Source organism: Pandoraea sp. SD6-2 (assembly GCF_000389825.1).
Classification (GTDB): domain Bacteria; phylum Pseudomonadota; class Gammaproteobacteria; order Burkholderiales; family Burkholderiaceae; genus Pandoraea; species Pandoraea communis.
In genome coordinates this window covers 115,343-173,013 of the sequence record NZ_KB944456.1, presented here as the reverse complement: position 1 = coordinate 173,013, position 57,671 = coordinate 115,343, and the positions used below count along the sequence as shown (strand labels likewise).

Sequence of the window (57,671 nt, the reverse complement as noted above, 5' to 3'; positions counted from 1 at the left end):
CGCCGTGGCGCGTGCCGATTTGCGCCACCGGATTGTCTGCGCCAAACAGGTTCTTGAGCGCCGTCACGAGATCAATCACCGTACAGGCCGGCGCCTTCTTGATGAAGATGTCACCGGAGCGCGAATGCTCAAACGCGAAAAGCACCAGATCAAGCGCATCGCGCAACGGCAACAGGAAGCGGGTCATTTCTCCGTCGGTAATCGTCAGCGGCTTGCCATCGCGAATCTGCTGAATAAACAGCGGAATGACGGAACCGCGCGAATACATTACATTGCCATATCGAACGCAGGAGATCGTGGTCTTGCCGCTGTCGCGGGACGCGGCCAGCGCCGCCTTCTCCATCAACGCCTTGGTCATGCCCATGGCGTTTACGGGGTAGACCGCCTTGTCGGTGCTGAGGCACACCAATTTGTCGACGCCGTGCCGGATCGCCGAGCGAATCACGTTCTCGCTGCCGACAACATTGGTCTTGACCGCTTGAATCGGGAAGAACTCGCATGACGGCACTTGCTTCAGTGCGGCGGCGTGGAACACCAGGTCTGCGCCCTCAATGGCGCCGTCGATACTGGCTTCATCACGGATATCCCCAAGATAGAACTTCACCCGCGGGTCGTTCAGTTCGATCCGCATGAGTTCTTGCTTGAGTTCGTCGCGACTGAACACGCGAATTTCGCCGCAGCCTTGTTCGCGCAGGTAATTACATACGGTGCGCCCGAACGAACCGGTTCCGCCAGTGATCAGGGCCGTTTTATCTTTGAAGGGACTCATTTTATATACGTTCATTTTCAGTTGATGCTTTACGGCCACCTTGAGCCAAGGCATGCATCCAACCGCAAAGTCGGTCAAGTAGCATGTTACGCTCGAAATGAGTGCCGAAATAGCGTCGGCCGTTCTGGCCAAGTTCAGCGCGCTGCGTTTCGTTCATGGCGGCGAGAGACAGCACCGACCGAGCCAAGCCTTCCGCGTCTCCTGCATCACACACCAACCCGGCGCCGGACTCCTTGACCAAGCGCGCGCCCTCGCCGTCGAGCGCCGCAACAACCGGCTTGCCGAACGAGAGGTAGGACTGCAACTTGCCAGGAATCGTCAGCGCGAATACCGGGTCGCGCTTGAGCGTAACCAGCAATGCGTCGGCCTGTGCGAAAAAGGCAGGCATCGTATCTAGCGGGTGCCGCCCAAGCAGCGCCACATTGCTCAGACCGCGGCGCGACACTTCCGATGCCACCCAAGCCGACCGGCGGCCGTCGCCCACAATGGCCCAGGTGATGCGTGGCTCGTGTGCCGTGAGCGCGGCCGCATCGAGAATCGTACCGAAGTCCTGCGCATCCCCGACATTGCCGGCAAACATCACTTTGAACTCACCGGGCACCGTCACGGGTGGCCCCGCAGCGTCGCCGTTCGATGCCGAAAACAGGGACTCTGCTGTCGTCGGGAAGTAGTCGACGCGCTCCGCAGGCACGCCCCGGGATACCACGGACTCGACAAACCCGCGCGATTGAACGAGCACTTGATCGCAATGCCGGTAGATAAAGCGCACCAGTCCGTCAGCCAGACGCGCCGCCCAGCGCGATCGCGTCACGCCAATCGCTTCAAGCGTTTCCGGCCAGAGATCGAGAATCTGCAATTGCATCGGGGCGCGCTTGAGAGCGCGCAACATCATAGCGGGCAACGCCACCGTGATCGGCGATGTTCCATAGACGAAGATGACGTCGTACTTGCCACGGCAGAACCAGGGCGCCAGGAGGCATCCGGAGACAACAAAGGACAGATAGTTCATCGCAAGATGACGCCCCCGACCTTCAAACCTGGGCACGATCGGCACGCGGAAAACCGGGATGCCATCGTATGTTTCCCGCCAAGGCTTGAACCAGCCGTAGCCCTTGAATAGCTTTCCCGCAGGATAATTCGGCCGGCCAGTCAGGACCTCGACATCGTGACCCCGCTCCCGAAGCCCGGACGCCAGGTCGTTGATGCGGAAATTTTCCGGCCAGAAATACTGGCTGACGATCAGGACTCGCAAGATAGTTTGCCCTTTTTAACGATGCAATTCATAAATTCGGAGGCATCGCGCAATGGCAATGAAAGCTCTTGATTACCGCAGAAGCGCTTGACTGCGCGCGCTATCGAATACGGCGAATAGGGATCGAACGCGGCCTCGGGATCGAGCACATCGCGAACATAGTCGAGCTCAGAAGCGAGCACGGGCAACCCGGCTTGTCTGGCCTCGATCAATGGTAAGCCAAACGATTCCAGCGTGGACGGGAAGATCAGTGCGTCAGCGTCTGCGTACAATGCGCGCACTTCGCTGTGCGGCACATGGCCGAGATTCGTGACATGAAGCCCATGGCGGGCGCGCATAGCATCGATGTCGCCGCACAAGTCGGCGAATCGCGTAGCGTCCAGCGTGACCTGCAGGCTCGGAAACAGTCCTTCTTCGGCCAACAGGCACCAGGCCTGTAGCAATGTACGATGGTTTTTGTGCGGCTCGCCTGATGACACGTAGACGAAACGCCCTTGGCAAGCGGTTCGAGCGGTGACGCCGGCGCCAATGCTGCGCGAGTAGTGCCGCTTATCGGTAACAAACGGCAGAACATGCGCCAGCGGCTGTCCATGCGTTTTCTCGTCAAGCAACCGCTTCATGGTAGGCGTCTGCACGATGAATTCATCGACGTTACCGATACGTCCTGAAAGCCATCTGCGCTCAACGGAGATACGCAAACGGTCTTTGAGCGAGAAGTTGTCCAAGGGGGTCTCGTCGATCAGGTAGCGATTTTGCAGAAAGACGCGCACCCAGCCGTGCAGCTTGAACAAGGGAGGCAAGTTGCCAAAGCAGAGCACGACGTCGCCGCTGCCCGTATTGGCGGCCAACCACCGCTCGGCACGCAGGCGTGCCATCGGCGTAGGTTTGACGCGCACGATATCGATGCCTCGCACCGCACCTTCCGCCAGCGCCATACGGCTGTCCAGCAACGCTGTGATCGGACCTCCAGGGGCTTGCCGGAGCAGCGCGTCGAGCAATGTTCGGCCACCGCCCTGGTGGACGTTCGTGGCGTGGATGATCAACTTGCTGGACATAGGTATCGGTGTCGAATCCGGCCAATGTCGTCGGATTGCCTGTCGGACGGTAAGGGAAAAGCAAGCGGATGGCGCACGGCGGCTTCAGCGGGCGGTGTTATGAATGGGACCAGCGCAGAGCAACATCGCCATCATGGCGATCGATCGCATCTTCCGGGATAGGTCGGCGGACGGTGGTTCGGCAATATCAATCGGGCAAACGAAGCAGGATTGTAAAACACCTCGGATCGCGGGACGTTGCGTATGCGCAACCCTCAGCATCTCGGCACCGCGCGTTTTGGCCGACGAACGGCAATGTTGCCGCGCGTCCTTTACCCGGCGGTTGACACGTCTGACAAGTCATGGTCGAATCCCGGGAGTTCAATGGTTGAACGCTGACGGCGGTTCGACTCACCCCAGGTAGAGGCCGATGTCGCAAGCGATTATTTCTGGCGCTTGCCACTATATTTCCCTTCGGATATGGACGAGATTCACTACCGAATACTGCGATTATTAGCCGAAAACCCTACCATCTCTCAAAGAGAGCTTGCCAGAGTTCTCGGCGTGAGCTTGGGTAAGGCCAATTACTGCTTGCGCGGCCTGCTGGGGAAGAGTTGGGTAAAAGTACAGAACTTCCACAACAGTGAAAACAAACGCGCGTACGCATACTTGTTGACGCCCGCAGGCATCGAGGCCAAGGCCAAGCTGACGTTGTCCTATTTACGTCGGAAGCAAGCGGAATACGAGGCGATGCGCCGCGAAATCGATGCGTTGCAAGAGGAAGTCGACGCATCCGGCGACCTCGGTGCCGAAGTGAGAGCTTAATCGGTGAGGCCCAGCGCCCGAGCATACGACGCCCTGGAGCGAATTTAATTAAACGATCGCCGTTCGGCATACGCAAAGCCAACGGATGACGATGCATTTCTTCATCCCATTCAACCCGCGATTTGTATTGGAACAGTATGGAATTTGGCGAAGTAGTGCTTCAGCCGGTGATTCTTTCGGGCGGATCCGGCACGCGTTTATGGCCGCTTTCACGCGAGCAATATCCAAAGCAGTTGCTGCAGTTGACGTGCGAGCGCTCGATGTTGCAGGAAACGGCCCGACGCGTGGACGGGCTGTCGAAGACCGCAGCACTGCGAGCGCCGATCATCGTTTGCAATGAGGCGTATCGCTTCATTACCGCAGAGCAGATGTTAGCGGCGGGCAAGCCCTCGAGCCAAATCGTGCTCGAACCGTTTGGCCGAAATACCGCACCCGCGCTCACCCTGGCCGCCTTGGTCGCAATGCAATCGGATGCGGACCCAGTACTGCTCGCAATGCCTGCCGATCATGTGATCAGCAACGTGGCGGCTTTTGAGGCGGCCGTGGCATCGGCACTCCCGCTCGCCGCCGACGGCGGGATCGTGACCTTCGGTATCGTGCCTGACCGAGCCGAGACGGGTTACGGCTACATTCGCACGGGTCAGCGACGGACGGACGGTGTTGCGCTGGCGCTGACGCAATTTGTCGAAAAACCTGACAACGCTACTGCACAGCGATATCTCGAAAGCGGCGAATATCTCTGGAACAGCGGACTGTTCGTGTTGCGTGCGAGCGCCTGGATACAAGCCTTGGCTCGCTTCCAGCCAACGATGCTTGAAGCCTGTCGCGCCGCCATCGAAGGAGGTCGCACGGACGTTGATTTTCGCCGCATCGATGCGGCCGCCTTCGAGGCGTGTCCGTCGGACTCAGTCGATTACGCGGTCATGGAACCGCTGTCGGCCGCCCAGTCCGCCGAGATGCCGTGCCACGTGATCCCGTTGTCGGCAGGCTGGTCGGACGTCGGCTCGTGGGAATCTCTGTGGCAGGTGTCCGAAAAGGACGATGCCGGCAACGTCACGCGAGGCGATGTGCTTATGCACAATGCACGCGATAATCTTGTATTTGCCGAAGATTGCGTGGTGGCGTGTGTTGGCGTGAACGACCTGATCGTGGTTGAGACACCCGATGCCATTTTGGTGGCCCACAAGGACGCCACCCAAGACGTCAAGCATATCGTGGCGCGCCTCAAGGTGGAGCAATTTAGCCAGGCCAACACCCACCGCAAGGTGCACCGCCCTTGGGGATGGTACGACAGCATTGACGCCGGGCAGCGGTTCCAGGTCAAGCGCATTGTTGTAAAACCGGGCGCATCGCTTAGTCTACAGATGCACCATCACCGCGCGGAGCACTGGGTCGTCGTGCATGGCACGGCCAAAGTGACACGCGGCGACGAAACCATCCTGCTGTCGGAAAACCAGTCCACCTATATCCCGCTGGGGACCGTCCATCGGCTTGAAAACCCAGGCAAATTTGATCTCGAAATCATCGAGGTTCAGTCGGGCAGCTATCTGGGCGAGGACGACATCGTACGATTTGAAGATACTTATGGACGAACAAATGGTTAAAAGCGAACGAAAAGTTGCCCTGATTACGGGCGTTACCGGTCAGGATGGCGCGTACTTGGCCGAGTTCTTGCTTGGCAAGGGCTATGAAGTGCACGGCATCAAACGCCGCACTTCGCTGTTCAATACTGACCGGATTGACCATCTGTTCCAAGACCCTCACGTCCCGGATCCGCGCTTCATACTGCACCATGGCGATCTGACCGACTCGTCAAGTCTCGTGCGCATTATTCAGCAGACCCAGCCGGACGAGATCTATAACCTCGCCGCACAGAGCCACGTCGCGGTGTCGTTCGAAGAACCCGAGTACACGGCCAATTCGGACGGCTTGGGCGCATTGCGAATTCTCGAAGCCATGCGGATTCTCGGCCTGGAAAAAAAGACCCGTTTCTACCAGGCATCGACGTCCGAACTGTACGGCCTGGTGCAGGAAATACCGCAGAAGGAAACGACGCCGTTCTACCCGCGCAGCCCCTATGCGGTGGCCAAACTCTATGCCTACTGGATCACGGTGAACTACCGCGAAGCCTACGGCATGTATGCCTGCAACGGCATTCTTTTCAATCACGAAAGCCCGATTCGCGGCGAGACGTTTGTCACGCGCAAAATCACCCGCGCACTTGCGCGCATCAAGCTCGGCCTGCAGGAAAAGCTGTTCCTTGGCAACCTGAACGCCTTGCGTGACTGGGGTCACGCTCGCGATTACGTCGAGATGCAGTGGTTGATGTTGCAGCAGGACACTCCGGACGACTTCGTGATCGCGACCGGCGAGCAGCATAGTGTGCGCGATTTCGTCAATCGCGCCGGCGATGCCCTTGGCCTTCAGTTTGAATGGCACGGCGAGGGGGTCGATGAAGTGGGCATTCTGACCGCTGCCGAAGGCGAGAGTGCGCAGACGCTGATCGGCAAGGCTGTCGTTGCCGTCGATCCACGCTATTTCCGCCCGACCGAAGTCGAGACGCTCCTGGGCGACGCGAGCAAGGCACACGACAAGTTGGGCTGGAAGCCACAGACAAGCTTTGCCGAGCTGGTACGCGAAATGGCCGAGTCCGATCTCCGCGAAGCGGAGTTCGAATTACAGGTCAAGGCCTCGGGCCACAAGGCCCTGCGCTATCAAGGCTGACCATGCAGCGTATCTTGTTGACGGGCGGCAGCGGCATGGTCGGGCGCAATATCGTCGAGCGCGCCGGTGCGGGCCGACGGGTATTCCTGACCCCAACCTCACGCGAGCTGGATCTGTGCGACTACGCGAAAGTTGAAGCCTATATGGCCGAACACCGTCCCGATGTCGTGATCCACGCTGCCGGGCTGGTTGGCGGCATACAGGCAAATATTGCGGCGCCGGTCGATTTTCTTGTCAAGAATCTCGACATGGGACGCAACGTGGTCATGGCCGCCAAGGCCATCGGCGTGCCACGGTTACTGAACCTCGGAAGCTCTTGCATGTATCCGCGCAATGCCGCGAACCCGCTATCGGAGGAGATGGTACTGCAAGGCGAGCTTGAACCGACGAACGAGGGCTATGCAATCGCCAAGATCGTGACCGCACGGCTTTGCCAGTACGTGCGCCGCGAAAACAGCCGGCTCGACTACAAGACGCTCATTCCCTGCAACCTCTACGGCCGCTTCGACAAATTCGCACCGCAGAATTCACATCTGATTCCGGCCATCATCCACAAGGTCCACACCGCCAAGGTTTCCGAGCAGGATTCGGTCGAGATCTGGGGGGATGGCACGGCGCGGCGCGAATTCATGTACGCCGGCGATCTGGCCGACGCAGTCCTCCATGCGCTCGACGATTTCGAGGGACTGCCCGAGATGACAAACATCGGGCTGGGTCATGATTTCAGCATCAATGAATATTATGAAATCGCCGCCAGGGTCATCGGTTGGCAGGGCAAGTTCGAGCACGATCTGAGCAAACCGGTCGGTATGAAGCAGAAACTCGTGTCGATCGAAAGACAAACCACCTGGGGCTGGCAAGCGAAATCAAGTCTCGAGGACGGCATTGCCAAAACCTATGACTATTACTTGAAGGACTATCTCGGATGAGCTTTCAATATCCACTCGCCACGTCTTCCTGGGGACCCGAGGAGTATGACGCCATTCAGCGCGTTGTCGCGTCTGGCATGTTTTCCATGGGGCCGAAAGTAGCGGAATTCGAGCGTTGCTTTGCTGACTATGTCGGCAGCAAGTACTGCGTGATGGTGAATTCCGGATCGTCGGCCAATCTATTGATGGTGGCAGCACAGTTCTACACGAAGAATCCGGCGTTCAAGCTGGAGCGAGGCGACGAAGTGATCGTGCCCGCCGTGTCGTGGAGCACCACGTACTACCCTCTGTACCAATACGGACTGAAGTTGCGTTTCGTCGATATCGATCTCGAAACGCTCAACTATGATCTGGATGCACTCGAAGCCGCGATTACCGAAAAAACTCGCGCGATCATGGTCGTGAACCTGCTGGGCAACCCCAATGACTTCGCCCGCCTCAAGCAGATCATCGGCAAGCGCGAAATCGTCATGATCGAAGACAACTGCGAGTCGATGGGAGCGACTTTCGAGAATCGTCAGACCGGTACGTTCGGGATCATGGGCAGCTACAGCGCCTTTTTCTCGCACCATATCTCGACGATGGAAGGCGGCATGATCGTCACCGACGACGAGGAGCTTTATCACATCCTCCTGTCGTTGCGCGCGCATGGCTGGACTCGCAACCTGCCGAAGTTCAACCACGTGTGCGGCGAGAAGAGCGATGATCCGTTCAAGGAATCGTTCCGCTTCATGCTGCCCGGCTATAACGTCCGCCCGCTGGAGATGTCGGGCGCGATCGGTATCGAGCAGGTCAAGCGGTTGCCCGAGCTGATTCGTGCGCGCCGCGCCAACGGCGCACGACTTCAAGAAGTGATGGCAGGTCATCCGGAGTTGATGATCCAACGCGAAATCGGTGAGAGCAGCTGGTTCGGGTTCAGTCTGGTGATTCGCCGGGGTTCGTCGCTGACCCGAGATACGCTGGTCAAGCGACTCAACGAAGCAGGCTTCGAGTGCCGCCCGATCGTGGCAGGTAACTTTGCCAAGAACGATGTCGTGAAGTATTTCGATCATTCGATTGCAGGGGAATTGCGAAACGCGGAGCACATCGATCATTCCGGCCTGTTCGTTGGCAACCATCACTATCCGATTGAAAACGCTATTTCCGCGTTGAGGCAGATCTAAGTCATGAAAGCAGTGATTCTCGCCGGTGGACTTGGAACCCGTATTTCCGAAGAAACCCATCTCAAGCCCAAGCCGATGATCGAGATCGGCGGCAAGCCGATTCTCTGGCACATCTTAAAGATGTATTCGACGCATGGCGTCAACGATTTCGTAATTTGCTGCGGGTATAAGGGCTACGTAATCAAGGAATACTTCGCCAATTACTTCCTGCATACGTCAGACGTGACCTTTGACATGCAGCGAAACGAGATGGAAGTACATCAGCGGCACGCCGAACCGTGGCGTGTGACGTTGGTGGATACTGGCGAGGAAACCATGACTGGCGGCCGGCTGAAGCGGGTGGCGCGCTACGTGGAGAATGAGGAGGCATTCTGCTTCACTTACGGCGATGGCGTCAGTGATGTGGATATCACGAAACTAATCGCCTTCCACCGCAGTACAGGCGTCCAGGCGACCTTGACTGCGGTCACGCCGCCGGGCAGATTTGGTGCGCTCGACATGCAAGGCAATAGTGTGTTGACGTTCGAAGAAAAGCCCAAGGGCGACGGCGCCAAGATCAACGGTGGCTTCTTCGTTCTCTCGCCGAAGGTTATTGACCTGGTCCGCGACGACAGTACGATCTGGGAGCGCGCGCCGCTCGAATGCCTGGCAAGCAGCGGTCAATTGGCAGCTTACTCCCACGATGGTTTCTGGCAGCCAATGGATACCTTGCGTGACAAGGTGTTGCTGGAGGACCTGTGGACCAGCGGCAAGGCGCCGTGGAAGACATGGTGATGAATCCGACATTCTGGCACGGAAAGCGCGTTTTTCTGACAGGCCATACCGGCTTCAAGGGGGGCTGGCTGGCACTTTGGCTACAGCAGCTCGGCGCCGAAGTCACCGGTTACGCGTTGCCTGCAGCGACGCAGCCCAGTCTGTTCGAGGTCGCTCGGGTCGCGGAGAACATGCGCTCGGTGATTGGGGATGTGCGTGACGGCGCCTCGCTGCGTCGAGCCGTGAGCGAAGCACAGCCCGAGATCGTCATTCATATGGCAGCGCAGCCATTAGTTCGCTATTCGTATGCGGAGCCGGTCGAGACATACTCGACAAACGTGATGGGGCTTGTCCATCTGCTGGAAGCCGTGCGCGCGACACCGGGGATTAAATCGGTGGTCAACGTGACCAGCGACAAGTGCTACGAGAATCGCGAGTGGCCGTGGCCTTATCGCGAGAACGAGGCAATGGGCGGCTACGATCCGTACAGTAGCAGTAAAGGTTGTGCCGAACTCGTCACGGCCGCGTATCGAAACTCATATTTCAATACGCAACGCCACGGAGAACATGGCGTCGGTCTGGCAAGCGCGCGTGCAGGTAACGTTATCGGCGGTGGCGATTGGGCATTGGATCGATTGGTGCCCGATATTGTTCGGGCCATGGTGCAAGGCAGTGACATTCTGGTGCGTAGTCCGCATGCCATCCGCCCTTGGCAGCATGTGCTGGAGCCGCTCAGCGGTTACCTGCTGCTGGCCGAGAAGTTATACGAAGAAGGCGCGGCCTTCGCGGAAGGATGGAATTTCGGACCTGCCGGCAGCGACGCGCGACCCGTGCAATGGATCGTCGAGCGATTCGTTGAGCTATGGGGCGACGGGCGCACCTGGCGCCTTGACGCAAATCCGCAGCCGCACGAGGCCAATATTCTGAAGCTCGATTGCACCAAAGCGCATTCGCAGTTGGCGTGGCAGCCGCGCTGGACACTTGTTCAGGCGTTGGAAAAGATTGTCGCTTGGCACAAAGCACACCTTCACAACACTGATATGCGCGCGATGACGTTGTGCCAGATCGCCGAGTATCAAAACAGCAGCAACGGAATTTATGAATAAAGACCAACTTCGCGAAGAGATTCGGCAATTGGTTCGCCAGTATGGCGAACTGTCGACACAGCGTCCCGACTTCGAACCGGGCATCACCGTCGTTCCGCCCTCTGGTAAAGTCATCGGTTCGAAAGAGCTGGAGTACATGGTCGATGCCTCACTCGATGGATGGCTAACCACAGGGCGCTTCAACGACGCCTTCGAGCAGCGCCTGGCCGCCTTCCTCGGCGTTCGGTATCTGATCACCGTCAACTCCGGATCGTCGGCGAACCTGGTGGCGTTCTCGACGTTGACATCGCCTCAACTGGGCGATCGGGCGATCAAGCAAGGTGACGAAGTCATCGGCGTGGCCGCAGGGTTCCCGACCACGGTCAACCCGATCATTCAATTCGGCGCGGTGCCCGTATTCGTCGATGTCGAACTCGGCACCTACAACATCGACGCAAGCAAGATCGAAGCGGCCATCACGCCCAAGACCAAAGCGATCATGCTCGCGCATACGCTAGGCAATCCGTACAATCTCGACGTCATCACCAAGCTGTGCAAGCAGCATAACCTCTGGCTGATCGAAGACTGCTGCGATGCGCTGGGCTCAACATACGACGGCAAGCTTGTCGGGACATTCGGCGATATCGGCACGCTCAGTTTCTACCCGGCGCACCACATCACGATGGGCGAGGGTGGCGCGGTCTTTACCAACAACCCCGACCTTAAACGTATTGCCGAATCGTTCCGTGACTGGGGCCGTGACTGCTATTGCCCGCCGGGCAAGGACAACACGTGCGGCAAGCGCTTCTGCTGGAAACTCGGCAACTTGCCCGCTGGCTACGATCACAAGTACACGTATTCGCATCTTGGCTACAACCTCAAGATCACTGACATGCAGGCTGCCTGCGGTCTTGCACAGCTCGACCGTGCGACAGAGTTTATCGAGGCTCGCAAGCGTAATTTCGCTTACCTGAAAGATCGCCTGCAGACGTGCACTGAATTCCTGATTCTTCCGGAAGCCACGCCGAATTCCGATCCGTCCTGGTTCGGTTTCCCGATCACGCTGAAGTCCGATGTCGGTTTCAACCGCGTTGATCTGCTCGCATATCTCGACCAGAACAAGATCGGCACGCGCCTGCTGTTTGCTGGCAACCTGACGCGTCAGCCGTACATGATCAATCAGAAGTATCGTGTTGTCGGCGAGCTGACCAACACCGATATCATCATGAACCAGACATTCTGGGTAGGCATTTATCCGGGGCTGTCGACCGAGATGCTCGACTTCGTCGCAGAGAAGATCGAAACGTACCTGGGCGTCAATTTCTAAGCGACGGCCATGTTTATCGCCTTGCCTTCGCGGGATATCGAGCAGGTTGTCGAACGGACCGCCGAGTTTTGGCACCGCTATCGCGGCGCGCGTCTGTTCCTCACTGGCGCAACGGGCTTCATCGGCACCTGGCTGGTGGAAAGCGTGCGGTACGCGAACGCTATGCTCGGCAGCGACATCCAGGTCGTGGCACTTAGCCGCGATCCCGACGCCGCGTGCGCGCGGGCGATACAGGTATTTGGCGCGTCTCACGTACGGTTCGTGCGCGGCGACGCGGTGTCGTTCGATCGCAATATCGGCGCGGTTGACTTGTGCATTCACGCGGCGACCGACGTGTCCGATCCTCGCAAGGCAGCCAACCGTTTACAGACCTTCGATACGGCGTTGATGGGAACCCGTCGAGTGCTCGAGGCCGCACTGGAGAACGGTGCTCAGCGATTCTTGCTGACCTCGAGCGGTGCCGTGTACGGACCGCAACCACCGGAAGTGGCGGCGGTTTCCGAAACGTTCCCGCAGGCCCCATCGCCACTGGATGTCGCCAGTGCGTACGGACAGGGTAAGCGGGCCGCGGAATGGTTAACGTGCGCGATGTCGGAGCACACCGCCATGGCAGCCTGCATTGCACGCATTTACGCGTTGATCGGCCCGGGGCTGCCTCTCGACGGAACCTTTGCGGCGGGTAATTTCATTCGTGATGCCGTCGCCGGCAATCCGATCCGGATACAGGGTGACGGCAGCCCATGCAGGACGTATCTGTACGTAGCTGACGCCTGCGTCTGGCTGCTGCAGATGCTGATGCGCGGCACCGCCGGCGCCGCCTACAACGTGGGGTCGGAGCATGTTGTCTCTATCCGCACCTTGGCCGAACGTATTCGCGACGCAAGCGGTTCGAATGCTGCACTGACCGTTGCCGGCACGCCGACTGCCGGCCTGCCGCAACGCTACGTCCCCGACACATCCAAGGCGCGAGGCGAACTGGGCCTGGAGGAGTATGTCGCTCTGAACGATGCAATTCACAAGACCATTTCCTGGGCTCGGACGACGACCAGACTATGAGCAAATTTAACCCACAAGCGATTCGTAGAGCGATCATCGACATGGCGTATGCCGGTGGCACCGTGCACATCGGCTGTGCGTTCTCCATCGTTGAACTGATTGCCGTTCTGTATCGCGATCATCTGAGGCTCAGGGTTGACCAGCCCGATGCGCCGGAACGCGATTATCTCGTCCTGAGCAAGGGCCATGGCGTCATGGCGCAATACGTCTGCCTTGCCGAACTCGGCTGGCTGACGCAGGAGGATCTGGCGAACTATTTCAAGGACGGCACACGCCTGAAGGGACTCGCCGATGTACATGTCCCCGGGGTGGAAGCCACGACAGGCTCGCTTGGCCACGGGTTGTCGGTGGCCGCCGGTCTGGCGCTCGCGGCCAAGCTTAATCACACCGATCAGATGTGCTATGCCGTGGTGGGTGATGGCGAAATCAACGAGGGCACGATCTGGGAAGCAGCGTTGTTCGCGAGCCAATTCAAGCTGGATAATCTCGTGGTCATCATCGACAAGAATGGTTTCCAGGCAATGGGATCGACGGACGAGGTCATGAGACTCGGCGACATCGAAGCCAAGTTCGCGGCCTTCGGCTTCGATGCCCTAACCATCGACGGGCACGACGAAAATGCGATCGGCGCCGCCTATTTGGCTGCAAGGCAGCGGCGCGATGGGCGCCCCAAGGCGATCGTTGCCAACACGATCAAGGGCAAGGGCGTGTCGTTCATGGAGAACGCCAATATCTGGCACTACACTCGTCTGAACAGCGACACCTATCGTAATGCAATGAATGAATTGGGATCTGCCAAATGAGAGCCGCCTTCTCAGATGCCCTGGTAAGCGCAGCGCTAGCCAATCCAAAAATTCTGCTGCTGACCGGCGATCACGGCTACGCACTGTTTGATGCGTTTCGTCGCGCTTGCCCGAATCAATACATCAACTGTGGCGTGGCCGAACAAAACATGGTCGGCGTGGCCGCCGGGTTGGCGCGCGCGGGTTTTCGGCCTGTAGTGTACGGCCTTGCTGCATTCGTTCCCGTGCGCGTGCTTGAGCAAATCAAGATCGACATCTGCTACGAGAACCTGCCGGTCATGCTGATTGGCGACGGCGCAGGATTTGTCTACAGCCACTTGGGTGCGAGCCATCAGTCGATGGAAGATGTCGCCGTGACGCGTCCGTTGCCGGGACTTACCATCTTGTCGCCGGCGGATCGTTACGAGATGGCGGCGACGATGCAGCTTGCTTTCGACACGCGCGGCCCAGTTTACCTGCGCATGGGAAAATCGGATCGCGGCGATGTGCATAACGGCGCGCTCACGCTGACACCCGGCACCGCCCTTAAGGTGCGCGAGCGCAATCGCGAGATTGTTTTGATCGCGACCGGCTCAATGGTAAGTGCGGCAGTCAATCTGGTCGATGCGGGCATGCAGGCCGACGTTTGGAGCATCCCGTCAATCAAACCCCTCGACACGACGGCGTTGCGTGGCATCGGTGCACGCGCAAAGGACATCTTCGTACTGGAAGAACACGTCGTCGCCGGCGGACTGGGTAGTTGCGTGGCCGAAAGCCTCGCCGATCTGGGGGCGGACACTCCGCGCGTCCATCGAATCGGCGTGGAAGACCGGTTCTCCGCCTATTGCGGCACGTACGAATATCTGCTCAGCGAGCATCGACTGGATACTCCCACGATTCGCAAGCGCATCGAAGGCATTCTGTCGAGTTCAGGCGGGGTTGCGACATGACGACTGCAAAGGTGCAGTTGTACATCCTTTCTCGCGATCGCCCGAAATACCTACAGGAGACCTTGCGTTCGGCAATTTGCGAGATGAATGACGACGTTCAGGTCATCGTCTCGGATAACTCCGAGGGCGATGAGGTCGAGCACATGGTTGCGAGGGAATTTCCTCTCGTCACCTATATCAGACGTCGGCCGGCGCTACCTGCGCTGGACCATTTCCGCGTGGTTATCACGGAAAGCTCCGCTGAGTTCGTCGTCTATTTTCACGATGACGACTTGATTCTTCCGGGCTTCGTCGCGACCTTGCGCGATGCGCTCGTTGCCCGTCCGGAGTTGGGTGCGGTAGCTTGCAATGCCAACATCATGATGGGAGACAAGGTAACGCCGCGGCGCGTTATGGGCGATTGCACCGAGGCGCAAGAGATTGGGTCTGTCGAAGCATTGGTGACGCCCTATCTGACCTTGACGGGCCCGAGGCCCGCACCGTTCCCGGGATATATGTACCGCCGCAAGTGGCTCGATGGCCTATCCCTGAAACCGGAGGAAGGCGGCAAGCACGCCGACCTGGCATTCCTGATGAGCGTATTGCGACGTGGGCCGATGCTCTGGTTGCCCAAGCCGCATATGCTGTATCGCGTTCACGCGAGCAACGACAGCCGGGTGGAGTCGATCGGGCAGCGGCTAAGGCTGCTGCGCCACTTATACCGGCAGTCGAGCATTACGCCCCGCTCGCCGGCGGTTGTCGAGTACCGTTTCGTCTACTGGCTGAACTGGTGGCGGGCGCAGCGGCAACGCCCCGCCTGTGAGCGCGCATGGTGCTATCGCACCGTCAGCCACTACCTGCTATTCATGGGGTGTCGACTTGGCCTCAAGCACCCTTCGCTCAGTCGAAAATTGCTGACGCGCTCCCGCTGAGCGAACGCCTACAGGAGCATCCGCTTGCTCCCATTTTGGACGAAACCACCGTGATTTTTGTACTCGTCGGCCGCCTACTGCAGTTTGCGGTGATGTTCCTTACGGTCAAGGTCATGACGACCATATTGCCGCCGCACGAGTTGGGTAAAACGGCACTGATCACCAGCAGCGTCGCTTTCTTCGCAATGCTGCTAATCAATCCCGTCGGGATGTTCATCAACCGGCGCCTGCACGCGTGGCAGGACAACAAGACGATGCGTGGCTATTTTCACGCCTATTGTCTCTATCTGAGCGGTGTAGCGATTGTTGCTGCGGCCATTATCTGGGCACTGTTTCATACCCGGCTCGTGCCACCCGGAACCGGGACATGGTGGCCGGCATTGTTGGTGGCCGGCTCCATTCTGTTTGCCACCGTCAATCAGACACTCGTGCCGTCGCTGAACATGATCGGACGGGCACGCGCGTTCGTCGTGCTGACCTTGGCAACCTTGATCTCCGGATTGGCGTTCTCTGTCGTTCTCGTACACCTATGGTCGGCAAGCGCGGAAAGCTGGCTGACCGGTGTCATCATCGGGCAGATCCTGTTCTCCGTGCTCGGCTACGTCGTCTTTTTTTCCCCGGCGACAATGCAGCCGTTCAGGGGGCTACGTGGAGTACTGACAAGGGAGCGATGCGTCGCCCTGTTTCGCTTTTGCTGGCCCGTGGCTTTGGCTGCCGGCTTGAATTGGTTACAGATGCAGGGGTACCGATTCGTTCTCGCCAAGGAATTGGGACTCGCGGATCTCGGCCTGTTTGTCGCAGGATATGGTATTGCCGCGGCGTTACTGGCCGCCACGGAAACGATCCTGACAACCTGGTTTCAACCTGCTTTCTACCGCCAGGCAAACGATCCGGATCAGCACGTCCGAGCAACGGCGTGGGTTCGCTATGCCGACAAGCTGCTGCCGCTCTCGATTCTGGGCGTCTCCGCGCTACTGGCGGGCGCACCCTATCTGACCGCGTTGATGTTGGGTCCGCAGTATCAGGGCGCCGCACGTTTCGTAGCGTTTGGCGCGATTGCGGAGTGGATTCGCATATTGATCGGACTATTTGGTCTGGGCGCCCATTTGCGCATGCAGACGCGATCGCTTGTCGTGCCCAATCTGGTTGGCGCGACTGCAACATTCGGCCTCGTGTTTCTCGCACTGCCGCACGTTGGGCTCGACGGCGTGGCACCCTCGATCGCGATTGGGGGAGCCCTGGTCGTACTTCAGCTCTACTGGCATTCGCGCGGCACGGGTTTTGTGATGCGCCCCAGTCTACGGCCGTTGCTGACGGTGACGGTCGTTGCCGCACTGGGCGTTGCGATATCAATACTGCTTCGACCTTGGATCGACGGTCTGGGCGGGCGAGTGACGCCGCTAGTCGGTACGGCGTTGATCGCATGTCTCTGGTCGCCCGTTGCCATGTTGATGCTCCGACGCTCCAAAATTCTTAAAGAATCATGAAAATCCTGCTTGTGTGCATGGAGTATGACTACGGGGATCGTTCACGCGGCCGCTCGTACGAGTACTACAACTTCTTCGAAAGTCTCAAGGCGGCGGGCAACGACGTCGAGCTGTTTGATTACATGGAAGAACTTGGGCGACTGGGGAAGGCCGCGATGAACGACGCGTTGCTCGATCGCGTCACATCAATGAAGCCCGACGTCGCCATTTTCTCTTTGTATACCGACCAGTTGACACCCGAAACGGTGGATAAGGTCCGCGATCATACGCAAACCTTATGTTTTTTCCACGACGACACGTGGCGAGTCGATTTTTCACGTTTTTGGGCGCCGCATTTTCATTATTTCACGTCGCCCGATTTTGAAAGCAAGCGCAAATACGAGCGCCTCGGCATACATCACTCACTTCACATGCCGTTCGGAGTCAACGAGGCTCGCTACAAACCGCTCGGCCTTGAGAAGCAACACGACGTATCGTTTGTTGGTGCATGGCACCCCTATCGCGAATGGTTGATCAAACGGCTCGAAAAGGCCGGCATTTCTGTGTACGTGGCGGGGTATCGATGGCCTAACGGCATCGTCGCTCACGAAGAGATGGTGAAAATATTCAACGAAAGCAGAATTAATTTGAATCTTTCGAATTCCACTTCGTGGGATGTTCGCTTTCTCGCGTCGTCGCCAAGAGCGCTGCTGAACCGTTTGCGATCGAAGAAGAGCGTGGAACAACTGAAGGCCCGTCATTTCGAGATCAATGCCTGCAGGGCATTCCAACTCTCGTATTACGTTGACGGCCTGGAGCGGTGTTATCGTCTCGGCGAAGAAATGGCGATCTATCTCGATCCCGACGATCTGGTTGAGAAAGTTCGCTACTACCTGGACGACGAAGCATTGCGTAACCGTATGGCAGACGCAGCTTACGAGCGCACCATGTCAGAGCACACTTATGCAAAGCGTTTTGCACGAGTATTTTCAGAAATGGGACAGCCCCGGAATTTCAAAAGCGTATAGGGAGCGGTATTAAATGGCGCAGTTTTTCCCCGAGCATGCGGTATTTATCGACCCTTCAAGCGAACATTTCCTGGGCGATCGGTTATTTGACGCCAGCAATGCACTCCTGAATCGCGACGGCACGCTTCAACCCTTCGTGCGGCTGAGGGAGCAATTGATGGCGCGAGGGATTCCTGTGCATACGGCCGACGCACTGCGCGAAGGGCGCGTCGTCGCCAAGCAGAACCATTACTGGTCCATGGGGCTGCTGAATGGTTACCAACCGCTGCAAGGGCGCGACGATATTCGGTTCAGAGGGTTCTTTCTATTTGAACCGCCTCTGGTTGCCCCAAAAACGTATTCGGCATTGCCGGAAATCTCACAACAATTTGAATCAGTCCTTCTTCATAATACGATCGGGGACGGATACTCGCTAAAGGGTGTTGACATTGACAAGCTAGAAAAGCTTGACTGGCCACAACCTTATGAATCTGAAATCCCCGGCACCTGGAGCAGAACGGATCGCCAGAATAAACTGGTTGTCATCGCGGGCAATCACAATCCACGTTTTCGCCGTCCGGAATTCTATAGCAAGCGCATTGAAGCTGTTGCGCAGCTTGGCAAGCGGGATGTGATTGATTTGTATGGACGCGGCTGGGACCGGCGTTGGTCGCGACAGTCAGCATGGTTGCCGTACTGGCTTCATTATCGTGCGCTCATGAAGGCGTATCGTGGCAGTTGTGAATCGAAATTTGATGTGTTGGCGAATTATCGATTTTCGTTATGCTTCGAAAACATGCCAATGACGGGATACCTCACAGAGAAAATCTTCGATTGCTTTTACGCGGGTACGGTTCCGATTTATTGGGGGGCACCGGATATCGATTCGCTGGTACCTGCCGAGGCATTTGTGGATATGCGTCATTACGCCGGATACGACGAAGTTTGCGATGCAGTATTGGGTATGTCCGACGCGCGATGGCAGGAAATGCGTGAAGCAGGCAGACAATTCCTGCGCACGAGCGGACGCTCACGCTATTTCAATTCGCTACTCCACACTTGTGGTCAACTGTAACGGCACGGATCGATCACGTTGAAGAGTACCTCCTCGCCGCGACAGCGCAACACTTGGCGTCTGGCGACCGCTGAATCGATTTGGTCAGGTGCGATGGCCAGCGAGGTCTTTGCATCCATTGATTTCGGGGTTGCAGTGCATTCGCTGCGGGCGGTGCTCCGCGGCGAATCTGTGAAGGCATTTTATGTTGGGACACGCCGTACATGACAGCGTATGCGGTAATCGAATGTTATTTTGGGGTCCGGCGCTGACCGGGAAACGGTTCACGAGAAGTCTGACGTCATCTTCGATCCGAACGGGAAAATTGTGATTATGAAGCGTATGGTAGGCGGAGGCCGTGCGGTGCTTTGGGGACTGCAGGTGGTGGTGGGATTGGTTGCTGTTGGCTTTTACGGCGGCAGCGCTGTTGATTTCTTTTTCTTTACGCTCAGTGCGGCCTTGATGCTCGACATCGGGATTTTCAAGTCTCGCGCCTACGGCACGGGCGTTTTGGCCTTATTCGTGTGGCTGGGCATTTGGCTGAAAATTACCTGTCACTTTATCGTCGGCTATCCTTATATAGAGCCGCTTGGGAAATTCAAATTCCTTCCAGCTGAATTTTCAGAGCTTCTGCATGTTTCCTCCATTGGGATGATGGGCTTTGCCGTCGCCTTCCTTGTAGCGTCGCGCTTTTACGTGGCTATGCGAGAGAACACCGTGCGGCCGCGCGCAAAGCCGTGGTTGCCCTCGGCGCTCAAATGGGCGTGGCTGTTGTCGTTGCTCGCCATGCTCGGCTTGGGCGTGGTAAATGCCAGCCTGAATATCCTTCGCGTGGGCCTCCCACCCGATGTCGTCCTGCCATATCCGGGTAATGCGCTGGTGAGTTGGCTCATGTCGACCGGCTTCGCCCTCGGCGTCGCGACACTGATGTATCTCAGCGTGCTGAGCCGCAGCAATGTGAAGCTTGGCGTCGTCATTGTGATACTGGAAGGCTTTATTGTTGGCGTCTCGATTCTCAGTCGTGCCAGTTACGTCTTTCATCTGTTACCTGTAGGCCTTGTGCTGATGTATATGCACTTCTCGGGGCGCCGTCTGTTCGGTCACCGTGTCGCCCTTGCGTTCGTCGCCCTTGCGGCGGTGGGAACGTTCGTGACGGCGACCGCAGTCAACCTCCAGCGCGATTACGTCTATACGAGCCGGCCCGAGATTGCGCAGGGTAGCGTGGGTAGCGTGGGTAGCGTGGGTGGCTTCGGTGACGGGGGAGGCGGCGGCAATCCGGCTGCAAATGCGATCATCGCCGAGATGAAGTCGCGTGGCTTCCTGCTAAAGGCAGCGGTAACATTTTCACAATTGGCCGTCGATCGCTGGCTGGGCGCAGAAGGCGTCATGACTGCCGTGGCATATAGCGACAAGAGCCTGAAAACGTTTGGCCGGCTGATGATGGAACAGCGCCAGCTCGACACGATCAGTGAATATCAGTCGATTTCGGCAGCCCACTACAAGGATATGGATCCCAAGCGATACCAGTTCGCTACGCTGCCGGGACCCATTGGATTCTTCTATCTGAGTGGCACCGTATGGATTGTGTTCGCCGGGTGTTTCCTGCTGGGCCTGACGGTGCTCGCCGCTGAACGCCTTGCAGGGTGGATTACCGAGAATCCGTTCATCATGGCGTTCATGGGGGTCTACGTAGCTAATCTGGTCGCTCAGTTCGGGTTGACGCCACGCCAGAACGTAATTCCGCTTGCCATGAATTTTGCAGCACTGGTGCTCCTCGCGGCGCTGCAAGCGCTCGTGAGCAATGGGGGGGTCGTGGCACGGTGGCGTGATCGACTTGCCAAGCAGCGCACTGTGCTACCAACCTAACGCGCTTCGATCATGACGCAACCGCCCCGACAGAAAGGGGCGGTTTAGGCATCGCTTCGCGATTCCAATCGCTGTGCGTCGCGGGCATCCGGGCGAATAAGCCCGTCTTGGTTTGACGCCGTGTCCCTTGCGACAGGGTGCGCGTGACAAGATGTCACACTTGGAGACGTGCGGGAGCGCCAGGTCAATCGTGGTCAGGACACAGCGAGCGCAACATCGGGCAACAGCCAATGTCAGCGGTGTATGGGCTTTATTTAGCCGAAAACAACGGCTCCGAGCCCAGCGAATTCGAGGCATGGCGCCTCTCGCAACTCGTTTACATAGAAGTTGGTGGAGCGGAGGAGGATCGAACTCCCGACCTTCGCATTGCGAACGCGACGCTCTCCCAGCTGAGCTACCGCCCCACACGAAGCCACGATTATATCGGTTTTTCCCGAACCCGCGAGCAGCCGACAAAATTGCTCGGGATTTCGGAACATCTCCCCTCAGGCAGCCCCCAAATTCCCCTTCATCCCCCTGATGGACGGGACTTTCGGGGCCTTCGCCACCACCGTCTTCTGCGCGCGCAGATACCGGGCCACGACATCCCACACCGGCTCGCCCTGGGCCCCTTCGGCCACCGGCGCCCAGCCGGCCACCTTGTACGTCTTGCCCGCCTCGATCAGCTTGCCGTTCAGACGCATGTCCGTAATGCGCTGCCCCATCGGCGCCATCGGATCAATCGTGTAATCCATGCCGCCCACGCGCACCATATCCCCTCCCTGCTGGTAATACGGATCGGGATTGAACAGGTTATCGGCCACGTCCTCAAGCACCGTCTTGATCGTCTCGCCGGTCATCGGCGTGAGCGTCGTATACGGATAGGTGACTGCCGTCTGGTCGAGCAGTTGCTCCATCGTGATCGTCGCGCCCGGTAGCAGCGACGTTCCCCAACGGAAGCCCGGCGAAAAGCCGATTTCGGCGTCCTTCTCGGCCATCACCGCGTCGAGCAGCAACTGGTCGAACGTCCCATTAAAGTTGCCCCGGCGGTACAGCACGCCTTCCGTCACCGCCAGTGGCTCCGCCAGCTTCGCGGCGAACGGCGCACGCACGCGCTCGATGAGCGCCTGCATCTGCGCATCTGCCGGCAACAAGTTGGCAAACACCGGCAGCAACTTGTAACGGAAGTCCACCGGCTTGCCGCCTTTCACATCGAAGTCGAGCACCGCCAGAAACTTCCCGTTCGAACCGGCGTTGGTGACGAGTGTCTTGCCGCCCGCGTTCTCCACGACAACAGGCTTCGGCACGCCGTCGTGTGTGTGACCGCCCATGATCGCGTCGATGCCGCGCACGCGCGACGCCAGCTTCAAATCCACGTCCATGCCGTTGTGCGACAGCACGACCACGACCTGCGCGCCCTTGCCGCGCACCTCGTTGACCATCGACTGCAAGCGCGCTTCCTGAATTCCGAATGTCCAATCCGGCACAAAGTAGCGCGGGTTCGCGATCGGCGTGTACGGAAACGCTTGTCCGATGATCGCCACAGGCACGCCGTTCATCGTCCTGATCGTGTACGGCGCGAAGACCGGATCGCCGAAATCGTTCGTCTGCACGTTCTGCGCAACAAAGTCGATCTTGCCCTTGAGCTGCTCCTCGACGACGGACTTCACGCGATCCGCCCCGTACGTGAATTCCCAATGCGCCGTCATGACGTCGACGCCCAACGCGAGCGTGGCGTCGACCATGTCCTGCCCCTTCGTCCACATGGCCGTGCCTGAGCCCTGCCACGTATCGCCGCCATCGAGCAACAGCGCGCCAGGGCGCGACGCTCTCATGCGCTTGACCAGCGTAGCCAGATGCGCAAACCCGCCGACCTTGCCGTATGTGCGCGTCGCCGACGCGAAGTCGAGATACGTGAACGCATATGCCTCAGGCGTGCCGGGACGCAGACCATACGCCTTCAGGAACGCCTCGCCCACCAGATGCGGCGGCTTGTTCGCCTGCTCGCCAATCCCCAGATTGACGCTCGGCTCGCGGAAATAAATCGGCAGCAACTGCGCGTGGCAGTCGGTGAAGTGCAGCAGATGCACATTGCCAAATGTCGGCAGATCGTAGAACGCCGCAGCCGCCTTGGCCGCCGCCGTTTCGTGATGCGACAGCGCCATCCCACCCGCCGCCGCCACCGCCAACACCTGCATGAACTCGCGTCGATTCATTTCGTCTCCGTAGCACGCGCACGATGTGGCGCGCCTGCATTGTCATTCGTCGAATTCGGCTCGCTTACTTGCCCGCGTAATCCGCAAGCGCCGCCACATCCTCTCCAAACATCTCGCCCACTTCCTTGCGCAGCACGCGGCCGTTGCGGCCGATGACATACAGCTCCGGCAGTCCGCGACGCTTGCCCAGCGCCGCCTGCCACGCCTCGCTCTCCATGCCCGCGGGGAACGTGTAGCCATGCGTCTTCAGATAGTCGGCGGCTTCCTGCGGTTTCTTGTCGATGGAGAGGGTGACGATCTGGATCGGCTTGCCGCGCGTAGCTTCGTAGAGCTTCTGCAGATGCGGGTTCTGCTGCGCGCAGAACGGACACCAGGACGCCCAGTACTCGACGATGACCGTGCGCCCTTTGAACGCGCTGGCGGGCAACGTCTTGCCATCGAGCAACGTGAGCGACGGCAGCACGACGGCATCGCCAACCTCCAACGCCTGTGCGGGCCACGCCGCGGCCATCACCCCCACGCCCAGCACGGCAGCCAACATCCGCCGTCGCACACGCGTGCCGACGTGAGAAATAGAAAAGCTCAGGGATTTCATGCTTGCGACACTCCGGAAGCAGGCGGCGACCATCGATCGGACGGATCTCCGGTCGCCTGCCGGAACGGCGGTGGTGTTACTGATTCACAGGCGAAGCCGGGTCAAGCAACAGCGCCATGACGTCCTTCAACTGCTGCTCCGTCAGAATGCCCGCCGCGCCGAAACGCGGCATGTTCGAGCAAGCCATGTAGCTGTGCGAGTCGTAGACCTTCGCCCACGTGTACTTGACCACCTCGGGCGAATCGCCGCGCAGCTTGCCGTAGTTGTACAGCGAAGGGCCGATGTTGCCGAACGAGATCTCGCTCTTGGTCAACTGGTGGCACGCGTAGCAATTGCCGCCGTTGACGGTGTCCGCCTTGTCGGTGAACTGCATGCCGCGGCCGTTCTGCGCCACCTTCTCGCCTTCCTTCCAGTCGCCGAGATACTTGCCGTCGGCCGGTGCCCTGACGTTCGCCAGTTCGATCTTTTGCAGACGCTCCGCAATCTTCGCGGGCATCGGCTTGACCGCGTACTGCGTGCACAGCTTCTGCAATTCACTCTGATCGATGCGATCGAGCTGAGCAATGCCCGAGGGGCGGAACGAGTCGCGCAGTTCCTGCACGACAGCGGCATCGGTCGAGCCGGTGACGAGCTTCGCGCCCTCGCCCTGTGCGAACGCCATGCCGACGACGAGTGCCCCGGCCGCTGCCAGCGCAACGCTCGTCGCGCGCAATGCGAATGATTTCATGGGTGTGCCTCGTGATCGGTCAGCGCTTCAGGCCGGGGGCGTCCATCTTGCCGCCGTTGGCCATCACACCGAGGAAGGTAATCAGATCGACGGACGCCTGCGAACCGAAATTCAGCTCGGGCAAACGCTGTTGACGGAAGCAGTCGTACATCCGCCACTGCATCGTGCGCAGCGCACCCTGCGAGACACGATAGCCCGGCCACGTCGCAAACGCCTGACGCGCCGCCGCAGGCTTGGTCAGGTTCGGCAGGTCCTGAAGACGAATGCGCTTGTCGTCAGCCCCATGGCACGACGCGCACGAGAAATCGTACGGACCGGCACGGTAATAGAAGATCTTCTGGCCACGCGCATACGCTTCCTTCTCTTCCTTGCGCGACTGCGGCACGTGGATGAGTGCACCTCGCGACTGACCGGCCACATAGGCGGTGAGCGACTCGAGATCGGTCGGGTCCTGGCCTTCCTTGGAGAACGGCTGCTTGATGACGTCTGCCCGCTTGAAGCCCTGCAGATTCACCATGCATTCGACGATGCGCGACTCGGCGTCGAGCACGCGTTTCGTATCGGGGAAGTAGCGCGGCAGTTGCGCGTAGGCGTCTTTCACGACCCCGGCGCCAAGGCCCAGGTCGCACTGCGCGAGCGAGACGTTGTTCGGGCCGCGCGGCGTTTTCCAGAGTTCCTCGCCGCGCATTTCGATCAGTTCTGCGGGGTTGCCGTCGGCGAGCATCTCGCGATATTGCGCGATAGCGTCGGCCGTCGAGCTATCGGCAGCGAATACGGCGGCGACGGGGGCGCTGGCACCCGCGATGGCGAGCATGCCGCCGAGCACAGTCCGACGCAGCCATGCTGCGTGACGTGGGGTGCTCACCCGTGCGCTATGTTGCGCCTCAAGCATCTGAGTCTCCTCTGTGTGGGGTTGTTCGGCGCATCACGGGGAGGCTCCCCGTCAGCGCCACCGCGCACTTCCCGGCGTTCGCTCCGTCAGGCGATGGTCGCCTCGTCGGTACGCGAGTCGCCCTTGTTGTCGGTCCACGTCACCGTGACCTTATCGCCCTTCTTGCCGCCCTTGAACTTGAACGACATGAACGGATCTTTCGACACCGCCGGCCCCCATTCGGCCGTCAGCACCGTCTTGCCGTTGCAGGTGACCATGACCGTCTGGATGAAGTGCGCAGGGACGATATTACCGGAAGCGTCTTTGCGTTGACCGGTTTCCATGATGTGGCTCATCAGCACCTTGACCTCGACGACACCGCCGGCCTCGGTTGCGCGAATGCGCATCGGATTACCCATGTTGTGGCTCCTCTAGAGTTCTACGATGCGCCGCTTAACCGCCGCAACCGCCCAACGTGACCTTGATTTCCTTCTCGGCCACGAGGTACTTGTTATCCGCCTTGACGAGTGCGTAGACCTTCGAGGTCTGCCCCATCTTCACGCGCGTGGTGACCGACGGCTCGGTGCCGTCCGGAATGTCGAACGACGCGGCGAGCGTATTGGGATTCTTCTCGATCAGAATCGCGATCATTTGCGTATGCGGTGCCTTGCTCGTCACCGCCACCGGCACGACCGCACCGTTCTCGGCAATGTCGGGAGCGGTCAGCACGACCAGGTCGCTGGGGCTCGCGCTCGTGCCGCCCAGCGCCTTGACCGTATCGGCCACGCTTCGGGTCGCAAACGCCGCCTTGTTCCATTCCACCTGTGCCGCGCGGGCCTCTTCGGGCTTGATCAGCCCGGCGGCCACCGCCAGTCCCATTACCGCGGAAAACCGCAGCATGTCGCGTCGCTGTTGGTTCATCTCTGTGTATTTCCTTCTCTGAAGGCCGCCGATGCGAAACGTGCTGAAGACACCTGTCGCACCGGCCGCCGTTCGCTCGCCCGATCTGCCGCCCGATCCTGCATGGCGGCCGGCCGGCGAGCCCCCTGCCCCGGTATTACTTCGCCGGGGCGCCGGCCAGCACCCACTCAACGAGGATCTTGGCATCGGCATCCGACATGCTCGGGTGCGCCGGCATCGGGATCGGACCCCAGACGCCCGAACCGCCGCCCTTCACCTTCTTCACCAGCTTGGCCGCAGCGTCCTTGTCGCCCTTGTACTTGGCAGCGACATCCTGATAGGACGGCCCCACGAGCTTCTTGTCGACGGCGTGGCAACCCATACAGGCGTTGGCACCCGCGAGCTTGGTCGCCGCAGCGACATCGACACCGGCGTGCGCCAGCGAGGTGCCGGCCAGCATGGCCGCAGCGATCAGCATCTTCTTCATCGTATCTCCTTCGATTTGTGTAGGGGACGGGGTCCTGCGGCGGCCTGACAACCCTGGCGCATCCGTCGGACACCCTGCCCGCTCAATGTGCACCACGGAGAATCCAGTCGACCATCGTGCGGACGTCGGTCTCGGCGACCTGTGCCTGAGGCGGCATTGGCATGCTGCCCCAGTTACCGGCGCCTCCGGCACGTATCTTCGCCACCAGTTTTTCAGTCGCATCCGACTGCCCATGGTACTTGGCGGCGACCTCCGAGAAGGCGGGCCCGATCTTCTTGTCGGTCACACCGTGACAGGCCAGACAACCATTCTTGTCCGCAAGCGTTGCTACCGATGACGTCGCAGCAGCGGTTTGGGCCGGCGCGTCCGGACTCGTCATGCCTAGCGTGACGAGGGCCGCAGTCTTGCGCACCGACGCATTTTGCGCGGCAGTGCCCGACAGCGGCGGCAGCTTCGTATCGACTCCGCGCACCGGTCCGACGACACGGTTTTGCGCGGCCAGATCCCCATGTGCGTCGCGGGCGTACGCAGGGAGTGCGGACGTCACGATACCAGCCTCGGGACAATCCTGCATACAGGCCTTGTTATGGGTATCCGGTTTGTCGCCCACGCGCCACATGCCGTGCGAGCGCGTCATGCCGTTGCGGTTGGGCATGAGTTTCTGCACGTCGGCGATGTTCTTGTCGGACAGCACGAAGTCCGCCGGCACGATCTCGCCGAGATTCAGGATGTAGGCCGTGACCGCGTACACCTCGTCCGGCGTGAGCGAGCGCGGCGCATTCCACGGCATGGCGCGACGGATGTAATCCCAGATCGTCGAGACCGTATCGACCTTCATGAGCGTGGTGCGCACCGGCTGGTTGTTCGCGCGCAGCGACGCCACGTGCCCGGTCTTGATGTCGTCGGCCGTGGTGCCGCCCACCAGCGGGTTGAACACCTCGTTGCTCTCGCCAAACGTGCCATGACACGACGCGCAGCGCGCATCGAAGAGCTTCTGGCCGTCGGCCACCGACCCCTGCCCCTTGGGCAACCCCTTGAAGTCGGGACGCACGTCGATGTCCCACGCACTCAGTTCGGCGGGTGTGGCGTCGCGTCCGATGCCGGCGGGGGCCTTGATCTTGACGGGTGCCGTCTGCGAGACGCTGACCGGGGCTGCCTTCGCCGGAGCCGAGAGCCACGCGACAACGGTCAGTGCGGCGAGTGCCAGCGCACTTGCCCAAAGGAGGGCGATGATCGCCACCTGTATGCGCCGCAGCATGTGACGAGATAATTTGCGTTCAATCGACGTGAACATTGATCACCTCCCCGTTTGCCGCCACTTGCCACGTCTGGATCGCGTTGTTGTGATAAATCGACTTGGTGCCGCGCACGTCGCGTAGCTGCCGGTAACGCGGCTGCACGAAGCCCGTCTCGTCCACCGCACGGCTTTGCAGCAACGCGGGCGAGCCGTCCCACTGCCAGTCGAAGTTGAAGCGCGTGAGGCACTTCGGCAACACGGGCGACTCGAGCCGCGCCGCGCGCCACGACTTGCCGCCGTCGGTCGACACGTCGACCCGTTTGATGCGGCCCCGCCCCGACCACGCGAGGCCCGTCACGTTGAAATAGCCGCGATCGAGCAGCGCCTGCCCCCCCGAGGGCGACGTGATGACGGATTTGCACTCCTGAATCGAGGTGTACTGGCAATGCTGACCGTCCGGCATCAGGTCGACGTAGTGGCTCGTCTCATCTTTCGTATTCCACGGCGCGTCGCCCACTTTGATGCGGCGCAGCCATTTGACCCACGACACGCCCTGCACGCCGGGCACGACCAATCGCAGCGGATAGCCATTCTCGGGGCGCAGCATTTCGCCATTCATCCCCCAGGCGACGAGCACGTCCGAGAGTGCCGCTTCCATCGAGATCGTACGGGTCATGCCGGAGCCGTCGCCGCCTTCGGCGAGCACGAACTGGCCGCGCTTGGTGTCGGCGCCCACGTCGTCGAGCAGCACGGACAGCGGCACCCCCGTGAATTCGCAGCACGACAGCATGCCGTGCGTGTACTGGACAGTCGGCACCGCCGCATTGCCCCACTCCATGCCGGTGTTCGCCCCGCATTCGATGAAGTGCATGCGCGAGACCGACGGCAATCGCATGATGTCGTCCATCGTGTACACCTTCGACTCACGCACGAGGCCGTGCACCATCAGGCGGTGTTGCGTCGGGTCGATCTCCTGCCAGCCCTGGTGGTGACGCTCGAAGTGCAGGCCGCTCGGCGTGATGATGCCGAACAGGCCCTGCAATGGTGTGAAGGCGACCGAGGCCTGCGCCGTCTGGGTGAGTCCCGGCGACTGACGGCGTTGCAGGTTCGCTTCGTATTTCGACGGCATGCCGTACGGACGTGCCGCGACCGGCTGGCCCAGCGACGTGGCCCACGGACGCGGTTCGAGAATCATCGGGTCGCCCACGGCGCCGGGGGTGGCCGGCGCGTCGGCAGCGAAGGCCGTGCCCCCCGCCAGCGCGGCACCGGCCGCCAGAAAACTGCGCTGCAGGAAACTACGTCGTGTCGGGTTCCATCCGTCGCGGACGACGTCGGCGGCAAGCTCGCCGTCGACGAAATTCTCCGGAGCACGGCGCAAACGGCCGGCTCGCGATGCGCTATCGCTGGTCTTGCTCACCCCTGTCTCCTCGCGTTTTGTGGCGGCCGCCGATATCGCGAGGACACGGGCGGCTTACCGCTTTTGTTCGAGCCTACGGACGCGGTCTCGTTGCCGCGCTGTCTTACGGGTCGTGCAATGCTGTGGTGCTACGGTTTCACCACGACCTGCGGCGTGTGTCAGTTCCCGCGTGGCATGAAGCCATCGACGGCACGCTCCGGCAGGGCCTCCTCCTCGATCCGGCCGGCAACCTGCACGCACACGGCGCGACAAATCTCGACCACCCCGGTATCTGCAATCGTGTAATACACCTGGTTCCCGTCGCGACGACGCGACAGCACGCCCGCCTGGTACATCGCCCCGAGATGCCGCGACACGTTCGTCTGCGACGAACCCACCTGCGTCACCACCTCGTTCACCGAGCGCTCGCCACCGCAAAGCGCGTGCAAAATGCGCAGCCGGGTCGGCTCGGAGAGCAGGCTGAAGTAGTGCGACACCTTTTCGAATACGCGATCGAGTTCTTCCATGACGCTCAGTCCGGCCAAACATAAGGTTCGTGTGAAGGCACAGAAAATGTCGTATATGCCCACATACGCATATACGGATAATCAAAATATCGAGCGACAGAAGCAAGCTGCACTGCAACATATCGGACCCCGATGCAACTCGCCGGGCGGCGCATGTTTCTCGTTCGTCAGCCGCGTTTCCATGTATACCGCTGGATATAGCGCACCACGCCTCATGCGATTGCGCGAAGCGTAACGCCACCCTCGCTGGCGGACGCCGCCATACGGGGGACCTCTTGGCCGATCGCGGCATAAGGGAAAAACCCGATAAGAAAAGTGACGAGGGGCGGCCGTTCGAAGCACCGCATTCAGCGTACCGCGTCCCTTGAAGCGAGCGATGCTGCGAGAAACCCGTCCCGTCTCACTCGAATTGATACGACCAGTTCGCGTTGAAGCGCAGCGGCCGTTTCGGCGAGTTGGTTGGGGCGTCGGCCATCGGTTTGGCCAATGACAGGTCGAGCGAGTAGTACTTGCTGTCGGAGATGCGGACGCCCAGCCCGACGGAGGCGAGTTGATTGTGGAACAACTGACCGGCATTCACATAGACGCGCGCGGTATCGAGCATCAGATACGGCTGGATCGTCTTGAGAAAACGGAAGTCGGTGCGGAACATCCTGTTCAGCTCGATGGACGCTCCCCAGCCTTTGTCTCCGGCGATTTCGCCCGCCGGATACCCGAGACCGAAGCGCTGGCCACCGAACGTCGCCTGCTCGGACGTTGGCAGCGTGTTGCTGCTGTACTGCGCACCGGCCGAGACGATGACGCCGAAGTCCCACGGCAGCACCACACCTTGTTTGCCATCGAGCGTGAAGCGCCAGAAGGCCAGATCGTAGGGGCCGAGTATTTGCGGCAGGCCCGCCGGTTGTGTCGTGTAGGACTGGCTCGCGCCCATCCCGTTGAACCCCTTGAACACGCCCAGTGCGGCGCTGCGCGTTTGCTTGTCGGTGACTTCGTTGTACGCGAGTTGCACTTGCCCGGCGCGTACGTTCGTCTGCGAATTGATGTTGTTCGGCGAATTCGGCACTTCGTAGCGATCGCGTGAGTTCACGCCATACATGCCACCACTGACCGTCAGGCTGCGTTGATTGTTCAGCAGAATCGGGTACGACACGCTCACGGCGACACGTTTGGTATCGAGGTGTCGCGTGAGTCCGGCGAGCGCCTGATCGTCGGGCTGTCCGCGATAGTGCGACGCATCGACACGCGCCTGCAAACCGTCCGAACCCAACGGCTGGATATACGACGCGGCATAGAACTCTTCGTCGTTGTGGCCCTTCGGCGCGATGGCGGTGAGCTGAATCTGTTCGCCGAGCGGCGTGAGCGCGTTACTCGACACCGTGAACACGCCGCGAACGCCGGGGTTGTTATACGAGAGCGACGTGCCCAGCGCCACAGGCTGACGCGACACATCCAGCGAGAGTTCGGTCGCGCCGTCGGTCTGCGTGGGCGGCTGCACGTCGGCCTTGATCTTCATGCCGGGCACGAGCGTGAGCAGATTCAGATAACGCTCGAACGTGGCCCGTTTAAGTGGACGCTCCGCCTCGATATGCGCGGCGATGTCGCGCAGACGTTGTTCCGACGGCCCCGGTTTGCCGGTAATTTTCGTGCTCGAGATATAGCCCTCGACCACGGTCACGCGCACGAAGCCTTCGTTGAAATCCTGCGCCGGAACGAACGCGAAGGACAGCAGATAGCCTGCGTCCTGATACATCTTCGTGACCTGATTGGCCTTCTCGACCAGATCACCGATGGTCACTTCCTTGCCCGCCATCGGCGCGAACAACCCGGCCACCGATTCGAACGACAGCGACTTGACACCTTCGATGCCGAAACGCTGCGGCGTGATCTTGCGGGCGAGCAGCGACTTGAGGGCGTCTTCCTGCGTCGGCGGCTGAATTTGGAAGGAGGCGGCCGGCGCCTTGGGCGCCTCGATCTTCGGAAGACTTTGCAGCGGATCGCCGCGTACGGGGCTGCCATCGGACCAGGCTTGTTGCGTGCTCAGCAGGCTGATGGCTGACAGCGATACGGCAACGAATCGAACGACGACTTTGCGGTCGCGAACAGACTTGATCGAGACGCCACGCCCGATGCGTGACGAAAGACGCGACTCCCCCTGGCGATGCGCCATCCCCACCCCCCTTATTTTTTCGTACGGCCAGTGTAACCGGGAGGCGTGAGGCCCCGTCAACGGGGGAATCCGGGGAGATTCGGCACCGACACAACAACCGGAACATGGGCGTCGGCAGTACGTAGGTTGCGTCGCTTAGAGACTATCCTCCAAACGCATTTCGACGGCAGCGAATGCCACCGGCATCCGCATCAGGCCAGCGTATCCGCCCAGATGCCCTGTGCCCATGCGAGTCCTAGTGCGAACTCGTCTCGCGTGGCGCGTGGCGAAGCGCCGCCCGTGCCCGGCACCGGCAGCATGGTGTGCTGCGCGGCGTCGTAGCGATGAACACTCGCCACGTGCATCGCTTCGGTCGCCGATACGAAGGTGTAGCAAGTATTGCTGTAGAGCGGTTCGGGGTTGACCGGGCGGCCGGACAGCGTCGCCACAATGGCCGCGGCGCAGACTTTGGCGTGCTGGTTGGCCATGTGGCCGGACTTCGGCATTTGCGGCGCGATCTGGATGGCGTCGCCCAGAATATGAACGTCGGGTTGCGCCTTCGAGGCGAGCGTCAGGAAATCGACGTCGCACCACCGGCCGTTGGCTGTTGCCAGTCCGCTCTCTACGGCAATATCGCCTGCCCGCATCGGCGGAATCACGTTCAGCACGTCGGCCCGGATCTCCTCGCCCAGTTCAAAGCGTGCCATTTGCTTTGCGCCGTCGATGGCCACGTCGGTGCAATTGAACTGCGGGTGATACTCGACGATCCCGGCAAATTGGGTGCGCCAGACCTCGTGAAACTGCTCCGCTTCAGCGAGCACCTGATCGTTGGCGTCGAAGATGAGGACCTTCGCGCGAGGCTTGTGCCGCTTGAGCCACGCGGCCGCCTGACACGCGCGCTCGTAGGGAGCGGGCGGGCAGCGAAACGGCGCTTCGGGAATCGTGACGGCGAACACGCCCCCGTCGGGCATCGCTTGCAGACGGGCGTGCAGCGCTGCGCTTTCCCGGGCATCGGTCCACGCTACCGGCAGGGCGTCGCGGATCGCCGGATCGGAGAGCCCGGCAATGGCGTCCCGGCGCAGCGACACACCGGGGGCAACGATCAGCTTGTCGTACGGAAGACGGCCGCCGTCGGCCAGTTGCACCCGTTTGTTTGCCGCGTCGATGGCACTGGCTCGCGTGCGCCGCCAGACGATGCCATGTCGCGCGACGAGCCTGTCGTAGGAGACCGTCAGGTCGCTCACACGCAGATTCCCGCCGACCACGAGATTCGACAACGGTGAAGAGACGAACGCCGGATTCGGTTCGACGAGCGTGACGTCGATCGTATGGCCCGAGAGCAAGCGCAGTGCCTTCGCGGCCGTGGCACCGCCGAACCCGCCGCCGATGACGATCACACGGGCGCGCCCCTTGACCGGTGTCGGCCAGAGCGGCGCTGCCAACGCCGGGGGGGCGCCAGCCCATGCGGTTGCCGAACCCAGACCAAGAAGAAAATCGCGGCGACGCATCGTGTCCGCCTTATCGGGAATTAGGTGCGGACGCAGACGCCGCATCGGCCGCGGGCTGCGCCGCGAAGTACGCCGCGATACGCTGCAATTCGTCGTCGCGATAGCCTTTGAGAAGCTGCGGCATCAACGTGGCAGGACGCCGTGCGTCGCGCATGGCTTGCAACACCGTCATGAGTTCCGCCACCGGGCGGCCTTCCAGCGTCGGCAGCGCCGCCTTGCCAGCGCTCACCGGCGCCGACGCGTTGTGACAACTCATGCACGCCATCGCCCAATCGCGGGCCTGCCAGTCGGGTGGCGACGCCTGCGAGGATATCGGCGCGACGAACACGGGAGACGCCGCACGCACGCCGGAGGCCGGTGCGGCAAACGCCGCGCCCGTGGCGGCGAGCCATGCGGCGGACGTCAGAACGAATGCCGCCGCTATCGTCCGTCTCGTCATCGGGTGACGGAGGCGATAGCGGCGTTTCACTGCTGGGCAGAGGACGGCACGCATGCGCACGGAGGGTGTCCGAGGCTTGGGAGGGGCTCGGAAGAGGCGTGCGTCAGTTACCGGTCCTGGTCGACGGGCCGGGCTTGACGGGGCCCTCGCTGATCGGCGCGGGCGAGGACAGCGGTTTGGCCGTCACCGTATCGTTGCCGATCGGCGTAGTCGTGACCGTGGCGGCATTCGAATCGTCTGCCTGCACCGGCGCCGGGTTCTTCGCAGCCTCGGTCGACAGGCGTTGCGCTTCTTCCGGCTTCACGTATTCGTAGAGCTTGATGACCTTTTGCACACCGTCGATGCGGCTCGCCACATTGGCACCGATACGGCCTTCCTCTTCGGAGACGAGGCCCATCAGATAGACGTCGCCACGCTCGGTGACCACCTTGAAGACGTTGGCCGAAATCTCCTTCGTATTGATCAGGTTGGCCTTCACCTTGCTGGTGATCCAGGCGTCGTTCGAGCGCGAGCCGAGGGAACTCTTCGGTGCGATGGCGATTTCGTCGACGATACCGCGCACGTTATTGATCTGCTTGACGATGTCCACCGCGCGCTGCTTGGTCTTCTCGTCAGGCACTTCGCCGGTCAGCAAGACGCGGCGATTGAAGACGGTCACGTTCACATGCACGGCATCGTCGGTCAGGGTATTGGCGATGTTGGCTTCGGCCTTGACCTGAATTTCGCGGTCTTCCGTTTGCGCGCCGACGGAACGACGGTCGGTGGCGACCAGTGCGCCGGTCGCAGCGCCGCCGAGGAGGATGGGGACGCAGCCGCCCAGGGTTGCAACAATCAACGCTGCCGCAGCAAGCGGCTTAATCACGCGTTGGAAACTCATCGGGCTTTCTCCTTATTGGATAGTCGAACGGGGCGGCCCCCGCCGCACTCAGCCGGCACCGTTCGCCCCCGCGATCCGGTGCCCGTCATGATCTTGACGCCTTACGATGACAATAGGTTCACGCTTCGCCGAAAAGCATCGCGTCGACCAGGTCGCAGAGACAGTGAATCGTCAGCAGGTGAACTTCCTGAATTCGCGCGGTGCGCTCGGCCGGCACGCAGATGTGCACGTCCAGTTCGCCTAGCGCGGCATTGACCTTGCCGCCGCCCTTGCCGGTCAGCGCGATCACATGCATGCCACGCTCGTGCGCAGCGTCGATGGCGGCGAGCACGTTGCTGGAATTGCCCGACGTCGTGATGGCAAGCAGCACGTCGCCCTCCTGGCCGAGTGCGCGCACCTGCTTCGAGAAGATCGCGTCGAAGTTGTAGTCGTTGCCGACGGCCGTGAGGATCGACGAGTCCGTCGTCAGCGCGATGGCCGGCAATTCGGGACGCTCACGCTCGAAGCGGCCGACGAGTTCGGCCGCGAAGTGCTGACAGTCGGCAGCCGAGCCGCCATTACCGCAGGCGAGGATCTTGTTGCCGTTGGACAGCGCTTCGAACATGACGTCCGCTGCGGCGGCGATATATTCCGGCAGCGCGTCGCGCGCCGCCAGCTTGGTCTCGACGCTATCCGTAAAGTGTTGCTGAATTCGTTCGATCGACATGGTCGTTTGCCAGGGTGTCGCAAAAGCGGCCGGCCTCGCCTCGGAGTCCCATGGGGACTCACCTGCGCCGGCCGGCGTTCACAGGCCGTCAGTCTTGAAAACGGCACTTCCGCAAGTGTAACAGGGCCGAGGGGCGCGGGTTTCGTCAGAAATCGTCGGTGCGAAAGGCATCGGGCAGCCAGCACGCCACCGGCGGATGGCCGTCGAACGCCACGACATCGAAGCGGCAACGCGCGGCGGGACGCCGCAACAGATAGTGACGTGCAGCCAGCGCGAGACGACGTCGCTTGGTCCGTGTGATGCTCTCGGCAGCCCCGCCAAAGTCGCTACGCGAGCGCGCGCGCACCTCGACGAATACCAGCACGCCGGCGCGATCCCGCATAATGAGGTCGATTTCGCCGCCGCGACACCGATAGTTGCGTGCGACTAGCCGCCAGCCGCGCCGCTCCAGCAGCGTCTGCGCGCAGCCCTCGAACGATTCTCCAAGCTGATTCGACATGGTTGTTCCGATGTTTGACGTGACCGGCGATGCCGATGTTACCCACGCCCGCCCGCCCCGCGAGGCGGTGCTTTCGTTGGCGGGAGCCCGACGCCATGGATGAGCGCCTGATGTCGCTGGCCGAGGGCCAGCATTACCCGGCAAGCACGCTTTACGTCGTGGCGACCCCGTTGGGCAATACCGCCGACATCACGGTGCGAGCGCTTCACATCCTCGCCATGGTCGACGCCATCGCCTGTGAAGATACGCGTAACAGCGCGCAGTTGCTGCAGCGATACGGCATCGACAAGCCGTTGATTGCGGCCCATCAGCACAACGAGAATGAAGCGGCGACGCGGCTCGTCGAGCGCCTGCGCGGCGGTGAACGCATCGCTTACATTTCGGATGCCGGCACCCCCGGCATCTCGGACCCCGGCGCACGGCTGGTCGACGCGGTGCGTGCCGCCGGCCTCCCGGTGGTGCCGGTACCGGGCGCAAGCGCGGTGATCACGCTGCTCTCGGTGGCCGGAGCGTGGGTAGAGACATTCACCTTCGTGGGATTCCTGCCCTCGAAGGCGCAGCAACGGGCTCAGGCGATTGCCGCGCTTGCGGGATCGACGTCGGCGCAGGTCTTTTACGAGGCGCCGCATCGGATCATGGAGACGGTGGCCGCGCTGGCCGATGGCTTGGGCGGCGAGCGACGCCTGCTGATCGGGCGCGAACTGACCAAGCGCTTCGAAGACATTCACGAGTGCGCACTGAGCGAGGGCGTGGCGTGGTTGAAGGCGGACGCAAACCGTCAGCGCGGCGAGTTCGTACTGGCGGTCTCGGGCGCGATGGCGAGTGCGAGCGAGGACGGCGTGGACGCCGAAGCGCAGCGCATCCTCGCCCTGCTGGTCGCGGAACTGCCGACGAAGAGCGCCGCCAAGCTCGCGGCGGCGATCACCGGCGCGCCCAAGAACGCGCTTTACGAGCGCGCGCTGGCACTGAAGAACGGTTGATTGCCGGGCGCGGGAAGCGGGGTTCGGAGGCGTCAGGAATCGGACGTTTCCGACGACGATTTCTCTGTTTGCCCAAGTGCCGCTAAACAAAAAAACCCGCCGAAGCGGGCTTTTCCATCACATGGCGGCGATCAGCTCAGCAGCAGCGCATCGTCGTCGAGTTGTTCGCCGCGTGTGCGTTCGAACATCTGCAGCAAATCGGGCACATCCAGCCCCTTGCGCTCGTCACCCGACACGTCCAGCACGACCTTGCCCTGATGCAACATCACGGTGCGGTCGCCGTAATCGAGTGCCTGACGCATGCTGTGCGTGACCATCATCGCCGTCAGCTTGCTCTCCTGCACAATGCGCGCCGTCAGCGCCAGCACGAACGAGGCCGTCTTCGGGTCCAGCGCCGCCGTATGCTCGTCGAGCAGCAGAATCCGCGACGGCTGCAACGACGCCATCAACAGACTCACCGCCTGACGCTGCCCCCCCGAGAGCAGCCCGATACGGTCAGAGAGCCGGTTTTCCAGTCCGAGATTGAGCAGGCTCAGCTTCTCGCGGAATCGCTCGCGCAACTCTCGATTCAACGCAAAGCGGAAACCCCGGCGTTCGCCGCGCTTGACCGCCAGCGCCATGTTTTCCTCGATGGTCAACGCCTCGCACGTCCCCGCCATCGGGTCCTGAAACACGCGCGCCACCTGATTCGCACGCTGCCATGCCGTCTTTTTCGTGACGTTGTTTCCGTCGATGGAAATCGTGCCCGAATCCACCGACAGGTCACCGCTGATCGCGTTCAGGAAAGTGGACTTGCCCGCCCCGTTCGAACCGATCACCGTGACGAACTGGCCCGTCGGAATCTCCAGCGACATGCCGCGCAGCGCGCGGTTCTCGATGGGCGTGCCCGGGTTGAAAGTGATCTTGAGGTCTTTTGCGCTCAACATGATCAGGCACCTCCGTTCTTGCGGGCAAACAGCTTCCGGCGCGTCGCGGGCAGCACCAGCGCCACCGCCACGAGCAAGGCCGTCACCAAGTTGAGGTCCTGCGCCTTCAGACCGATGAAGTCACTGTTAAGCGCCAGCGCAATGAAGAAGCGGTACAGCACCGCCCCCACGACCACCGCCAGCGTTGTGAGAATGAGGCGTCGTGCCGGCAAGATCGTCTCGCCGATGATCACCGCCGCCAGACCGATCACGATGGTACCGATCCCCATCGAAATGTCCGCGCCGCCCTGCGACTGCGCGAACAACGCACCCGCGAGCGCCACCAGCGAGTTCGACAGCGCCATGCCCGCCAGAATCTCATGACCGGTGTTCACGCCCTGCGCGCGAGCCATGCGCGGATTCGCGCCTGTCGAGCGCATGGCGAGGCCCTGCTGCGACGAAAAGAAGTAATCGAGACCGAGCTTCACCACGACCACCACGGCCAGCAGAAGCAGCGGACGCAACACGTAGTCCGGCAGCCAGTTCGGGGCATTCTCCGGCAGGATCATCGTGAAGACCGTCGGCGAGGTGATCAGCGGCACGTTGGGTGCGCCCATCACGCGCAGGTTCACCGAGTACAGCGCGATCATCATCAGGATACTGGCGAGCAGATCCATGATCTTCAGCCGCACATTGAGCCAGCCCGTGATGAAGCCCGCCAACGCCCCGGCCGCCATGGCCGCGACGGTCGCCGCGAACGGATTGGTGCCGCCGGCGATGAGTATCGCCGCGACCGCACCGCCCAGCGCGAAGCTGCCGTCGACGGTCAGATCGGGAAAATTGAGGATGCGGAAGGAAATCAGCACCCCGAGCGCCACGAGGCTGAAGATCAGGCCGATCTCCAGTGCGCCCATCATAGAAAAAAGGGACATTTTCGTAATTCCACTGCGCAAGACAGCCCATGCCGGGTCTCGGCATCAGCGCTCGCACGGCCGACGTAGGCCAGTTCGGGTCATCGCCGGTCGTTATGCGACCGCGTCCGGGGGGAGCCGTCCCACCCATTCGATAGGAAAAGAGCGGCGGGGACAGATCGTGTCCGGACGCCGCCCTGTCGCTCGCCGGTGCATCAGGCACTCGCCCGCCGCACCGGTACCACGCGCATTACTGCTTGATAACCGTCTTGGCTTCCTTCACCAGATCGTCCGACAGGGTCACGCCTTGCTTGGCGGCCGCTGCCGTATTGACGAACAGTTCCAGATTCGAGCTGGTCTGCGAAGCGATCGCCCCCGGCTTTTCACCCTTCAGGATACGGCCAACCACCTTGCCAGTCTGACGGCCGAGATCGTAGTAGTTGATGCCCAGCGCCGCAATGGCGCCGCGCTTCACACTGTCGGTATCCGACGCGACGAGCGGGATCTTGCGGTCGTTGGCCACCTTCACCAGCGATTCGTAAGCCGACACCACGTTGTTGTCCGTGTTCGTGTAGATCACGTCGACCTTGCCGGCCAGGCTGCTGGCCGCCGAGCTGATGTCGACGGTACGCGGTGCGGCAGCTTCGACCAGCGTCATGCCGGCGGCAGGCAACAGCTTCTTCAGTTCATTGACGACCACGACCGAGTTCGCTTCGCCCGGGTTGTACACCATGCCCACACGCTTGGCATTCGGCACGACGCGCTTGATCAGGGCAACCTGCTTGTCCAGCGGCAGCTTGTCCGACACACCGGTCACGTTGGTGCCCGACGGCTCCCAGCTCTTGACCAGTTGTGCGGCCACCGGATCGGTCACGCCCGAGAATACCAGCGGCACGGACTTGGTGGCTGCCGCGACCGCCTGTGCCGTCGGCGTGGCGATACCGATGATCACGTCCGGCTTGTCACCCACGAACTTGCGGGCGATCTGTGCAGCCGTACCGACGTTACCCTGCGCGCTCTGATATTCCCACTTGAGGTTCTTACCCACCTCATAGCCTTCCGCCTTGAGTTCGTCGCGTGCACCATCACGGATGGCGTCGAGCGCCGGGTGCTCCACGATGGCAAGTACGGCCACCGACTTCGTCGTTTGCGCGAATGCCGCGCCGGTCGTCCCCAACAACGTTGCGGCCACGGCGCACAGCAAGGTGCGCTTGGCGAGTTTGCCCATTGTCGACATCAAAACTCCTCCAGGAATACTCTTGATAGGTGCGCCGTGCCCGGGTCTCTGCGGGCCTCGTTCGGATGCACACAAAGCGTGCGCCTGCGCGTGGGGCACAGTCTACCCACATCCCCCGCAGCGAACAACGGTTGCCAACGCAACTTCCCCATCACCGCGCAGAACATCGGATTGCGCCCAAGTGCTGGCAGATTGGTGCGGCAATTGGAAAAAAATTAGACGATTCGGTCGCCGGTGAGCGGATGCGCGCACGTTCGTGCGAGGCGTTCAACCAATGAGATGCACCGAAAAACGAAACAATGCGCGTAATTTCGATGACAACGGGCCCTTTTGCACAATAAATATGCAAACAACGTCCCACTTTTTAAGTGGGATTGCGAGGCGAATCCGGGAGGATATTCGGAGATGGGGACGCAAGCCGCGTCTCGGTGCGCGTCAGGGCGCGTTGTTGGTCTCGTCCAGACCGAGGGCGGCGACTTCGCTGCGGGAGAGTCGGCGAATTTCGACCTTGGCGTGCCCGGCGTGAATGAAGTCGAGTTGCTTGGCCGCGCCAAAGGACAGATCGATGATGCGACGGCGAGTGTAGGGACCGCGATCGTTGACTTTGACGACGACGGTCCTGTTATTGGCAACGTTGCGCACCAGCGCGAAGCTCCCCAGCGGCAGGGTCGGATGCGCGGCCGTCGGCTCGTTCATGTCGAAGGCTTCGCCGGTTGCCGTGCGCCGGCCATGAAACTTCTTGCCGTACCACGATGCCATGCCGGTCTGATAGAACGTGCCGGCGTCGGCGCGCAGACGGGCTTCGCCATCGCGTTCCGGTGCGTCGGGGTCGCCGGGATTGAGACCTTCGTTGCGGTAGGCCCGGCCAGGCCAATGCAGATCGAAGCTTGAGCCAACCGGTGCGTTGGCTTCGCGCGCACGGGCGCGATCGCCTGTCGCCGAAGGGGCGGCAGCCGTTTGGCTGGGGTGTTCGAGCGGCGTTGTGCAGGCTGTCAACGTCAGGGCGAGGGCGCAACCAACCGCGAACCGTGTGAGCATGTCGCGTGTTCGCATAGGCCGCAAGTTTAACACGTCGTCAAACTCAACCCATCAGCGAGCGTTCACTTACGTGGTAAGACTTGTTTACAAAGCATTACGCGATTCGACGGTTCATGTCGCCCGGTTACGATTGGAAAATTCCGGCCCCGCCCCAGCGACAAAGGCCGGACACGCGGGCGGCACATCGGTCTTCGGCGGTGCATCGGGCGGCCGCACCCCGGCCCGAATTACAATAGGCAAAAACCGCGTCCCCGATAACTCATGAACGTTACCCTGATTCCTGTCACGCCTTTCCAGCAAAACTGCTCCCTGCTCGTCTGCGATGCGACGAAGCGCGCCGCCGTGGTCGACCCCGGCGGCGATATCGACCGAATCGCTGGCGAGATCGAACGCCAGGGAGTGACGCTTGAGAAGATATTCCTGACGCACGGCCATCTGGACCATTGCGGGGGCGCGGGCGCACTGGCCGCGAAGTACGACGTGCCGATCGAAGGTCCACATCCGGACGATGCCTTCTGGATCGATCAGCTCGAGGCGCAAAGCGCGCGATTCGGGTTTCCCAAGCCCGAACCGTTCACGCCCGACCGCTGGCTGGGTGACGGCGACACCGTCCGGTTCGGCGAGGTCACCCTCGATGTGCTCCATTGCCCGGGGCACACGCCGGGTCACGTGGTGTTCTTCGCGGCAGACGAGCGTCTGGCCTGTGTCGGCGACGTGCTGTTCGCCGGCTCCATCGGCCGCACCGACTTTCCCCGTGGCAACCATGCCGATCTGATCGCCTCGATCTGCAACAAACTCTGGCCGCTCGGCAACGACGTGACGTTTATTCCGGGGCACGGCCCCGTCTCCACGTTCGGACAGGAGCGTCAGACCAACCCGTACGTCGCCGACGCCGTGCTCGCCCGGAGCGCCGTATGAGTGAGGCCATGTCCCGCACACCGTCGCGCATCATTCCCGTCGACGAGGAGATTTTCGTCAGTACCGACGTCGAGGCCGATGGCCCGATCCCCGGCCCGCATTCGATGCTCAGCTTCGCGTCGGCGGCCTACACGGCGGACAAGGAACTGATCGGCACCTTCAGCGCCAACCTCGAATGTCTTCCGGACGCCAAGGGGCATCCGCTGACGATGAAATGGTGGAAGACCGAGCCCGAGGCATGGGCCGCTTGCCGCGTCGATCCGGAAGACCCGGCCAAGGCGCTCAAGGCGTATGTGAAGTGGGTGGAAAAGTTGCCGGGCAAACCGGTGTTCGTCGCCTATCCGGCGGGGTTCGATTTCACGTTCATGTTCTGGTACATGATGCGTTTCGTCGGACGTTGCCCGTTCTCATGGTCGGCACTCGACATCAAGACGCTCGCGTTCGCGATGACCGGCATGCCCTACCGCAAGTGCATCAAGCCACGTCTGCCGCAGGTCTGGCTCGACCCGCTGCCGCACACTCACGTGGCCCTCGACGACGCACTCGAACAAGGCGCCCTCTTCTGCAACATGCTCGCAGAGCTGCGTGACCAGCAGAAGACGTTGTCCGAACTCCCCGGCTGGCGCGGCGCCGGGCTCACGGCCAACGCCGACGCCCCGGTGTTCGGTTCTGCCGCTGCGGCAGCCCTGGCCGAAGTGGCAGACGCCGAGTCGCCGGACACCGGCCCCGGCAAAGACAGCACGGCCCACGGCTGAACCCCGCCGGCCACTGGCAAGCGCGACGTGTAACGCGTCGCGCTTGCGATGCCGGCCGCTTATAGAACGTTGTTCGCCAACTCGGGCGGACGCGCAATCACCGCCTTGTCGCCATTGACCACGATGGGGCGCTGCAACAGCTTCGGATGCTTCGCCACGGCGGCGAGCAATGCGTCGTCGGTCAGCCCCGTATCGGCCAGCCCCAGTTCCGCATACTCGGTTTCGTTGCTGCGGATCATCTCGCGCACGGGCACACCCAGCAACTTGTGCAGACGCTTGAGTTCGGCAAGCGTCGGCGGCGTCTTCAAGTACTCGATGATTTGCAGATCGCTGCCGCCCACGGCAGAAGAGCCCTCCACGAGAGCCAGCGCTTCGCGCGACTTCGAGCAGCGCGGGTTGTGATACACGGTAATCATGGTCACTCCATTGCGTACAAAATGCGTCCGGCGCGATATCGTTGTTCACGCCTCGAACGTGCGCTCCGAGTATGCATGGTATCGTCGTATGCCGCTACCCACGGACCTCTGCGGTAGCATCGGTGGCATCTCCCCAGCTTCACCCCAGCCTCACCCTATTAACTTCACGCATCGTCCGACGTACGCTCCGCAGGGCGCTAGCTGCCGGGTTCCCGGTGCGGCTTTTTACGTGCAGCTTTCTACGTGTTAACCGCGCTGCGCGCGCCGCATGGGTCGCCTAAGATTGGCAGAGAACGCACTGGGTGTCGCACGATCCGGTTCTTCAGGAGAAAGTGACATGGCAGGACGCTTCATCAGCATCAAGTCGCGCGACGGCAAAACCTTCCAGGCCTATCTGGCATGCCCCCAAGGGGCGGGCAAGGGTCCGGGACTGGTGCTGTGTCAGGAGATATTCGGCGTGAACGCTTACATACGCGAGCTTGCCGACCGATATGCCGAAGAGGGCTACGTCGTGCTGGCGCCCGATCTGTTCTGGCGTATCGAGCCGGGCATCGAATTGGGCTATTCGCCCGGCGATTGGCAGCGGGCGTTTGCCCTGTTCCAGAGTTTCGATATCGATCTGGGGATGGAAGATGTCGGCGCGAGTGTCGACGCGTTGCGCGCCTTGCCCGAGTGTGCCGGCGGTGTCGGTGTCGTCGGCTACTGCCTCGGCGGCAAGCTGGCAGCCCTGTCCGTCACGCGCACGAGCGCAGACGTGGCCATCAGCTACTACGGCGTGGGGCTTGAGCAGCACGTCGACGAACTCGCCGGTGAGCACCCGCCGCTCGTGCTGCACATTGCCGAACTCGACAAATATGCCCCTGCCGAAGTGCGCGAAACGCTTGCCGCGCGGCTGGGCGGGCATGCCGACGTCACGCTCTACACCTATCCCGACGCGGACCACGCCTTCGCGCGCCCCGGCGATCACTTCGATCGCGCGGCTACGCAACTGGCGCATCAGCGCACGATCGGCGCCTTGCGCCGTGCCGTCGGTCCGCACTACGACTTCGCGTCGCTCTGGGAGACGCATTGCGCTTACGAATTCGCCATCCGCGAAATCGATCCCCTGATGAAGACCATGGTCGACGAGCCATACGTGAATCACATCCCGACGATGACAGGCGGCGTGGGCCATCAACAACTGGCGCACTTTTACCGGAACCACTTCGTCAACAGCAATCCGCCCGACACCCGGCTGATACCGATTTCGCGCACGATCGGCGCGACGCAGCTCGTCGACGAATTGCTGTTCTGCTTTACGCATACGACGCCGGTCGACTGGATGCTGCCGGGGGTGGAACCCACCGGGCGCCGCGTCGAGATTCCGTTGGTCGCTATCGTGCGATTCCGTGGCGGCAAGCTCGAGCACGAGCATATCTATTGGGATCAGGCCAGCGTGCTGGTGCAGATCGGCCTGCTCGACGCAACGGGACTGCCGGTGGCGGGCGTCGAGACGGCGCGCAAGTTGCAGGACGAGAATCTGCCGTCCAATACCCTGATGCCGAACTGGTCGTTCGATACCCGGGCGCACTGAGCGCGGCGGTGGTTTACCCGTCACGCGGCGTCAGTTGCCGCGTGACGGGCGTAAGGACGTGGATCACAAGTACAGAGTGTCGCGAACGCTGCGGGAGACCGCTCATGAATACGCAACTTTCCCGGTGCCAGCGGGCACCGTACGCCGCCACGCGGCTCGCCGTCATCGCCTGTGTTCTGGCGGTTGCCGGTTGCGCCAATCCGGATTTCGAGCCCAAAAAGCCGCTCGTCCTCAACCTGATGTCCGGTCAGGCGCCGGCCTCGTCGCTGGATCTGTACAAGATCGCGGCGGCGCAGCGGGTCAGCGAAGTCAACGCGCGGGAGATCACGCCGGGTAATCCACAGCCGATGTTGCGCTCGGTGGTGTCGCTCGAGTATTGGGTGGACCGCAGCGGGAACGTCACGAGCGTGGCGCTCTACCGCAGCAACGGCGATCTCGAGGCAGAGCGCATTGCCATGGCGAGCCTGCGACGGGCCAGCCCGTTACCGGCGCCCAGCCGGGCGCTGGTCGACAGCAGCGGACGCGTACGCGCGGTCGAGACGTGGCTCTTCAACAACGACGGCCGCTTTCAGTTGCGCAGCGTGGCAGCGCCTCAGATCGACGGGCAATGATATTGTGACGGCCATAGGCCCACCCTGCCCGGCCCGCTTTGGGCGACGGAGATGCTCATGCCGCGATTTGCCGCGAATCTGACCCTGCTGTATCAGGAAGTACCGTTTCTGGACCGCTTTCGCGAAGCGGCGAGCGATGGATTCCGAGGCGTGGAATTCCTGTTCCCATACGACCATCCCGCACAGGCCATCCGTGCACGTCTGGACGAGGCGGGGCTCACGCAGGTGCTGTTCAATACCCCCGCCGGCGACTGGGCGAGCGGCGAGCGCGGGCTCGCCGCGCTGCCGGCACGCGAAGCGCAATTTCGCGACGGCCTCGAACTCGCGCTCGACTACGCCGACACGCTAGGTTGCCGTCAGTTGCATGTGATGGCAGGGTGTCCGGACGGCGCGGCGTCGCTTGAGCGCTGCCGCGCCGTGTATCTGGACAACCTCGCCTATGCCGCCGGACAGGCCGCCGCACACGGCGTCACGATCTTGATCGAACCGATCAATCCGCGCGACTTCCCCCGTTACTTCCTCACCCGTCAGGCTCAGGCGCAGGCCATTCTTCAGGACGTGGGCGCGAGCAATCTGAAGGTGCAGTTCGACGCGTATCACTGCCAGATCGTCGAAGGCGATCTGGCGATGAAGCTGCGTCAGCACATTGCCAACATTGCGCACGTACAGGTGGCGGGCGTGCCCGCGCGTCACGAGCCGGACACCGGGGAAGTCAACTATCCGTTTCTGTTCCGTCTTCTCGACGAATTGGGCTACGCGGGATGGATCGGGTGCGAATACCGGCCGCAAGGTGCCACGCGCGACGGGCTTGGCTGGCTCAAGCCGTGGCTCAGAGCCACCCGGTAGCCGGTTGCTTCTCATCGCCGGCAATCCCGACACTCGACCGGCATTGCACGCATCGACAATTTACGCAGGCGTGAATCGATTTCCGAAAATGAATCGGATGGCGAAGCAATGCAGGGGAATGTCAGCGAAAGGCTGAGGAAAGATGTAGGTCGATGCGGGTAAAAAAAATGGCGGGACACTTAGGCCCGCCAAAACCACACGCTACGGGGTTAGCGCGAGGAGACCAGATTCGGAGCACTGCATCGAATTTCGTTGCATATTGCGCCGGGGGACGCCTTCTGCCGATACAGTCGCGCTACTGTGTTACCGGGGGATAAGCACATCAGCGTTGAGATGCATTGTGGTGGAAACGTATGGTGCGAGGGGTAACAAAGTGTTTCAGGATGTAACACCTAGAGCGTCATCTCCTCTTCGAAAGCGTCGCAGCGCCTTACTCGGCAAGGACTTCGCAAACAACAGAGAAAGCGCGATTTAGTTCGCCATCCTGATTAACTCGTCGAATGAAGTATCGACGACGCATGACATGAGGACACGCCGATTCATCGGCACACGCATCCAGGTGCATTTCACGGCCGATTCCTCAATGTGCTAACTTCATTCTTTGTGCGTGGCAACAAAGTGGGCATCCGCGATACGCGGCGTGCCATCTTCGCGAACCGGCGGCGCACCGAGAGCAAGGATTTCGTCCAACGACAGCACCGGCCCGAACAAGGCCGCACCCGCATGGAAACCATTGAACGTCTGGCGCAGATACTGGCGCGCGATCGCGTAATCGGCGTCGTAGGCCTGTCGCCGCGGCCCGATCGGCCGAGCTACACCACGTCTCGTTATATGCAGCAGCAGGGATACCGGATCGTGCCGGTCAACCCGCAGGCAGCGGACTCCGGCGAGAAAATTCTGGGCGAAACCGTCTACGCAAGCCTGACGGACGCCGCCGAGGCGCTGCGCGCCGAAGGTGTTCGGATCCAGATGGTCGACTGCTTCCGCCGCAGCGGTGACATTCCGCCTATCGCGGAAGAAGCGGTGGCCATCGGCGCGAACAGTTTATGGATGCAGTTGGGCATCGAGAACGACGAGGCGGCCGCAGTCGCCTTGGCGGCGGGGCTCGACGTCGTGATGGACCGCTGCGTCAAGATCGAACACCAGCGCTGGCAGATGCGGGGAGATCACGCCTCCAGACAAACGAGCCGCCGCTGAGTCGGTCGCGCCCATCAGCCGTTTCCGAAAATGAGTCGAACCCCTTTGTCCTTCAAACGCCTTCACGCCAATCGCCTGCTGACATGACCATCGACGCCGATCTACTCGCCTACTACGACCAAATGGCGCGCAAGTACCCCGCTTCCACCGACGCCGGCACGCCTAGCGCGCAAGAAGCGCGGGCCCAGTTCGCCACCGTTGCCGGCGAAGCTTTGCGCCCGCTGCCGGCCGGGCTGCGTAGCGAGACCTTCGAGATTCCGCTGCCGGGCCGCAATCTGCGAGCCCGGCTGTATCGTCCCATCGGCCGCGAAGTGCCGCTTGTCGTGTACTTCCACGGTGGCGGCTGGGTGGTTGGTGACGTCGACACGCACGGGACGCTGGCCGCGTTCCTCGCGCAGGACGGCGACGTGGCAGTGTTGAGCATCGACTACCGGTTGGCGCCCGAGCATCCGTTCCCGACGCCGGTCGACGACGCCCGCGAAGCGCTGGCGTGGGCGGCGGCGCAACGTGTACAGCTGGGTGTGAGCGCCGGCCATCTGGCGGTCGCCGGCGACAGCGCCGGGGGTCATCTCGCGGCGCAGGCCGCCGCATGGCTCAACGATCAGCATCCGGGCATCGTGGATGCACAATTGCTGATCTACCCGGTGGTGCAGTACCGGTTCGACACCCCGAGTTACGAGCGTCTGGCGAACGGTGTTGGCCTGACGCGGGATGAAATGCGTTGGTATTGGCGCGAATTCCTGGGTGGCGCGGAACCGTCGGCTGACGATGTGCGCGTCAATCTGACGGCGCAAGCCCCGCGTCATCCGTTGCCGAACGCGTTGGTGATTGCGGCCGAATACGACCCATTGCATGACGAAGCCGTGTCGTACGCGCAGTTCGTGGCGCGATCGGGCGGCCGGGCGGAGATCATCGAAGCGCCCGGCCTGACGCACAGCTTCGCGAGGTTACAGCCGTTCGTCCCGCAAGCGAGACTGATCATGCACGACGCGGCGCAGCGTCTGCGCGACTGGCTGGGTTGAAGCCTGCGCGGTTACTTGAGCCACTTGTCCACAACAGCCTGATACTCCCCGGTCTTCTGCGAGAGGTTGAGCCACTGGTCGACGTATTGCTTGAAGATGTCGTCGCCGCGCGGAATCAGATAGGCCTTCTCGCCGAACTGAAGCGGCTTGTCGGGGTTCACCGGGCAGAGCGACGGGATGAGCTTGTGCTGCAACAGGGTTTCGGACGTGTCCGTGACCATCACGTCGGCACGGCCGTCGGCGATCTGCTGGAAGATCGTGACGTTATCGGGATGAATCGTGAGCGTGGCCTTGGGCAGGTACTGACGGGCGAAGCGTTCGTTCGTCCCCCCCGGATTGGCGATGGCGCGCGTGCTGGGCTGATTCAGATCGGCGAGCGTCTGGTACTTCGCGACATCGGCGCAGCGCACGATCGGCGATTTGCCGTCGACCATCACCACGCTGCTGTAATAGGCCCGTGCCGCACGGTCGAGCGTGACCGAGATGCCGCCCACCGCGATGTCGCACTTGCCGGCGGTGAAGTCGTCCATCAGCCCTTTCCACGTCGTGGGGACAATCACCGGCTTCACGCCAAGCGATTTCGCCAGCGAAGCGACCAGATCCACGTCGATACCCTCGAACTGGCCGTCCGGGCGGCGGTACGTGTAAGGCTTGTAGTCGCCCGTCGCGCAGGCACGCAGTGTGCCCGACTTCACGATGTCGTCGAGCCGGGAATGCACGGCGGGGACGGTGGAGGCGGCGGGACTGACGGCGACGGCCGATTGAGCGATAGCGGTGGACGCAGCGAGCGCCGCCCCCGCCATGAGGGCCGCGCGGGCGGCCGTCATCATGACTGTCATGCTTGTCTCCTGAATATTGACGTTATGAGGCACGAATTTCCCGAGTTGTCTCACGCAGCTCGTGGGGCTCAATACTAATGACTCGCTCGCCCGACGCCAACCCGTTCGCCACAAACGCACGCACCGTGCCGCGACGCCGCCAAGGCCCTGACATGCGGCATAACCGCCCGCAAAGCGACCGGCCTCTGGATACCCGAGTAAAATGGCCGCTTGCCCAAATTACCCAACCCACCGCCGCGACGTGTCCCAAGCTCTGCAAAACGATACTTTCCTGCGCGCCCTGCTGCGCCAGCCGACCGAGTACACGCCGATCTGGCTGATGCGCCAGGCGGGCCGGTACCTGCCCGAATACAACGCCACCCGCGCCAAGGCCGGTAGCTTCCTGGCGCTTGCCAAGAACCCCGCCTACGCCACCGAGGTCACGCTTCAACCGCTTGAGCGCTTTCCACTGGACGCCGCCATCCTGTTTTCGGACATCCTCACCATTCCCGATGCGATGGGCCTCGGCCTGTCGTTCGAAGCTGGCGAAGGGCCTCGCTTTGCGCATCCGCTGCGCACCGAAGATGACGTGCGCCGCTTGCAGGCACCGGACCTCGACAGCCTGCGCTACGTCTTCGACGCCGTGACCGAGATCCGCCGCGCCCTGAACGGACGCGTGCCGCTGATCGGTTTCTCGGGCAGCCCGTGGACACTGGCGTGCTACATGGTCGAGGGTGCGGGGTCGGCTGACTTCCGTACCGTCAAGACGATGATGTACGAGCGGCCCGATCTGATGACGCACATCCTCGAGACCAACGCCCGTGCCGTCGCCGCTTATCTCAATGCGCAGATCGAAGCGGGCGCGCAGGCCATCATGGTGTTCGACACCTGGGGCGGCGCGCTGGCCGACGGCCTCTACCAGCGGTTCTCGCTCGCCTACATGCAAAAGGCGCTCGCCGGCGTGCATCGCGAATGGAACGGCGCACGGATTCCGCACATCGTCTTTACCAAGGGCGGCGGACAGTGGCTCGAAGCCATTGCCGACACCGGCCCGGACGCGATCGGCCTGGACTGGACTGTCGATCTCGCCGCCGCGCGCCGCCGCGTGGGCGAGCGTTGTGCACTGCAAGGCAACTTCGATCCGACCGCGCTCTTCGCATCGCCCGACGCCATTCGCGCAGAAGTGCGCCGCCTGCTCGACGCGTATGGCAATGCGCCGGGCCATGTCTTCAATCTGGGCCACGGGATTTCGCAGTTCACCCAGCCCGAACACGTCGCGGCACTCGTCGACGAAGTGCACAGCTACAGCCGGAAGCTGCGCCAGACGGCGTAATCGGTCACGCTCGCAAGCGGCGGTGCGGGTTCGCGGCGCATTTCGCCCGGCAAACCCGACCGCCGTTTCACGTTGGGAATGTCAAGGGAAACCCTGTTGAATAACCCCTCCAATTTGCGGAGTTGTCCCGAAGACTTATGCACAAATTCTCGCTGCGCCGCCGCAAGTGAGAGTCGACGGGAGCGTACCGTCGACGCTATTCATAAGCTATTGATCGAAAAGCCTTTTTAATTCTTACGAAGTCCAAGCATTACACGGCGTGAGGGCCACGCAGCATGGCTGACGAGCGATAATCCCCACAGTTCTCAACATAGTTATCCACAAGCGTTTTGCACCCACCGGAAAGCCGACTCAAATCCGGGGTTTAGCGAAACTTCTCAGGATTCACTTTAAGTTTGTCCCACGTCAACGACCTATCCGAACCGTCTCCTGCATCGACCGGCGATGCACTGTCTCCGGGCGCCTCATTGCGCACCGGCACGCCGGTTATCGCCCGTGTGGCGCTGGATACGCCCCTTCTGACGCTGTTCGACTACCGGCTCGATCAGGCCGCGAGCCTGGGTCAATTGGTGCAGGTGCCGTTCGGACGGCGACAGGTCGTAGGCGTTGTCTGGGAATTGACGCAGCGCAGCGAAGTGGACCCGGCAAAGCTGCGTGACGTGACGTCCGTCTGGCACGAATTGCCCCCGCTGGGTGACGACTGGCGCGACCTGATGCAGTTTGCGGCTCGCTACTATCAGCGCGGCGTCGGCGAGGTGGCGCTGCCCGCCGTGCCGGGTCATCTGCGCACGCCCATGCGCTGGCCACGGCTCCTCGCCCAGCGCGGCGTGCAGCGGTACCGGATTGCCGATGGCGCGCTGACGACGCTCATGGACAACGTGCCCGCCCGGCTGCGCGCGCAACGCCGGCTGGCCGAGGGTCTCGCGCAAGCGGGCACGCTCGATGCCGACGAGGCCAAGGCACTTTGCTCGAAAGCCGCCGACGTGCTCAAACAATGGGCCGCCGCCGGATGGGTGGTCGTTGAAACCGTACCGTTCCATGAAGCGATACGCGATGTCGCCGATATGGACGATGCGCACGACGCCGGCGTCATGGATGAGGATTCGATCGCAGGCCAAACCGATGCAGGCGCCGGCGTCGATCCCATCGCCGAAGACACCCCCGGCGCCGCCAAGACACTCACCGCCGGACAGGCCGATGCCGTGGCGGCCATTCACGATGCCCTTGAAACGGCAGGCGCCCAACGCCTCGATCACGCCCCCCTGAAGGGCGACGGCGAAGCGGGCGACGCCCCCGCCTGCGCGCCGTTCCTGCTCTACGGTGTGACCGGCAGCGGCAAGACGGAAGTCTATTTGCGCGCAGTCGCCGAGGCGCTTCGCCAGCCCGACGCGCAAGTGCTCGTCCTCGTGCCTGAAATCAATCTGACGCCGCAGCTCGAAGGTGTCTTCCGCAAGCGATTCCCCGACGAGACACTTGTCACCCTGCACAGCGCACTGGCCGAAGGCGAGCGTGCCCGGCACTGGTTGGCGGCGCATCGCGGCGAAGCTCGCGTCGTGCTCGGCACCCGGCTCGCGGTGATGGCGTCGCTGCCGCATTTGCGTCTGATTGTCGTCGACGAAGAGCACGACCCCTCGTATAAGCAACAGGAAGGGCTGCGCTATTCGGCGCGCGACCTCGCCATCTGGCGCGCGAACCGGTTGCGCATTCCCGTCGTGCTCGGCTCCGCCACGCCGTCGCTCGATAGCTGGCGACGGGCCGAACAGGGTCGCTACGTGCGCCTCGCGATGCCCGAGCGCGCCACGCCCGACGCCGTGCTGCCGCGTGTCTCGCTCATCGACATGGAGATCGAGCGCAAGCGTCAGCGCACGGTGCACGAAGGGTTGTCGCAACCCCTGCTCGCGGCCATTCGCGCGCGGTTCGAAGCGGGCGAGCAAAGCCTGCTGTTCCTGAACCGTCGCGGCTACGCCCCGGTGCTCAACTGCGACGCCTGCGGCTGGATCAGCGACTGTCGCCGATGCAGCGCGCACATGGTGCTGCACAAGCCCGAACGGCGGCTGCGCTGCCATCACTGCGGCGCCGAGTCGCGCATTCCGCATGCGTGCCCCGACTGCGGCAATCAGGATCTCGCGCCGCTGGGGCGCGGCACACAGCGCATCGAAGAAGCGCTGGCCGAACATTTCCCCGACGCGCGTCTCTCGCGCATCGACGCCGACAGCACACGCCGCAAAGGCAGCGCCCAGGCGCTGTTCGCGCAGGTGCACGCGGGGGAAATCGATATCCTGATCGGCACGCAAATGGTCGCCAAGGGCCACGACTTCCGTAACGTCACGCTCGTGGGCGTGGTCAACGCCGACAGTGCCCTGTTCTCGCACGACTTCCGGGCGGCCGAACGTCTCTTCGCACAACTGATGCAGGTGGCCGGCCGCGCGGGCCGCGCAGCCCGCGCCGATGGCCCCGGCGACGTGCTGATCCAGACGCGCTACGCATCGCACCCGTTGTTCGCCTCGCTCATGCGCCACGACTACGCGGGCTTCGCGGCGCAGCAGTTGGAGGAACGCCGCGTCGCCCTGCTGCCGCCATACACACATCAGGCGCTGCTGCGCGCCGAGGCACGACGCCTCGACGACGCCATGACGTTCCTGAAGCAAGCCCGCGAAATTGCCGCCGCCCCCCCGCTCAACGACCCGCGCATTTCCCTGTGGGACCCCGTGCCGATGACCATGGTCCGCATCGCCGGCACCGACCGCGCGCAGCTCGTGGTCGAGAGTCCGCATCGCGGCGCCCTGCAACGCTTCCTCACGCACTGGATGGGCGAGCTGCGCGCGCTCAAAGCCCCCGTGCGCTGGCATCTCGAAGTCGATCCGCTCGAAATATAAATCGGTATATAGCGTTCCGTAAATTTGACAACATCACCGGAATCTCCGACGATGCGAGCATCAGTCGAACGCCGTACGTCGCACGATTCACGTCATCCGCAAGATAAGAAGTCCTATAGGAGACATCCGATGAAGTCGCACGACCGGAGCGCCGCCCCCACGGCGCCAGACCTCGCCATACCGTCCCTCCCGCTATCCGAATCTCCGCTGGCCGAAGCCTCGCGCCGCCGCTTCCTGCGACGTGCCGGCGCGCTAGGTGTCGGAGCCAGTCTCGCCGGACGCGCACTCGACGTACTCGCCGCCACAGCCGCACCGCAGACAGTCACGTTGCCATTTGCGAATGGCGAGCGCGAACTCGTTGCGTATCCGCAGAAGCGGCCACTGATCCGGTTGACGGCACGGCCACCGCAACTGGAAACGCCCTTCGACGTCTTCAACGACGGACTGATTACGCCGAACGATGCGTTCTTCGTGCGCTATCACCTCGCGGGCATTCCGACCGACATCGATCCGGCGAAACACCGCATTCGCGTGAGCGGTAGCGTCGCCAAGCCGCTCGACATCTCGCTCGCGTCGCTCAAGAAGGACTTTGGTGCGCCGGTGGAAATCGTGGCGGTGCATCAGTGTTCGGGCAACAGCCGCGGCTTCTTCGAACCGCGCGTCGGCGGCGGGCAGCTCGCCAACGGCGCGATGGGCAACGCACGCTGGCGCGGCATTCCGCTCAAGCGGATTCTCGAGCGCGCGGGCGTTTCGGCCAGTGCGAAGCAAGTCACGTTCGAGGGTCTCGACCGGCCGATCGTGCCGGCGACGCCCGAGTTCGTGAAAGCGCTCGACCTCGATCACGCGATGGACGGCGAAGTGATGGTCGCGTTCGCCATGAACGGCCAGGATCTGCCGATGCTCAACGGCTTTCCGGTGCGGCTGGTCGTGCCGGGCTACTACGGCACGTACTGGGTGAAGCATCTGGCGGACATCAACGTCATCGACAAAGTGTTCGACGGCTTCTGGATGGCCACGGCGTACCGCATTCCCGACAACGACTGCAATTGCGTCGCACCCGGCAAAGCGCCCGAAAAAACGAAGCCGATCGAACGCTTCACCGTGCGCTCGTTCGTCACCAGCCACGCCGACGGCCAGCGCGTGACGGCGGGCCGGGCGACCCGTGTGCGCGGCATCGCGTTCGACGGTGGCGAAGGCATTCGCGACGTGCAGTTCTCCGCCGACGGCGGCCAGACCTGGCAGGCCGCGCGGCTTGGCACCGAGTTGTCGAAGTATTCGTTCCGTGAGTGGACGGCGTCTTTCACGCCGCCGCAGCCCGGCGAGTACGCATTGAAGGTCAGGGCGACGAATCGCGCAGGGGTCTCGCAACCGCTGCAATCGCTGTGGAATCCGGCCGGCTATCTGCGCAACGGGGTGGAAACCGTGCGTGTGATCGCGGCATGAGACGGGGGACGATCATGAACGTTTCGAAGTTCGCGAGCGGCACAGCCGCACTGTTCGCGCTGGCCGGCACACTCGCCGTCGCCCCCGCCCATGCGCTCGAGATCAAGCTGCCGCAGGAGACATCGCAACTGAAGGCCTCCACCCTCGCCGGCCATCAGGCGGCCAACGCATGGTGCGTGATGTGCCACTCCGTCGACTACGTCAACAGCCAGCCGCCGATGCCCGCCGCTTTCTGGCATGCGGAAGTCACGAAGATGGTGAAGGTCTACGGTGCGCCGATTCCCGAAGATCAGGTCAAACTGATCTCCGAGTATCTGGGAACTGCGTACGGCAACGATTCGAAGTGACACTCGCCGGGCGTGCTCTGCACGGCACAAGGTGCAACCCAAATATTGACTCTGGTTGCACCTCTTTTGAAACCCGGTTACGATGCCGCAATTCACCCGCTATGGGTATCACGTTTTCGCGTCATCAGGTAACCCTTCCATGGCTAACACCACTCTTGGCGTCAAGGTCGACGACGTCCTGCGCACCCGGCTGAAGACCGCCGCCCAGCAAATCGAGCGCACGCCGCACTGGCTCATCAAACAGGCCATCTTCGCCTACCTGGAGCGCATCGAGAGCGGCGCGCTGCCGCCCGAACTGAGCGGCGCAACGCAGTCCGGCACCGAGGTGATCGACGGCCATGCGGGTGACGACACGGTGCCGCATCCGTTCCTCGAATTCGCGCAGAACGTGCAACCGCAATCAGTGTTGCGCGCGGCGATTACGGCGGCCTATCGCCGTCCCGAGCCGGAATGCGTGCCCGTGCTGGTCGGTCAGGCCAAGCTGCCCCCGGCGACCGCCACGTCGGCATCGGATCTCGCCCGCAAGCTCGTCGTGGCCCTGCGCGGCAAGAGCACCGGCGGCGGTGTGGAAGGTCTGATTCACGAGTTCTCGCTGTCCAGCCAGGAAGGTGTGGCGCTCATGTGCCTTGCCGAAGCCCTGCTGCGCATTCCCGACAAGGCCACGCGCGACGCCCTGATCCGCGACAAGATCAGCAAGGGCGACTGGCACGCTCACATGGGCAACTCGCCGTCGATGTTCGTGAACGCCGCCACCTGGGGCCTGATGATCACCGGCAAGCTCGTGACCACCACCAGCGAAGCCGGTCTCACCAAGGCGCTCACGCGCCTGATCGGCCGTGGCGGCGAGCCGCTCATCCGCAAGGGTGTGGACATGGCCATGCGCCTGATGGGCGAACAGTTCGTGACGGGCGAGACCATCTCCGAAGCCCTCGCCAACAGCCGCAAGTACGAAGCGCAGGGCTTCCGTTACTCGTACGACATGCTCGGCGAAGCGGCGACGACGGAAGAAGACGCTCTGCGCTACTACGCGAGCTACGAGCAAGCCATTCACGCCATCGGCAAGGCCTCGGCCGGTCGCGGCATCTACGAAGGCCCGGGCATCTCGATCAAGCTCTCGGCCCTGCATCCGCGCTACTCGCGCAGTCAGCACGAGCGCACGGTCACGGAATTGCTGCCGCGCGTGCAGGCGCTCGCCAAGCTGGCCCGCTCGTATGACATCGGTCTGAATATCGACGCCGAAGAAGCCGACCGCCTCGAAATCTCGCTCGACCTGCTCGAAGCGCTGTGCTTCTCCCCGGAGCTGGCCGGCTGGAACGGCATCGGTTTCGTGGTGCAGGCGTATCAGAAGCGCTGCCCGTTCGTGATCGACTTCATCATCGATCTGGCACGCCGCAGCCGTCACCGCATCATGGTGCGTCTGGTCAAGGGCGCTTACTGGGATACGGAAATCAAGCGTGCACAGGTCGACGGCCTCGAGGGGTATCCGGTCTACACGCGCAAGATCTACACCGACGTGTCGTACCTCGCCTGCGCGAAAAAGCTGCTCGCCGTACCGGATGCGATCTACCCGCAGTTCGCCACGCACAACGCCTACACGCTCTCGGCGATCTACCACCTCGCGGGCAACAACTACTACCCCGGCCAGTACGAATTCCAATGCCTGCACGGCATGGGCGAGCCGCTCTACGAAGAAGTCGTCGGCCCCATCGCTTCGGGAAAGCTCGCGCGTCCGTGCCGCGTGTACGCCCCGGTCGGCACGCACGAAACGCTGCTCGCCTACCTCGTGCGCCGCTTGCTCGAGAACGGCGCGAACACGTCGTTCGTGAACCGCATCGCGGACGAAACCATCAGCGTCGACGAACTGATCGCCGATCCGATTTCGGAAGCCGAGAAGGTGCAACCGTTCGGCGCACCGCACGCCAAGATTCCGCTGCCGCGTGATTTGTTCGGCACCTCGCGTGCCAACTCGTCCGGCTTCGATCTGTCGAACGAGCACCGTCTCGCCTCGCTGTCCTCGGCCCTGCTGGCCAGCGCGGGCATGCCGTGGCGCGCCGCCCCGCTGCTCGCCGACGGCGAGCGCACCACGGGCACGCCGCGTGCCGTGCGCAACCCGGCCGATCTGCGCGATATCGTCGGCCAGGTCGTCGAAGCCACTTCGGCAGACGTGGATGCCGCGCTCACGCACGCCGTGGCTGCCGCCCCGATCTGGCAAGCCACACCGGTCGAAGAGCGCGCCGACTGCCTGATGCGCTCGGCCGATCTGCTCGAAGCCCACATGCCCACGCTCATGGGGCTGTGTGTGCGCGAAGCGGGCAAGTCGTTGCCCAACGCCGTGGCCGAAGTGCGCGAAGCCGTCGACTTCCTGCGCTACTACGCCGCGCA

At 61.9% G+C, this 57,671-nt stretch carries 54 protein-coding genes and 1 tRNA gene (2 of these 55 running past the window's edge); 29 read left to right on the top strand and 26 right to left on the bottom strand.

The genetic code is table 11. The features are described from left to right. The 3 genes in view from C266_RS22875 to C266_RS22865 are tightly spaced (at most 1 nt apart) and all read right to left on the bottom strand, a layout consistent with a single transcriptional unit that may run on beyond the window. Window positions 1-769: the 5' portion of a polysaccharide biosynthesis protein gene (locus tag C266_RS22875; RefSeq protein WP_010807616.1), read on the bottom strand. Its footprint begins 266 nt before the window's first position; only the first 769 of its 1,035 coding nucleotides appear in the window; its start codon is at window positions 767-769; the stop codon falls past the left edge of the window. A gap of 1 nt (window position 770) precedes the next feature. Then, complete coding sequence (locus tag C266_RS22870) at window positions 771-2,021, bottom strand: glycosyltransferase family 4 protein (protein WP_010807617.1); 1,251 nt, start codon at window positions 2,019-2,021, stop codon at window positions 771-773. Further along, window positions 2,009-3,076: a glycosyltransferase gene (locus tag C266_RS22865; protein ID WP_010807618.1), complete on the bottom strand. Its 1,068-nt coding sequence runs from the start codon at window positions 3,074-3,076 to the stop codon at window positions 2,009-2,011. The genes C266_RS22870 and C266_RS22865 overlap by 13 nt, the downstream gene beginning before the upstream one ends. 459 nt (window positions 3,077-3,535) lie before the next feature. Between C266_RS22865 and C266_RS22860 the strand changes: the two genes are divergently transcribed. The 16 genes from C266_RS22860 (at window position 3,536) to C266_RS22785 (ending at window position 20,953) form a co-directional block, all read left to right on the top strand. Then, on the top strand, window positions 3,536-3,880 hold the full coding sequence (locus tag C266_RS22860) for a MarR family EPS-associated transcriptional regulator (RefSeq protein ID WP_036664125.1): 345 nt from the start codon (window positions 3,536-3,538) through the stop codon (window positions 3,878-3,880). Between the two features lie 137 nt (window positions 3,881-4,017). Continuing rightward, complete coding sequence (locus C266_RS22855; RefSeq protein ID WP_010807620.1) at window positions 4,018-5,484, top strand: mannose-1-phosphate guanylyltransferase/mannose-6-phosphate isomerase; 1,467 nt, start codon at window positions 4,018-4,020, stop codon at window positions 5,482-5,484. After that, a complete protein-coding gene (gmd, locus tag C266_RS22850) occupies window positions 5,477-6,604 on the top strand; it encodes a GDP-mannose 4,6-dehydratase (protein ID WP_036664211.1) in 1,128 nt (375 codons plus the stop codon). Before C266_RS22855 ends, gmd begins: the two co-directional genes overlap by 8 nt. Window positions 6,605-6,606: 2 nt before the next feature. Further along, entirely contained in the window at window positions 6,607-7,533 is a 927-nt protein-coding gene (locus C266_RS22845) for a GDP-L-fucose synthase (RefSeq protein ID WP_010807622.1), read from the top strand. Next, window positions 7,530-8,696: a DegT/DnrJ/EryC1/StrS aminotransferase family protein gene (locus C266_RS22840; RefSeq protein WP_010807623.1), complete on the top strand. Its 1,167-nt coding sequence runs from the start codon at window positions 7,530-7,532 to the stop codon at window positions 8,694-8,696. The genes C266_RS22845 and C266_RS22840 overlap by 4 nt, the downstream gene beginning before the upstream one ends. A 3-nt stretch (window positions 8,697-8,699) precedes the next feature. Next, complete coding sequence (gene rfbF / locus C266_RS22835; protein WP_010807624.1) at window positions 8,700-9,470, top strand: glucose-1-phosphate cytidylyltransferase; 771 nt, start codon at window positions 8,700-8,702, stop codon at window positions 9,468-9,470. Then, window positions 9,470-10,555 carry a CDP-glucose 4,6-dehydratase gene (gene rfbG / locus C266_RS22830; protein WP_174979357.1) on the top strand — a complete coding sequence of 362 codons (1,086 nt, stop codon included), beginning with the start codon at window positions 9,470-9,472 and terminating at the stop codon, window positions 10,553-10,555. Before rfbF ends, rfbG begins: the two co-directional genes overlap by 1 nt. Then, window positions 10,548-11,861: a lipopolysaccharide biosynthesis protein RfbH gene (rfbH, locus tag C266_RS22825; protein WP_010807626.1), complete on the top strand. Its 1,314-nt coding sequence runs from the start codon at window positions 10,548-10,550 to the stop codon at window positions 11,859-11,861. The genes rfbG and rfbH overlap by 8 nt, the downstream gene beginning before the upstream one ends. 9 nt (window positions 11,862-11,870) lie before the next feature. Continuing rightward, entirely contained in the window at window positions 11,871-12,917 is a 1,047-nt protein-coding gene (locus C266_RS22820) for an NAD(P)-dependent oxidoreductase (protein WP_010807627.1), read from the top strand. After that, window positions 12,914-13,720 (top strand): transketolase, encoded by an 807-nt coding sequence (locus tag C266_RS22815; protein WP_010807628.1) that lies wholly within the window; start codon window positions 12,914-12,916, stop codon window positions 13,718-13,720. The genes C266_RS22820 and C266_RS22815 overlap by 4 nt, the downstream gene beginning before the upstream one ends. Next, window positions 13,717-14,649, top strand: coding sequence for a transketolase family protein (locus C266_RS22810; RefSeq protein WP_010807629.1), 933 nt, complete (start codon window positions 13,717-13,719; stop codon window positions 14,647-14,649). Before C266_RS22815 ends, C266_RS22810 begins: the two co-directional genes overlap by 4 nt. Then, complete coding sequence (locus C266_RS22805) at window positions 14,646-15,560, top strand: glycosyltransferase family A protein (protein ID WP_010807630.1); 915 nt, start codon at window positions 14,646-14,648, stop codon at window positions 15,558-15,560. The genes C266_RS22810 and C266_RS22805 overlap by 4 nt, the downstream gene beginning before the upstream one ends. 50 nt (window positions 15,561-15,610) lie before the next feature. Continuing rightward, the gene (locus C266_RS22800; protein ID WP_168162948.1) at window positions 15,611-17,047 is read left to right on the top strand and encodes a lipopolysaccharide biosynthesis protein; all 1,437 of its coding nucleotides are present in this window, start codon (window positions 15,611-15,613) and stop codon (window positions 17,045-17,047) included. Beyond that, window positions 17,044-18,054 carry a glycosyltransferase gene (locus tag C266_RS22795; RefSeq protein ID WP_010807632.1) on the top strand — a complete coding sequence of 337 codons (1,011 nt, stop codon included), beginning with the start codon at window positions 17,044-17,046 and terminating at the stop codon, window positions 18,052-18,054. The genes C266_RS22800 and C266_RS22795 overlap by 4 nt, the downstream gene beginning before the upstream one ends. Window positions 18,055-18,067: 13 nt before the next feature. Further along, complete coding sequence (locus tag C266_RS22790) at window positions 18,068-19,108, top strand: glycosyltransferase family 10 domain-containing protein (protein WP_010807633.1); 1,041 nt, start codon at window positions 18,068-18,070, stop codon at window positions 19,106-19,108. 312 nt (window positions 19,109-19,420) lie between these two features. Further along, window positions 19,421-20,953 carry a hypothetical protein gene (locus C266_RS22785; RefSeq protein ID WP_010807634.1) on the top strand — a complete coding sequence of 511 codons (1,533 nt, stop codon included), beginning with the start codon at window positions 19,421-19,423 and terminating at the stop codon, window positions 20,951-20,953. A gap of 328 nt (window positions 20,954-21,281) precedes the next feature. On the opposite strand, the gene C266_RS22780 is transcribed toward C266_RS22785, so the two are convergent. The 17 genes from C266_RS22780 to C266_RS22700 form a co-directional block, all read right to left on the bottom strand. After that, window positions 21,282-21,357, bottom strand: a tRNA-Ala gene (locus C266_RS22780). An 81-nt stretch (window positions 21,358-21,438) separates the two neighbouring features. Then, window positions 21,439-23,148: a thiosulfohydrolase SoxB gene (gene soxB / locus C266_RS22775; RefSeq protein ID WP_010807635.1), complete on the bottom strand. Its 1,710-nt coding sequence runs from the start codon at window positions 23,146-23,148 to the stop codon at window positions 21,439-21,441. Between the two features lie 64 nt (window positions 23,149-23,212). Beyond that, on the bottom strand, window positions 23,213-23,743 hold the full coding sequence (locus tag C266_RS22770) for a TlpA disulfide reductase family protein (protein ID WP_081636386.1): 531 nt from the start codon (window positions 23,741-23,743) through the stop codon (window positions 23,213-23,215). Between the two features lie 76 nt (window positions 23,744-23,819). Then, window positions 23,820-24,470 (bottom strand): sulfur oxidation c-type cytochrome SoxX, encoded by a 651-nt coding sequence (gene soxX / locus C266_RS22765; RefSeq protein ID WP_010807637.1) that lies wholly within the window; start codon window positions 24,468-24,470, stop codon window positions 23,820-23,822. 19 nt (window positions 24,471-24,489) lie between these two features. Then, window positions 24,490-25,284 (bottom strand): sulfur oxidation c-type cytochrome SoxA, encoded by a 795-nt coding sequence (soxA, locus tag C266_RS22760; RefSeq protein ID WP_370855817.1) that lies wholly within the window; start codon window positions 25,282-25,284, stop codon window positions 24,490-24,492. A 164-nt stretch (window positions 25,285-25,448) separates the two neighbouring features. Next, complete coding sequence (gene soxZ / locus C266_RS22755; RefSeq protein WP_010807639.1) at window positions 25,449-25,760, bottom strand: thiosulfate oxidation carrier complex protein SoxZ; 312 nt, start codon at window positions 25,758-25,760, stop codon at window positions 25,449-25,451. 34 nt (window positions 25,761-25,794) lie between these two features. Then, window positions 25,795-26,262 carry a thiosulfate oxidation carrier protein SoxY gene (gene soxY, locus C266_RS22750; protein WP_010807640.1) on the bottom strand — a complete coding sequence of 156 codons (468 nt, stop codon included), beginning with the start codon at window positions 26,260-26,262 and terminating at the stop codon, window positions 25,795-25,797. Between the two features lie 136 nt (window positions 26,263-26,398). Beyond that, window positions 26,399-26,728: a c-type cytochrome gene (locus C266_RS22745; RefSeq protein ID WP_010807641.1), complete on the bottom strand. Its 330-nt coding sequence runs from the start codon at window positions 26,726-26,728 to the stop codon at window positions 26,399-26,401. A gap of 82 nt (window positions 26,729-26,810) precedes the next feature. After that, window positions 26,811-27,986, bottom strand: a complete 1,176-nt coding sequence (locus C266_RS22740) for a c-type cytochrome (protein ID WP_051126529.1) — start codon at window positions 27,984-27,986, stop codon at window positions 26,811-26,813. A 19-nt stretch (window positions 27,987-28,005) separates the two neighbouring features. Next, entirely contained in the window at window positions 28,006-29,382 is a 1,377-nt protein-coding gene (gene soxC, locus C266_RS22735) for a sulfite dehydrogenase (RefSeq protein WP_010807643.1), read from the bottom strand. A 158-nt stretch (window positions 29,383-29,540) separates the two neighbouring features. After that, on the bottom strand, window positions 29,541-29,888 hold the full coding sequence (locus C266_RS22730) for a metalloregulator ArsR/SmtB family transcription factor (RefSeq protein ID WP_010807644.1): 348 nt from the start codon (window positions 29,886-29,888) through the stop codon (window positions 29,541-29,543). Between the two features lie 400 nt (window positions 29,889-30,288). Further along, the gene (locus tag C266_RS22725) at window positions 30,289-32,055 is read right to left on the bottom strand and encodes a ShlB/FhaC/HecB family hemolysin secretion/activation protein (protein ID WP_010807646.1); all 1,767 of its coding nucleotides are present in this window, start codon (window positions 32,053-32,055) and stop codon (window positions 30,289-30,291) included. 191 nt (window positions 32,056-32,246) lie between these two features. Then, window positions 32,247-33,542, bottom strand: coding sequence for an NAD(P)/FAD-dependent oxidoreductase (locus tag C266_RS22720; protein WP_010807647.1), 1,296 nt, complete (start codon window positions 33,540-33,542; stop codon window positions 32,247-32,249). A gap of 10 nt (window positions 33,543-33,552) precedes the next feature. Beyond that, window positions 33,553-33,981, bottom strand: coding sequence for a hypothetical protein (locus C266_RS26440; RefSeq protein WP_051126516.1), 429 nt, complete (start codon window positions 33,979-33,981; stop codon window positions 33,553-33,555). Window positions 33,982-34,084: 103 nt separating this feature from the next. Then, on the bottom strand, window positions 34,085-34,858 hold the full coding sequence (locus C266_RS22710; RefSeq protein WP_010807649.1) for a BON domain-containing protein: 774 nt from the start codon (window positions 34,856-34,858) through the stop codon (window positions 34,085-34,087). A gap of 118 nt (window positions 34,859-34,976) precedes the next feature. Continuing rightward, on the bottom strand, window positions 34,977-35,564 hold the full coding sequence (locus C266_RS22705; protein WP_010807650.1) for a phosphoheptose isomerase: 588 nt from the start codon (window positions 35,562-35,564) through the stop codon (window positions 34,977-34,979). Between the two features lie 145 nt (window positions 35,565-35,709). Continuing rightward, window positions 35,710-36,063, bottom strand: coding sequence for a YraN family protein (locus C266_RS22700; protein WP_010807651.1), 354 nt, complete (start codon window positions 36,061-36,063; stop codon window positions 35,710-35,712). 95 nt (window positions 36,064-36,158) lie between these two features. Here C266_RS22700 and rsmI point away from each other — a divergent pair, with 95 nt between their 5' ends. Then, complete coding sequence (gene rsmI / locus C266_RS22695; RefSeq protein ID WP_010807652.1) at window positions 36,159-37,043, top strand: 16S rRNA (cytidine(1402)-2'-O)-methyltransferase; 885 nt, start codon at window positions 36,159-36,161, stop codon at window positions 37,041-37,043. A gap of 131 nt (window positions 37,044-37,174) precedes the next feature. Here rsmI and C266_RS22690 read toward each other — a convergent pair whose 3' ends face one another. The 4 genes from C266_RS22690 to C266_RS26435 form a co-directional block, all read right to left on the bottom strand. Then, window positions 37,175-37,969, bottom strand: coding sequence for an ABC transporter ATP-binding protein (locus C266_RS22690; protein ID WP_010807653.1), 795 nt, complete (start codon window positions 37,967-37,969; stop codon window positions 37,175-37,177). Window positions 37,970-37,971: 2 nt separating this feature from the next. Next, window positions 37,972-38,880, bottom strand: a complete 909-nt coding sequence (locus tag C266_RS22685) for an ABC transporter permease (protein ID WP_010807654.1) — start codon at window positions 38,878-38,880, stop codon at window positions 37,972-37,974. Between the two features lie 229 nt (window positions 38,881-39,109). Next, window positions 39,110-40,096: an ABC transporter substrate-binding protein gene (locus C266_RS22680; protein WP_010807655.1), complete on the bottom strand. Its 987-nt coding sequence runs from the start codon at window positions 40,094-40,096 to the stop codon at window positions 39,110-39,112. Between the two features lie 435 nt (window positions 40,097-40,531). Then, window positions 40,532-41,134, bottom strand: a complete 603-nt coding sequence (locus tag C266_RS26435) for a septal ring lytic transglycosylase RlpA family protein (RefSeq protein WP_010807656.1) — start codon at window positions 41,132-41,134, stop codon at window positions 40,532-40,534. A 261-nt stretch (window positions 41,135-41,395) separates the two neighbouring features. On the opposite strand from C266_RS26435, the gene C266_RS22670 reads away from it, so the two are divergent. Both C266_RS22670 and C266_RS22665 read left to right on the top strand, forming a co-directional pair. Then, on the top strand, window positions 41,396-42,052 hold the full coding sequence (locus tag C266_RS22670; protein WP_010807657.1) for an MBL fold metallo-hydrolase: 657 nt from the start codon (window positions 41,396-41,398) through the stop codon (window positions 42,050-42,052). 8 nt (window positions 42,053-42,060) lie between these two features. Further along, window positions 42,061-42,807: an exonuclease gene (locus C266_RS22665; protein WP_246831217.1), complete on the top strand. Its 747-nt coding sequence runs from the start codon at window positions 42,061-42,063 to the stop codon at window positions 42,805-42,807. 59 nt (window positions 42,808-42,866) lie between these two features. Here the strand turns inward: C266_RS22665 and arsC are convergent, their stop codons facing one another. Further along, entirely contained in the window at window positions 42,867-43,223 is a 357-nt protein-coding gene (gene arsC / locus C266_RS22660; protein ID WP_010807659.1) for an arsenate reductase (glutaredoxin), read from the bottom strand. 337 nt (window positions 43,224-43,560) lie between these two features. Here arsC and C266_RS22655 point away from each other — a divergent pair, with 337 nt between their 5' ends. From C266_RS22655 to C266_RS22635, 5 genes are all read left to right on the top strand, one after another. After that, window positions 43,561-44,796 carry a dienelactone hydrolase family protein gene (locus tag C266_RS22655; RefSeq protein ID WP_010807660.1) on the top strand — a complete coding sequence of 412 codons (1,236 nt, stop codon included), beginning with the start codon at window positions 43,561-43,563 and terminating at the stop codon, window positions 44,794-44,796. A 104-nt stretch (window positions 44,797-44,900) separates the two neighbouring features. After that, complete coding sequence (locus C266_RS22650; RefSeq protein ID WP_010807661.1) at window positions 44,901-45,407, top strand: energy transducer TonB; 507 nt, start codon at window positions 44,901-44,903, stop codon at window positions 45,405-45,407. A 57-nt stretch (window positions 45,408-45,464) separates the two neighbouring features. Next, window positions 45,465-46,253 (top strand): 2-oxo-tetronate isomerase, encoded by a 789-nt coding sequence (gene otnI, locus C266_RS22645; RefSeq protein ID WP_010807662.1) that lies wholly within the window; start codon window positions 45,465-45,467, stop codon window positions 46,251-46,253. A gap of 618 nt (window positions 46,254-46,871) precedes the next feature. Then, window positions 46,872-47,450, top strand: a complete 579-nt coding sequence (locus tag C266_RS22640; RefSeq protein ID WP_010807663.1) for a CoA-binding protein — start codon at window positions 46,872-46,874, stop codon at window positions 47,448-47,450. An 83-nt stretch (window positions 47,451-47,533) separates the two neighbouring features. Further along, window positions 47,534-48,472 carry an alpha/beta hydrolase gene (locus C266_RS22635; protein WP_010807664.1) on the top strand — a complete coding sequence of 313 codons (939 nt, stop codon included), beginning with the start codon at window positions 47,534-47,536 and terminating at the stop codon, window positions 48,470-48,472. A gap of 11 nt (window positions 48,473-48,483) precedes the next feature. Here C266_RS22635 and C266_RS22630 read toward each other — a convergent pair whose 3' ends face one another. Continuing rightward, complete coding sequence (locus tag C266_RS22630; RefSeq protein WP_010807665.1) at window positions 48,484-49,311, bottom strand: transporter substrate-binding domain-containing protein; 828 nt, start codon at window positions 49,309-49,311, stop codon at window positions 48,484-48,486. A 241-nt stretch (window positions 49,312-49,552) separates the two neighbouring features. On the opposite strand from C266_RS22630, the gene hemE reads away from it, so the two are divergent. The 5 genes from hemE to putA form a co-directional block, all read left to right on the top strand. Beyond that, window positions 49,553-50,623 carry a uroporphyrinogen decarboxylase gene (hemE, locus tag C266_RS22625; RefSeq protein WP_010807666.1) on the top strand — a complete coding sequence of 357 codons (1,071 nt, stop codon included), beginning with the start codon at window positions 49,553-49,555 and terminating at the stop codon, window positions 50,621-50,623. A 395-nt stretch (window positions 50,624-51,018) separates the two neighbouring features. Next, complete coding sequence (locus tag C266_RS22620; RefSeq protein WP_010807667.1) at window positions 51,019-53,499, top strand: primosomal protein N'; 2,481 nt, start codon at window positions 51,019-51,021, stop codon at window positions 53,497-53,499. Window positions 53,500-53,628: 129 nt separating this feature from the next. Further along, on the top strand, window positions 53,629-54,942 hold the full coding sequence (locus tag C266_RS22615) for a molybdopterin-dependent oxidoreductase (RefSeq protein ID WP_010807668.1): 1,314 nt from the start codon (window positions 53,629-53,631) through the stop codon (window positions 54,940-54,942). A 14-nt stretch (window positions 54,943-54,956) separates the two neighbouring features. Continuing rightward, window positions 54,957-55,289 (top strand): hypothetical protein, encoded by a 333-nt coding sequence (locus tag C266_RS22610; RefSeq protein ID WP_010807669.1) that lies wholly within the window; start codon window positions 54,957-54,959, stop codon window positions 55,287-55,289. Window positions 55,290-55,428: 139 nt separating this feature from the next. After that, window positions 55,429-57,671 carry the 5' portion of a trifunctional transcriptional regulator/proline dehydrogenase/L-glutamate gamma-semialdehyde dehydrogenase gene (putA, locus tag C266_RS22605; protein ID WP_010807670.1) on the top strand. 1,681 nt of this gene lie beyond the right edge of the window, so the window shows 2,243 of its 3,924 coding nt (coding positions 1-2,243); its start codon is at window positions 55,429-55,431; the stop codon falls past the right edge of the window.

Bases quoted from the DNA above. Each gene is read 5' to 3' on its own strand.
- C266_RS22655 (WP_010807660.1), top strand. From the start codon at position 43,561: ATGGCAGGACGCTTCATCAGCATCAAGTCGCGCGACGGCAAAACCTTC.
- C266_RS22845 (WP_010807622.1), top strand. From the start codon at position 6,607: ATGCAGCGTATCTTGTTGACGGGCGGCAGCGGCATGGTCGGGCGCAAT.
- C266_RS26435 (WP_010807656.1), bottom strand. From the start codon at position 41,134: ATGCTCACACGGTTCGCGGTTGGTTGCGCCCTCGCCCTGACGTTGACA.
- C266_RS22705 (WP_010807650.1), bottom strand. From the start codon at position 35,564: ATGTCGATCGAACGAATTCAGCAACACTTTACGGATAGCGTCGAGACC.
- C266_RS22790 (WP_010807633.1), top strand. From the start codon at position 18,068: ATGGCGCAGTTTTTCCCCGAGCATGCGGTATTTATCGACCCTTCAAGC.
- C266_RS22785 (WP_010807634.1), top strand. From the start codon at position 19,421: ATGAAGCGTATGGTAGGCGGAGGCCGTGCGGTGCTTTGGGGACTGCAG.
- C266_RS22630 (WP_010807665.1), bottom strand. From the start codon at position 49,311: ATGACAGTCATGATGACGGCCGCCCGCGCGGCCCTCATGGCGGGGGCG.
- arsC (WP_010807659.1), bottom strand. From the start codon at position 43,223: ATGATTACCGTGTATCACAACCCGCGCTGCTCGAAGTCGCGCGAAGCG.
- rsmI (WP_010807652.1), top strand. From the start codon at position 36,159: ATGGATGAGCGCCTGATGTCGCTGGCCGAGGGCCAGCATTACCCGGCA.
- soxX (WP_010807637.1), bottom strand. From the start codon at position 24,470: ATGAAATCATTCGCATTGCGCGCGACGAGCGTTGCGCTGGCAGCGGCC.
- C266_RS26440 (WP_051126516.1), bottom strand. From the start codon at position 33,981: ATGACGAGACGGACGATAGCGGCGGCATTCGTTCTGACGTCCGCCGCA.
- C266_RS22670 (WP_010807657.1), top strand. From the start codon at position 41,396: ATGAACGTTACCCTGATTCCTGTCACGCCTTTCCAGCAAAACTGCTCC.
- otnI (WP_010807662.1), top strand. From the start codon at position 45,465: ATGCCGCGATTTGCCGCGAATCTGACCCTGCTGTATCAGGAAGTACCG.
- C266_RS22815 (WP_010807628.1), top strand. From the start codon at position 12,914: ATGAGCAAATTTAACCCACAAGCGATTCGTAGAGCGATCATCGACATG.
- rfbH (WP_010807626.1), top strand. From the start codon at position 10,548: ATGAATAAAGACCAACTTCGCGAAGAGATTCGGCAATTGGTTCGCCAG.
- C266_RS22700 (WP_010807651.1), bottom strand. From the start codon at position 36,063: ATGTCGAATCAGCTTGGAGAATCGTTCGAGGGCTGCGCGCAGACGCTG.
- C266_RS22720 (WP_010807647.1), bottom strand. From the start codon at position 33,542: ATGCGTCGCCGCGATTTTCTTCTTGGTCTGGGTTCGGCAACCGCATGG.
- C266_RS22840 (WP_010807623.1), top strand. From the start codon at position 7,530: ATGAGCTTTCAATATCCACTCGCCACGTCTTCCTGGGGACCCGAGGAG.
- C266_RS22710 (WP_010807649.1), bottom strand. From the start codon at position 34,858: ATGAGTTTCCAACGCGTGATTAAGCCGCTTGCTGCGGCAGCGTTGATT.
- C266_RS22865 (WP_010807618.1), bottom strand. From the start codon at position 3,076: ATGTCCAGCAAGTTGATCATCCACGCCACGAACGTCCACCAGGGCGGT.
- soxA (WP_370855817.1), bottom strand. From the start codon at position 25,284: ATGCTCGCCATCGCGGGTGCCAGCGCCCCCGTCGCCGCCGTATTCGCT.
- rfbG (WP_174979357.1), top strand. From the start codon at position 9,470: ATGAATCCGACATTCTGGCACGGAAAGCGCGTTTTTCTGACAGGCCAT.
- C266_RS22680 (WP_010807655.1), bottom strand. From the start codon at position 40,096: ATGTCGACAATGGGCAAACTCGCCAAGCGCACCTTGCTGTGCGCCGTG.
- C266_RS22795 (WP_010807632.1), top strand. From the start codon at position 17,044: ATGAAAATCCTGCTTGTGTGCATGGAGTATGACTACGGGGATCGTTCA.
- C266_RS22730 (WP_010807644.1), bottom strand. From the start codon at position 29,888: ATGGAAGAACTCGATCGCGTATTCGAAAAGGTGTCGCACTACTTCAGC.
- C266_RS22770 (WP_081636386.1), bottom strand. From the start codon at position 23,743: ATGAAATCCCTGAGCTTTTCTATTTCTCACGTCGGCACGCGTGTGCGA.
- C266_RS22725 (WP_010807646.1), bottom strand. From the start codon at position 32,055: ATGGCGCATCGCCAGGGGGAGTCGCGTCTTTCGTCACGCATCGGGCGT.
- C266_RS22805 (WP_010807630.1), top strand. From the start codon at position 14,646: ATGACGACTGCAAAGGTGCAGTTGTACATCCTTTCTCGCGATCGCCCG.
- C266_RS22860 (WP_036664125.1), top strand. From the start codon at position 3,536: ATGGACGAGATTCACTACCGAATACTGCGATTATTAGCCGAAAACCCT.
- C266_RS22650 (WP_010807661.1), top strand. From the start codon at position 44,901: ATGAATACGCAACTTTCCCGGTGCCAGCGGGCACCGTACGCCGCCACG.
- C266_RS22685 (WP_010807654.1), bottom strand. From the start codon at position 38,880: ATGTCCCTTTTTTCTATGATGGGCGCACTGGAGATCGGCCTGATCTTC.
- rfbF (WP_010807624.1), top strand. From the start codon at position 8,700: ATGAAAGCAGTGATTCTCGCCGGTGGACTTGGAACCCGTATTTCCGAA.
- soxY (WP_010807640.1), bottom strand. From the start codon at position 26,262: ATGAACCAACAGCGACGCGACATGCTGCGGTTTTCCGCGGTAATGGGA.
- C266_RS22810 (WP_010807629.1), top strand. From the start codon at position 13,717: ATGAGAGCCGCCTTCTCAGATGCCCTGGTAAGCGCAGCGCTAGCCAAT.
- soxB (WP_010807635.1), bottom strand. From the start codon at position 23,148: ATGAATCGACGCGAGTTCATGCAGGTGTTGGCGGTGGCGGCGGCGGGT.
- C266_RS22610 (WP_010807669.1), top strand. From the start codon at position 54,957: ATGAACGTTTCGAAGTTCGCGAGCGGCACAGCCGCACTGTTCGCGCTG.
- C266_RS22820 (WP_010807627.1), top strand. From the start codon at position 11,871: ATGTTTATCGCCTTGCCTTCGCGGGATATCGAGCAGGTTGTCGAACGG.
- gmd (WP_036664211.1), top strand. From the start codon at position 5,477: ATGGTTAAAAGCGAACGAAAAGTTGCCCTGATTACGGGCGTTACCGGT.
- C266_RS22690 (WP_010807653.1), bottom strand. From the start codon at position 37,969: ATGTTGAGCGCAAAAGACCTCAAGATCACTTTCAACCCGGGCACGCCC.
- C266_RS22745 (WP_010807641.1), bottom strand. From the start codon at position 26,728: ATGAAGAAGATGCTGATCGCTGCGGCCATGCTGGCCGGCACCTCGCTG.
- C266_RS22855 (WP_010807620.1), top strand. From the start codon at position 4,018: ATGGAATTTGGCGAAGTAGTGCTTCAGCCGGTGATTCTTTCGGGCGGA.
- soxZ (WP_010807639.1), bottom strand. From the start codon at position 25,760: ATGGGTAATCCGATGCGCATTCGCGCAACCGAGGCCGGCGGTGTCGTC.
- C266_RS22615 (WP_010807668.1), top strand. From the start codon at position 53,629: ATGAAGTCGCACGACCGGAGCGCCGCCCCCACGGCGCCAGACCTCGCC.
- C266_RS22635 (WP_010807664.1), top strand. From the start codon at position 47,534: ATGACCATCGACGCCGATCTACTCGCCTACTACGACCAAATGGCGCGC.
- C266_RS22740 (WP_051126529.1), bottom strand. From the start codon at position 27,986: ATGCTGCGGCGCATACAGGTGGCGATCATCGCCCTCCTTTGGGCAAGT.
- C266_RS22665 (WP_246831217.1), top strand. From the start codon at position 42,061: ATGTCCCGCACACCGTCGCGCATCATTCCCGTCGACGAGGAGATTTTC.